The following is a 57,671-nucleotide window of genomic DNA, read 5'->3' as shown; positions in this document are numbered from 1 at the left end:
ATGGTGGCGGAAATCGAACAGATCCGCCGCCGCCAGCCGCATGGCCGGTACGACGTCATCCATTCGCACTACTGGGTGTCCGGGGTCGCCGGGCTGGAGCTGTCACGGCTCTGGGACGTTCCGCTGGTGCACACCATGCACACCATGGCCAAGGTGAAGAACCTGCTGCTGGAGTCCGGCGAACAGCCCGAACCCCGCCGGCGCGAACTCGGTGAGCACCGCATCGTGGAGGGCGCGGCCAGGCTCATCGCCAACACCAGTTCCGAGGCCGCCGAACTCGTGTCCCACTACGGTGCTTCCTATGACCAGATCGACATCGCGCCGCCCGGGGTGGACCTGAGCACCTTCACCCCGGCGTTCCGGGCACGGTCCAGGGCGCAGCACGGCGTCAGCCCCGACACCTTCCATTTGGTGTTCGCCGGCCGGATCCAACGGCTCAAAGGTCCGCAGGTCCTGGTCAAGGCCGCGGCGCTGCTGCGGAAACGCCGCCCGGACATCGACCTTCGGGTCACCATCCTGGGTGCCTTGAGCGGCAACAAGGAATTCAACCTGCGGTGCCTGGTTGCGGAGGCGGGAATGGACGACGTCGTCACCCAGCTTCCGCCGGTGAAGGCACCTGAGCTCGCATCCTGGTTCCGCGCGGCGGACGTGGTGGTGATGCCTTCCTTCAGTGAATCCTTTGGGCTGGTGGCGCTTGAGGCCCAGGCCTGCGGCACGCCCGTGGTCGCCACCCGGGTGGGCGGACTGTCGCGGGCCATCTTCCACGGCCGGACCGGGCTGCTGGTGGACGGGCACCACGCGGCGGACTGGGCGGATGCACTCGAAGCCCTGTACGACGACCCCGCGACCCGCGAAGACCTTGGCCGGGCAGCCGCCATCCGTGCCCAGAGCTCCGGCTGGCAGCGCACAGCGGCCATCACGCTCGAAAGCTACCACGCCGCCGTCGACCATTACTCCGGGCACCGCCTCGCCCCCGCCGTGCCCGCCTCCTGACCACCTTCCGTTCCTGCGTCGACAGCCGCTTCCGCTGACGGCTGTTCCCCCGGAGCCGGCCCGGGTGCTGTTAGCTTAGGGGCAGGTGTCCGGCGCCGGCCGGTACAGGAAAGGACTATGATGTCTGGTCTCCCTTCGGATCTTGAGATTGCCCGCGCTGCCCGGATCCGGCCCATCGGGGAGATCGCTGCTGCGGCCGGGATCAACGCCGACGCCCTGGAACTGTACGGGCGCTACAAGGCGAAGATTGATCCGGCCCGGCTTGCGGCGCCAGAACCGCACGGCAAAGTGGTGCTGGTGTCCGCCATGTCCCCCACCCCAGCCGGCGAGGGGAAGTCCACCACCACCGTGGGGCTGGCGGACTCCCTGGCACGCGCCGGGCACAAGGTGATGATTGCCCTGCGGGAGCCTTCGCTGGGTCCCGTCCTGGGCATGAAGGGCGGCGCCACGGGCGGCGGGCTGTCCCAGGTGTTGCCCATGGACGAGATCAACCTGCACTTCACCGGCGACTTCCATGCCATCACCTCGGCCAACAACGCACTCATGGCGTTGGTGGATAACCACATCTACCAGGGCAACGCCTTGAACATCGATCCGCGCCGGATGACCTTCAAGCGCGTCCTGGACATGAACGACCGCGCCCTGCGGGAAGTGGTGATTGGCTTAGGCGGCCCCTCGCAGGGCGTCCCGCGCCAGGACGGGTTCGATATCACGGTGGCGTCCGAGGTCATGGCCGTTTTTTGCCTGGCCAAGGACCTGACGGATTTGCGGACGCGGCTGGGCCGGATCACGTTCGGCTACACCTACGACCGGGCCCCGGTGACGGTGGCGGACCTGGGCGTGGAGGGTGCCTTGACGCTGCTTTTGAAGGAGGCGGTCAAGCCCAACCTGGTGCAGACCATCGCGGGGACTCCTGCGCTGGTGCACGGCGGCCCGTTCGCCAATATCGCGCACGGCTGCAATTCGCTCATCGCCACCCAGACCGCCCGGCGGCTGGCGGACCTCGTGGTGACGGAAGCCGGTTTCGGTGCCGACCTGGGGGCCGAGAAGTTCATGGACATCAAGGCCAGGTACGGCGGCCTGGCGCCCTCCGCCGTCGTGGTGGTGGCTACGGTCCGGGCCCTCAAGATGCAAGGTGGCGTGGCCAAGGACTCGTTGACCCGCCCGGACCTGGCCGCGCTTGAGGCCGGCGCGGCGAACCTGCGCCGGCATGTCCGCAACGTGGAGAAGTTCGGGGTCACCCCGGTGGTGGCCATCAACAAGTTCTCGTCCGATTCGCAGGAGGAACTGGATTGGCTGCTGGCCTGGTGCGCCGCGGAGGGTGTGCGTGCCGCTGTTGCCGACGTCTGGGGCCGGGGCGGCGGAGGCGACGGCGGCGACGAGCTCGCGGCGCTGGTGGCGCAGGCGGTGGACGCTCCCGGCAGCTTCCGGCACTTGTACCCGCTGGACCTGCCGGTGGAGGACAAGATCCGAACCATTGCCCAGGAGATCTATGGGGCGGACGGGGTGGACTTCTCCGTGCCGGCGTTGAAACGCCTGGCCGATATCGAACGGAACGGGTGGAGTTCGCTGCCCGTGTGCATGGCCAAGACGCAGTACTCCTTCACCGATGACGCCTCCCGGCTGGGCGCCCCCAAGGGCTTCACCGTCCACGTCCGCGACCTGCTGCCCAAGACCGGGGCGGGCTTCATCGTTGCGCTGACTGGTGCCGTGATGACCATGCCTGGCCTCCCCGCTGTGCCGGCAGCCCTCCGGATGGACGTGGACGACGACGGCAACCCCGTAGGCCTCACCTAAACGGACCCCAACGCGCCATCACCTTCCGCCGTCTTCCCCCCCAACGCCCCACCACCACCCGCCGCCTTCCCCCCCCAACGCCCCACCACCTTCCGCTGCCATCCCCCCAACGCCCCACCACCACCCGCCGCCATCCCCCCAACGCCCCACCACCACCCGCCGATTTCCAACAGTGACCTGTGGATAACTTCTGCGGAGTTAACGCCGGCTAAGCCAGAATGCCAGCATGCATAGTCGTACTGGACTGCCCACTCACCTGGCAGGTGCCCCGTTCACATTCACTTCCGCGATGGCTGCAGGCTTGACTCCAAGCAGGTTGCGAAGGAACGACGTAGTCCATGTGAGTAGAGGGTTGTACCGCCCGTCGGCGTGGAGATTCGAGTTGGAGGACGCTGCACGAGCCCTGTCCGAAGTTTCGCCGGGAGCTTGGATTTCGCACGTCACAGCCGCGCGTCTGCATTGCCAACTGCTGCCGCCATGGCTGTCCGACTCAACGGAATTGCATTTGAGTAAACCGAAACAGTTACCTCAAGTCCGCCGCAGGGGTGTGATTCCACACAACGTCATCGCATCGGAGGACGAGATTGAGATTGTGGAGGGCATCCGAATGAGTACTCGTTCGCGGACATGGCTCGACTTGGCCCGCCGGCTGTCGCTGGCCGACTTGGTCTGCCTCGGAGATCAGATCATTCGCATCCCTCGGGCCCATTTCGAGGACAGATCTGAGCCTTACGACACCTTGGAGGGGCTCCGCACCTTGGTGGAACGCCACCCCAATCTTCAAGGCATCGTCCGCGCCCGGGAGGCACTGGAGCTGATGCGGGTGGGTGCTGATTCCGCACCCGAATCCCTACTGCGGCTAGCCATGTTGGACGCGAACCTGCCGGAGCCCGACCTGCAACTCGCACTTCGGCCGGGTGATCCAGCCTCTCCAACCGCCGACCTTGGTTACCGTTACCGCCAGCTGGCAATGCAGTACGACGGCGGGCATCACCTTCTCGAAGCCCAGCAGTTCAGCGACCGGCGGCGGGACAAAGCGTTCGAAGCAGCTGGGTGGACAGTCATTGTCTTCGGTAAAGCCGACGTCCGCGACGGCTTTGAACGAGCGACGGGAATCATCAAACGGCACCTCCGCACGGCCCGCCGGGACCACCCTTACGCAGCAGGCTTTGTCAGTAACGGGTGACTCACCAGATGGGGCGTCCAGGGAAAAACCGCAGGAAAAGATGGCGCGTCCAGGGAAAGGCCGCAGGAAAAGATGGCGCGTCCAGGGGAAAACCGTGGGAAGTGGTGGGGCGCCGGTGGGGAACCTGCAGGAAGTGATGGCGCGTGTTAAACGGGAACGCTCCCCCACCCGGGAAGGGTGAGGGAGCGTCCGGGAAAGCAGCTTAGCGTTCGAGGTCGCCGCGGATGAAGGCTTCGACCTTTTCGCGGGCGAGGTCGTCGTTGAACTGCTCCGGCGGGGACTTCATGAAGTAGCTGGACGCCGAGGTCAGCGGGCCGCCGATGCCGCGGTCCAGGCCGATCTTCGCCGCACGGATGGCGTCGATGATCACGCCGGCCGAGTTCGGCGAGTCCCAGACCTCGAGCTTGTACTCGAGGGACACCGGGGCGTTACCGAAGTTGCGGCCCTCCAGGCGCACGAAGGCCCACTTGCGGTCATCAAGCCACTGCACGTAGTCGGACGGGCCGATGTGCACGTCCTTCGCCGCCAGTTCCGCCTCGACGTTGGAGGTCACGGCTTGGGTCTTGGAGATCTTCTTCGACTCCAGCCGGTCCCGCTCCAGCATGTTCTTGAAGTCCATGTTGCCGCCGACGTTCAGCTGGTACGTGCGGTCCAGGGTGACGCCCCGGTCCTCGAACAGCTTGGCCATGACGCGGTGCGTGATGGTGGCACCAATCTGGCTTTTGATGTCGTCACCCACGATCGGCACGCCCGCAGCGGTGAACTTGTCAGCCCAGGCCTTGGTCCCGGCGATGAAGACCGGCAGCGCATTGACGAATGCCACGCCGGCGTCGATCGCGGCCTGGGCGTAGAACTCCGCAGCCTGCTGCGAGCCCACGGGCAGGTAGCAGACCAGGACATCGACCTTGGCGTCCTTGAGCGCCTGGACAACGTCCACGGGCTCTTCGGTGGATTCCTCGATGGTCTCAAGGTAGTACTTGCCGAGCCCGTCCAGGGTGTGGCCGCGCTGGACCGTCACGCCAGTGGGCGGGACGTCAGCGATCTTGATGGTGTTGTTCTCGCTGGCCAGGATGGCGTCGGCAAGGTCAACGCCGACCTTCTTGCCGTCAACGTCAAACGCGGCAACGAACTCAACGTCACCCACGTGGTACTGGCCAAACTCAACGTGCATCAGGCCCGGAATGGTCTCCGCGGGGTCGGCATCCTTGTAGTACTGGACGCCCTGCACCAGCGAAGCGGCGCAGTTACCCACGCCAACGATTGCAACACGGATCGGATGTGAAGACACAAAACTCCTTTGGGAACAAACGTCAACCGGCCGGGTATGGCTCCGCAGGAAGTCCGACGGCGGCCGGCTGGCACGGCGCCGCACGGCGCCTTTACATTCTACCCAACACGGCGGGAGCGGCGGTTGTTCCGCCGGTCCCGCCGTGTAACGAAAAAAAAGACCGGTCAGGCGTTCTGCTTCCAGAGGTTGATGTCCGATTCCACCGCAAATTCATCGATGGCATTCAGTTCGTCAGCGGAGAAGCTGAGGTTGTTGATGGCGGACAGGCTGTCCTCCAACTGCCGAACACTCGAGGCACCGATCAGGGCGGACGTGACGGGCGAGCCTTTCGGCTGGTCCCGCAGGATCCACGCGATGGCCATTTGGGCCAGTGACTGCCCGCGGCCCTCGGCAATGCGGCGAAGCCCACGGACCCGGTCCAGCTTCTCCTCCGTAATGGAGTCTTCGGAAAGGAACCTGGCCTTGGCGGCACGGGAATCCTCCGGGATGCCGTGGAGGTAGCGGTCGGTAAGCATGCCTTGCGCCAGCGGCGAGAAGGCGATGGAGCCGGCTCCCACCTGGTCCAGCGCCTCGTACAGGTTGGGCGATCCGTTCTCGGTCCAGCGGTTGAGCATCGAGTAGCTGGGCTGGTGGATCAGCAGCGGCGTACCGAGTTCCTTGAGGATGCGGGCGGCTTCAAGGGTCTGCTCGGGAGTGTACGAGGAGATGCCCGCATAGAGTGCCTTGCCGGACCGGACAGCGTAGTCCAGGGCACCCATGGTTTCTTCCATCGGCGTCTCGGGATCGGGCCGGTGGCTGTAGAAGATGTCCACGTACTCCAGCCCCATGCGCTGCAGCGACTGGTCGAGGCTGGAAATCAGGTACTTGCGGGAGCCCCACTCACCGTAGGGGCCGGGCCACATGTAGTAGCCGGCCTTGGTGGAGATGACCAATTCATCCCGGTAGGGCTTGAAGTCGTCCTTGAGGTGGCGGCCAAAGTTGGTCTCAGCGGAGCCGTCCGGGGGACCGTAGTTGTTGGCAAGGTCGAAGTGGTTCACGCCGAGGTCGAACGCCCGTCGGAGGATATCGCGCTGCTCCTCGAACCGCTTGTCGTCCCCGAAGTTGTGCCACAGGCCCAGGGAGATGGCCGGGAGCTTGAGGCCGCTTCGGCCGACTCGGCGATAGGGCATGGATTCGTAGCGGTTCTCCGCTGCAGAATAAGTCATACGTTCCATCCTGCCACCTGTGAGCTGTGCCACCCAGGAGATGTTAGCGCTCAGCAGAAAAAGTTGCGCCGCGGGCCAGGCCCGCGGCGCAACTTCCAGGTTCAGGACTTAAGGATCGCGGCACTCCACGGCGCGAGGTCAAGCGAACCGTCGTCGAACCCGGTCCCTTCGTCGGTCGCGAGGAGGACCGTGCCCGAGGCGTCGAGCCGGACCTTGGCGTCCGAGGAGGCGTTGACCAGAACCTCGACGGCCCCGCGCCGGAACCGCAACCAGCCGGCGTCGTCGTCGAACCAAACCTCTGTCTCACCAAAACCGAGGGCAGCCAGTTCCGGATACCCGCGGCGCAGCGCCGTCAGCGACCGGTACAGCTCAAGGAGCCGCGCGTGATCGCCGGTGGAGGCCTCGGCCCAGTCCAGCTTGGAGCGCCGGAAGGTTTCCGGGTCCTGGGGATCGGGTACGACGGCGGGATCCCACCCCATGCGTTCGAATTCCCTGATGCGCCCTTCCGCGGTGGCCTTTCCGAGCTCCGGTTCGGGGTGCGACGTGAAGAACTGCCACGGCGTGGAGGCCCCGTATTCCTCGCCCATGAACAGCATGGGCGTGAACGGCGAGGTCAGGGTCAGCACCGCGGCCACGGCCAGTTGCCCGTAGGACAGGGACTGCGAGAGCCTGTCCCCCGTGGCCCGGTTGCCAATCTGGTCGTGGTTCTGGTTGCAGACCACCAGTGCCGCGGGGTGCACCAAGGAGGCGTTGATGGGCCGCCCGTGGTGCCGGCCGCGGAAGCTGGAGTAGCTGCCGTCGTGCAGGAACCCGTCTTTCAACACCTTGGCCAGGACGGCCAGGGATTCGAAGTCGGAGTAGTAGCCCGTGGTTTCGCCGCTCACGGTGACGTGCACCGCGTGGTGGAAGTCGTCGCTCCACTGCCCCGCCAAGCCGTCCCCGTTGGCATCGCGCGGATAGATCAGGCGCGGATTGTTAAGGTCCGATTCCGCGACGAGGGTCTTGGGCAGCCCGGTTGCGGCTGACACGGCGTCGCCCAAAGCCCCGAGTTCCTCCAGGATGTGGACCGCGCGCTCATCCCGCAGCGCGTGGACGGCGTCGAGGCGCAAGCCGTCCACGTGGTAGTCCCGCAGCCACAGGGCCGCGTTGTCCAGGATGTACTCGCGCACTACGTCCGAGCCCGGCCCGTCCAGGTTCACGGAGTCGCCCCAGGTGTTGGCGTCCCCCTGCTTGAGGTACGGGCCAAACTTGGGCAGGTAGTTGCCGCTGGGTCCCAGGTGGTTATAGACCACGTCCTGGATGACGCCGAGACCGGCGGCATGGGCGGCGTCCACGAACCGCTGGTACGCGGCCGGGCCGCCGTAGCCCTCGTGCACTGCGTACCACTGGACGCCGTCGTAGCCCCAGTTATGGGTTCCGTTGAAGCCGTTGACCGGCAGCAGTTCCACGAAGTCGATGCCCAGGTCCGCCAGGTAGCCCAGTTTCTCCACGGCCGAGTCCAGGGTTCCTTCGGGTGTGAAGGTGCCCACGTGGAGTTCGTAGATCACCGACCCCTGCAGGTCCTTCCCGCGCCAGTCCGTGTCGTGCCACGCGAAGGAGGCAGGATCGTAGGTGCGGGACAGGTTGTGCACGCCGTCGGGGAGGCGGCGGGACCGGGGGTCCGGGATGGGGTGGGTGTCACCGTCCAGCAGGTAGCCGTAGTCCACGTCGTTGCCGCCGGGAGCATCAGGCGCGGTCCACCATCCCTCTGATCCGGGAGCAGTTTCCTTCTTCTGCATGGGGTACTGCCGGCCGTCGGCCAGCAGCACCACCGATGCAGCTTCCGGCGCCCACACATCGAAGCGCTCGGAGCCAACGTTGACCACGGTCATGCTTTTTCTCCATCCACAGGGACCAGCAAGGCCACGGGGTAGGTACCCAGCACCTCCGCGACCGAAACCCGGCCCGGCCCGAAGCTGGCGCCGGTCAGTTCGTCATGCATGGCAGTGGAAAGGTCGACGGCGGTGTCCCGCCATCCGCCCGCGGCTTCCAGTCCGGCGGGGAGCCGGGTTGCCAGGGTCAGCGCGCCGGACGATGCCGAGGTGCCACGGGAAAACGCGAGCAGGTGCCCTGCCGCGGCACCGTTGGCCGCCACCGGGGTGTAGCCCTCGAACAGCTCTGGCCGGTCCCGGCGCAGGCGCAATGCCCGCGAGGTGACCAGGAGCTTGCTGGCTTCTGTGCCCGCGGCCGGCAACGTGCCGGCGTCGAGCTTTGCCAGCTCTGTTTCGCGTGCGGCGAAGTCCACGGGCCGGCGGTTGTCCGGGTCGGTAAGTGACCGTTCCCAGAACTCGCTGCCCTGGTAGACGTCCGGCACGCCCGGCATGGTCAGCTGGACCAACTTTGCCGAGACCGAGTTGGCGGCGGAGAGGGCATCGATGCGGGCCACGAAGTCCTCAACCACCTTGGCGACCTTGGCGTCGTCGAACACTGCGTCAACGGCAGCCTTGACCTTGGCTTCGAAGTCCTCGTTGGGATCGGTCCACTTGGTGGAGTTGCCGGCCTCGCGCGCCGCCTTCTCCGCATAGCCCTGCAGCCGTTCCCGGCTGGCAGGCCACGCACCAACGATTGCCTGCCACAGCAGGTTTTCGTAGGGCCCGTCCGGAATCGGCGCCAGGCCCCGGAGCGTCTCCAAGGTTTGGGCCCACTCCCCCGGAAGTTCCGCGATGACCGAGATCCGGGCCCGGGCGTCCTCGCTGCGTTTGGTGTCGTGGGTGGACAGGGTGGTCATGGACAGCGGCAGGTCCTGCTGGCGCCGCTGCATGCGCCGGTGGAATTCTTCGGGCGCCACGGCGAACTCGGTGGGTTCGGCGCCCACCTCGGTCAGGGTGCCCAGGCGCGTGTAGCGGTAGAACGCGGTGTCTTCCACGCCCTTGGCCATGACCATGCCGGAGGTCTGCTGGAACCGGATGGCGATGGGGTTGGCAGGGTCCAGCAGGAGCGGCAGGAGGGTTCCCACCGCTACTTCAAGGTCGGGCCGGTGGGCGGCGGCGGACTCGCACGCTTCCTTGAGGACGTCGGCGCCCACCGGCAGGTAGGACCGGTAGACCGGGAAGGAGGCAATGATCTCCGCGATGGCGTCGGCTGCCTGGTCCACAGTGATCCCGTGGGATTCCGGGACAAGCCGTGCCAGCCGCAGCACCTCGGAACGCAGGATGCCGTCGGCGATCATGCGTTTGGTCCCGCGGATCATCTCCGCGTAGTCGGCCGGCTCAGGGGTACCCCGCAGCGAAGCATCCAGGGCGTCCAGGGCCTGCTGCCCGGCAGGGTCAACAAACACCCGGTCCACGTCAGCCAGTGCGTCGTAGCCGGTGGTGCCCTCACAGGCAAAGTCCTGGGGCAGCACTTCGCCCGGCTCCAGGATCTTTTCCACCAGGACGTAAGCGCCGCCGCTCAGGTCCTTGAGCCAGCGGAGGTAGCCGGACGGATCTGCCAGGCCGTCCGGGTGGTCCACGCGCAGGCCGTCCACCAGTCCTTCGGTGAACCAGCGGCCCACCTCTGCATGTGCCTTTTCGAACACGGCGGGTTCTTCCACCCGGATACCGGCCAGGGTGGTCACCGCGAAGAAGCGGCGGTAGTTGAGCTCGGCATCGGCGCGGCGCCAGTCCATCAGCTGGTAGTGCTGGCGCGAATGCACGTCCTGCGCGGAGTCACCCTCGCTGTACGTGCCTTCGGCCAGCGGGAACCGGTGGTCGTAGTAACGCAGTTCGCCGTCTTTGACCTCCAGCTTGTCCAGGTCGGCGTCTGAGCCCAGCATGGGCAGCCGGACCTTGCCGCCGCCCAGGTCCCAGTCGACGTCGAACGCTTCGGCGTACGGGGACTCGCGGCCTTCCTTCAGCAGCGACCACCACCACGGGTTCTGCGGCGGGGAGGCCACGCCCACGTGGTTGGGCACGATGTCCACCAGGACGCCCATGCCGTGCTCGCGGGCTGCCTTGGACAGGGCCAGGAGGCCCTCGGGGCCGCCCCGGTCCGGGTCCACGGCGGAGGGGTCGGTCACGTCATAGCCGTGGTCCGAGCCCTGCTCCGCCGTGAGGATGGGAGACAGGTACACCCAGTCGACACCAAGGTCCTTCAGGTAGGGGACCTTCTCTGCGGCGTCGAAGAGGGTGAAGCTGCTCCGGATTTGGAGCCGGTAAGTGGAAGTTGGCGTCCTCATTTGTCGGTTGCCTTTGTGGCACCCGTTTCGGTTGCCTTGTCGTCGGCTGCGTTGGTGGCTTCGGTTGCCCGCGCCTCGCTGGCTTCCGCGGCCTTGGTCTGGGCTTCCACCATCTCTTCCTGTGCTTCCTCGTGCTCAGCCATGGAGGCCAAGGACGCCGCTGCAGAGGTGTCCACCTCGGCTTCGGGGCCGGAGTAGGCGCGCAGCACCACCATGGACTTCGCGTCCAGTTTCAGGGTGGCGCCTGCCTTCAGCGGCTCATAGGCGTCGGCCTGTGCCGCCGTGTCGATCAGGACTTCCCAGTACTGGGAGTACTCGTCTGACGGGATGCAGAAGTCCACGACGTCGTCGTGGGCGTTGAACGCCATGATGAAGCTGTCGTCGGTGATGCGCCGGCCACGTGAATCCTGCTCCTGGATGCCGTCGCCGTTATAGAACACGCCGATGGTCCGGCCGAACCCGCTGCCCCAGTCCTCGGGCCGCATCTCGGTGCCGTCCGTCTTGAGCCAGACGATGTCCGGGAGCTTTTCGCCCTCGCCACGTACCACCGGACGGCCGTCGAAGAAGCGGCTGCGGCGGAACGTGGGGTGGTCGTGCCGGAGCTTGTTGACGAACGCGGTGAACTCAACCAGCGGCTGGTCCATCGCTTCCCAGTGGATCCAGCTGAGCTCGGAGTCCTGGCAGTAGGTGTTGTTGTTGCCCTGCTGCGTGCGGCCCAGCTCATCACCGTGCAGCAGCATGGGGACGCCCTGGGAGAGCATCAGGGTGGCGATGAAGTTCCGCTGCTGGCGCGCCCGCAGGGTCAGGACCTTGTCATCGTCCGTGTCGCCTTCAACGCCGCAGTTCCAAGACCGGTTGTGCGATTCGCCGTCGTTGTTGCCTTCGCCGTTGGCCTCGTTGTGCTTCTCGTTGTAGGACACCAGGTCCCGCATGGTGAAGCCGTCGTGGGCGGTGACAAAGTTGATGGAGGCCACCGGGCGGCGGGCGGAGCTCTCGTAAAGGTCCGCGGAGCCGGTCAGCCGGGATGCGAATTCGCCCAGGGTGGCCGGTTCGCCGCGCCAGAAGTCGCGGACGGTGTCGCGGTATTTGCCGTTCCATTCTGTCCATTGCGGCGGGAAGTTGCCCACTTGGTAGCCACCGGGACCAACGTCCCACGGCTCGGCGATGAGCTTGACCTGGGACACGATCGGGTCCTGCTGGATCAGTTCGAAGAAGGTGGAGAGCTTGTCGACGTCGTAGAACTCGCGGGCCAGGGTGGAGGCGAGGTCGAACCGGAAGCCGTCCACGTGCATTTCGGTGACCCAGTAGCGCAGGGAGTCCATGAGCAGCTGCAGGGAGTGCGGGTGCCGGACGTTGAGCGAGTTACCGGTGCCCGTGTAGTCCATGTAGTGCTTGAGGTCGTTGTCCACCAGGCGGTAGTAGGCCTGGTTGTCGATGCCCTTGAAGGACAGCGTGGGGCCGAGGTGGTTTCCTTCGGCGGTGTGGTTGTAGACAACGTCGAGAATCACTTCGATGCCGGCGCGGTGCAGGTCGCGGACCATGGCCTTGAATTCCTGGACCTGGTGCCCGACGTCGCCGGTGGAGCTGTAGGTGTTCTGCGGCGCGAAGAAGCCGATGGTGTTGTAGCCCCAGTAGTTGTTGAGCCCCTTCTCTTCAAGGGTGCCGTCATTGACGAACTGGTGGACGGGCATGAGCTCGATGGCGGTGATGCCAAGCTTCTTCATGTGCTCGATCACGGCCGGGTGCGCCACGCCGGCGTAGGTGCCGCGCTGCTCCTCGGGGATCTCCGGGTGGAGCTCGGTGAGGCCCTTGACGTGGGCTTCGTAGATGACGGACTGGTGGTACGGGATCCGCAGCTGGCGGTCGCCGTCCCATTCGAAGAAGGGGTTGATGACAACGCCGTGCATGGTGTGCGGGGCGGAATCGGCGTCGTTGCGGGAATCCGGGTCGCCGAATTCGTAGGAGAACAGTGCCGGGTCCCAGTCGATCTGGCCCTGAATGGCCTTGGCGTACGGGTCCATCAACAGCTTGTTGGCATTGAAGCGGTTTCCGCTGGCGGGGTCGTAGGGACCGTGTACCCGGTAGCCGTACTTCTGGCCGGGCTGGATGTGGGGCAGGTAGCAGTGCCACACGTAGCCGTCCACCTCGGTCAGTTCGATCCGGGTCTCGGTCAGGTCATCGGCCAGGAGGCAGAGTTCGACCCGCTCGGCCCGTTCGCTGAACAGGGCGAAATTGGTGCCGGTGCCGTCAAAGGTAGCTCCCAGCGGGTAGGCAGTTCCAGGCCAGACTTCCATCGTGCTCCTCATTTGTTGGTCAGCAGCAGAGGGCAACGGAACGCCCCTGCTGCCGGTGCGAACTATTGCCTACCGTAGTGGTTGGCTGTGACTATTACGTTTCCGGGCCCAGAGTTACTAAGCATGCTGACTTTACCCCAACTTTCGGGTATGGCATCCGCAATGCTGCCTGCCGTGATGGGTCCGCCGGCCGCGGCCTCCGACGCCGCCGTACCGGCGCGCCCGTGCAGCGCGGCTCCGAGCGCGGCCAGGGCGGCCCAGCGGCCGTCGTCGTCAATGCCCAGCTGCCGGAAAGGTTCGACGGCGGCCCCGGCCTGGGCCAGCAGCGCGCCAATGACGCCGGCCAGGACGTCCCCGCTCCCGGCCGTGGCCAGCCAGGGGGTGCCGTCCGCCTGGCTGAAGGTCTCCCCGGATGGGGCTGCCACCAGCGTGGTGGCCCCCTTGAGCAGGACGGTGGCACCGGTACGGTCCGCAGCGTGTCGGACAGCAGCGAGGGTGCCCGCTTCCACGGACTCCCGGTCCTCCACGCCGCCGAGGCGCTGGAACAGCGACGCGAGCTCCCCGGCATGCGGGGTCAGCACCACGTGCGGTGCGAGAGCGTCCGGAAGAGCCGGCAACGCGCCGGCGTCGGCAACTACCGACAGCCCGGAGGTGAAAGCATCGCGGGCGCGGGCCAATTGTTCGTGGTCCTGCGGGCCCATGCCGGAGCCCACCAGCCAGGCCTGCACGCGGTTTTCCGCGACGCTGCCCGTGCTGCAGACGACCTCGGGGCACGATTGGCGGACGAGGTCAGCCACCGACGGCGGGCCGAGGTACCGGACCATGCCGGCGCCTGCGGCCAGTGCGCCGCGGCACGCGAGGACGGCTGCGCCCGGGTAGTCTTCGGAGCCTGCCACCACCCCGAGAACGCCCCGCGAATACTTTTGGGCACGCCTGGCGGGGTGCGGCAGCAAGCGGGCCATCTCGGCAGCTTCAAGCCTGCGCAAGGAGGGCTTCGGGAAATAGTCTTCAATCCCGATTGGCACCACCACCACGCGGCCGGCATAGTCGGCCCCGGGATCGGCCAGCAGCCCGTCCTTCGCTCCCCCGAACGTGACCGTCACGTCCGCCATCAGCACCTCGCCTGCGGTCTCTCCGGTGTCCGCGTCGACACCGCTGGGGAGGTCGCATGCCACCACCAGGCCGTGGGCGCCGTGGGCCTCCCGGGCGCGTGCGAGGGCACGTACAAAGTCTCCGGCCAGTTCCCGCAGGCCGCCCTTGGCCCCGGTTCCCAGCACGGCGTCTATGACGACGTCGGCCCGGGCGGCTTCGGCCGCAAGTCCGGGAAGGGACGCTTGGGTGAGCCGGTGCACCCGCCCGCCGGCGCGCTCGAACGCCTCCAGGCCTGCCGGATGGGCCGCGTCCCCGGTGAGCACCGCCGTCGTACGCATCCCGCGGCGGGCGAGGAAGGCGCCGGCAAACAGGCCGTCGCCGCCGTTGTTGCCCTTGCCGGCCAGCACCACGACGCTGGCCCCGTACAGTCGCGTGCCGCGTCCCCGGAGTTCATGGACGACGGCGGTGGCCAGGCTGTGCGCGGCGCGTTGCATGAGTTCGTCCCCGCGCCCTGCGGCCAGGAGGGGTTGCTCGGCTGCCCGGACCTGCGTTCCGGTGTAGGCGGTGATCATGCGGCGGCCGCCGGGTCAGCCTTCGGCCAGGACCGTTGCGGTGGCGATGCCGCCGTCGTGGCTGATGGACAGGTGCCAGCGCTTAACGCCTTTGGCCTCGGCAACCGCCAGGACAGTGCCCTTGACCTGGACTGTGGGTCCGTTGTGGTCCAGGCCGATCCAGCAGTCCTGCCAGTTCATCCCTGCGGGAGCCCCGAGGACCTTGGCCACTGCTTCCTTTGCGGCGAATCTTGCAGCCAGGGACCTGGTGTTCAGCTCCCGCTCCGCAGGGACGAACAGCCGGTCCCTCAGTCCAGGCGTGCGCTCCAGTTGGCGGCCGAACCGCTCGATGTCTACTACGTCTACCCCGATGCCAACGATCATGGGTGCCATTCTACGGTGGCGGTGGCGGCCGGAAGCCGGGCGCACGCCGGTCATTGGGGCTGTCCGCCATCAGCGGAAAAGCGTGACTTTTAGGCTGGTTGCGCCGAGCGCACCCTGGCACCAAAGGGTTTCAGTGGCCGGTGCGGGCCAAAAGTCACGCAAACCCGCTCGACCCCGGGCGTTAACGCAGAAGCCCCAGGCCGTACGGCCCGGGGCTTCAGCTGTCCTGCAGTGTGCCGGTTATTCGACGGTAACGCTCTTGGCCAGGTTGCGGGGCTGGTCCACGTCGTAGCCCTTGGCGGCTGCCAGTTCCGCGGCGAAGATCTGCAGCGGAACGGTGGTCAGCAGGGGCATGAGCAGGGTGGGCGTTTCGGGGACATAGAAGACGTACTCGGCGTAGGCCTTGACGGCTTCGTCGCCTTCCTCGGCGATGACCAGGGTGCGGGCGCCGCGGGCACGGACTTCCTGGATGTTGGAGACCACCTTGGCGTGCAGCGAGTCACGTCCGCGCGGGGACGGGACCACCACGAACACCGGCTGGCCTTCGTCGATCAGGGCGATGGGGCCGTGCTTGAGCTCGCCGGCGGCAAAGCCCTCGGCATGGATGTAGGCGATCTCCTTGAGCTTCAACGCGCCTTCCAGGGCCACGGGGTAGCCCACGTGGCGGCCCAGGAAGAGCACCGACTTCTCGGTGGCCATGCTGCGGGCCAGCTCGCGGAGCGGCCCGGCGTTGTCGAGGATGGTCTGGATCTTCGCAGGAATCTTGTTCAGGTCCGCCAGGACGTCTTTGATTTGGCCGGAGAAGATGTTGCCGCGCAGCTGCGCCAGGTACAGACCCAGCAGGTAGGCCGCGGTGATCTGCGCAAGGAACGCCTTGGTGGAGGCCACCGCGATCTCCGGGCCGGCGTGCGTGTACAGGACCGCGTCGGACTCACGCGGGATGGTGGAGCCGTTGGTGTTGCAGATGGAGATGGTCTTGGCGCCCTGTTCACGGGCGTAGCGCACCGCCATCAGGGTGTCCATGGTCTCGCCGGACTGGCTGATGGACACCACCAGGGTGTTCTCGTCCAGGATCGGGTCGCGATAGCGGAATTCGTGTGCCAGCTCCACTTCCGTGGGGATTCGGCACCAGTTTTCGATGGCGTACTTGGCCACCATGCCGGCGTACGCGGCGGTGCCGCAGGCCAGCACGATGATCTTGTTGACCTGCTTCAGCAGCTGGGGATCGATCCGCAGCTCGTCCAGGGTCAGTTTGCCCTTGATGTCCGAGCGGCCCAGCAGTGTCTGCGCCACGGCGTCCGGCTGGTCATGGATTTCCTTCTCCATGAACGAGGAGAAGCCGCCCTTTTCGGCCGAGGCCGGGTCCCAGTCCACGTGGTATTCCTTGCCCTGGGCAGGGTTCCCGTAGAAGTCCGTGATTTCTACCGTGTCTGCGGTGATGGTGACGATCTGGTCCTGGCCCAGCTCCACCGCCCGGCGGGTGTAATCGATGAACCCGGACACGTCCGAGCCCAGGAAGTTCTCGCCATCGCCCAGGCCCACCACCAGCGGTGAGTTGCGGCGGGCGGCCACGACGACGTCGGGCTGGTCCGCGTGGACGGCCAGCAGGGTGAAGGCGCCCTCGAGGCGCTGGCAGGCCAGCTCCATGGCATGGGTCAGCCCGCCGTTCGCCGGGTCGCCGCCCAGCTTGTTGCGCAGGATGTCGGCCAGCAGGGCGGCAGCAACTTCGGTGTCCGTTTCGGAGAGGAAGGTGACGCCCTTTTCAAGCAACTCGAGCTTGAGCTCGGCGAAGTTTTCAATAATGCCGTTGTGGATCACAGCGAGCTTGCCGCCGTCGGCCAGGTGCGGGTGCGCGTTGCGGTCCGTCGGGCCGCCGTGCGTGGCCCAGCGGGTGTGTCCGATGCCGGTCACTGCTTCAGGCAGCGGCCGGGCCTCCAGCTCACCGATCAGATTGCTCAGCTTCCCGGACTTTTTCCGCGACTCGATGGCGCCCTGGGACACCACTGCCACACCGGCAGAGTCATAACCGCGGTACTCCAGGCGGCGCAGCCCCTCAAGGACAACGTCCAGGGCACTGTGACCGTCAATTGCACCGTCAACCGGACGGCCTACGTATCCCACGATTCCACACATAGGCACAAGACTATCGGCAGGGCCCCTGTTGCTCTAAACCGGATGGCGCCCCCGCGCGGCTTCCGGCGGGGCCTCCATGACGGGCGCAGCCGCGCTGAGCAGGGGCGTCATTTCGCGATGGGCCGGGCGCGGGGCAGAATCTTTAGCGTGACTTCGCAACGCAATGAAGCGAACGGGGAGGGTGCCTCGCCGTTCGTGGAGCTGGACCGGCATACCTGGTCCCGGCTCGCAGCCCAGATGGAACAGCCCCTTAATGAAGAGGATGTGCTGCGCCTTCGCGGGCTTGGTGACCCCTTGGACATCAACGAGGTCCGGGACGTTTACCTTCCGCTCTCACGGCTCCTGCACCTTTACGTGGAGGCAGCCGGGCAGCTGCATGCCGCCACCACCACCTTCCTGGGTGAGCAGACCCAACGCACCCCGTTCGTGATCGGGGTGGCCGGTTCCGTGGCCGTCGGCAAGTCCACCATCGCCCGCGTGCTGCGCGAGATGCTGCGCCGCTGGCCGGGCACCCCCAACGTGGAACTGATCACCACCGACGGCTTCCTGTATCCCCTGGCTGAGCTCAAGCGCCGGCAACTGCTGGACCGGAAAGGGTTCCCCGAATCCTACGACCGCCGGGCGCTCCTGCGCTTCGTGAGCGAAATCAAGGGCGGCGCCGAGGAGGTGCGGGCCCCCTGGTACTCCCACGTCACCTACGACATCGTGCCGGAAAAGGAAGTCGTGGTGCGACGGCCGGATGTGCTGATCGTGGAGGGCCTGAACGTGCTGGCCCCTGCCCGGCCGCGGCAGGACGGACGCCAAGGGCTGGCGCTGAGCGACTTTTTCGATTTCTCCATCTATGTCGATGCCAAGACCTCCTACATCGAAGAGTGGTACGTGGACCGGTTCCGGAAACTGCGGAGCACGGCGTTCGCGCAGCCGGAGTCCTACTTCCACCGTTACGCCACACTCTCCGACGAGGAAGCCGAGAACACCGCGCGGGACATCTGGAAGCGGATCAATGAGCCCAACCTGGAGGAAAACGTCCTGCCCACCAGGGGCCGGGCACAGCTGGTGCTGACCAAAGAGGCAGACCATTCCATCCGCCGCATGCTCCTTCGGAAGGTATAGCACACGTGTGCTACCAATGTGGATCGGCCACCCGCCGCAGCTTTGCCCGCTTCCTCGCTGCGGGGGCCGGGCTGACGGTCCTGGCAGCCTGCTCGCCGAAGGCTACTCCGGCGGCGCCGTCGTCGTCCGCTGTTACCCCCGCCGCGTCACCCTCCCCCGTTGCCTCCACAGCATCGGCGGCGCCGACGGCGGACGCGGCCCCGGTGGGCCAGTCGCCGGAAACACAGTCCCCCACGCCGTCGCCGTCCGCTGCGTTGGCACGGCAGTTCTCGCTGGATAATCCGGCGAGCCAGTGGGTCATCGTCAATAAGCACCGGCCGCTGGCGCCCGCGGACTACGCGCCGGCCGATCTGGTGCGGCCCGCCGTCGCCATTTCCGCCTCGGGTGAAGCGGGCCTGCTGAACAGCACGACGGCGGCAGCGGCCGAGGCGATGTTCGCAGCCGCCGCGCGGGACGGCGTGGCAATGGTCCTGGCGAGCGGCTACCGCTCGTACAGCACGCAGGTGACCACCTACAACGGGTACGTCGCCGCGCGGGGGCAAGCCGACGCCGATACGGCCAGTGCGCGGCCCGGCCACTCGGAGCACCAGACGGGATGGGCCTTCGACATCGGGGACGGGGGCGGGGCCTGCAGCTTCCAGCCGTGCTTCGCGGACCAGCCGGCGGCCGTCTGGGCGAAAGCGAACGCCAACCGGTTCGGTTTTGTGGTGAGGTATCCCTGGATGCTGCACCCCATCACGGGCTACTACTACGAGCCGTGGCACCTCCGGTTCGTGGGGGTTGAAGCGGCCACGGACATGGCGAAACGCGGGATCGGAACGCTGGAGGAATACTTCGGCCTGGAGGCGGCGCCCGGCTATTCCTGAACGTCGGATGCCCGTCCCCCGGTTCCGGACACGTGGGAAGAATTTACCGGCGCGTCATTCACTGCCGTGGCCGTGTGGGCTAGCGTGAGTCCCATGCTGACAGGATTCAAGAATTTCATCATGAAAGGCAACGTCGTTGACCTTGCCGTCGCTGTTGTCATGGGTACTGCCTTCGGCGCGGTTGTCACTGCGCTCGTGAACAAGGTGCTCATGCCGTTTATCGCAGGGCTAGTGGGATCTCCGAACTTTGACAGCTTCGCCAAGGTGGACTTCAACGGCAACGCCATGGAATTCGGGGTGCTGCTGACCGCTATCGTCAACTTCCTGCTGATTGCCGCCGCCATCTATTTCGTGGTGGTTATGCCGATGAACCACATGATCGAGCGGCGCAACCGCCGGCTCGGCATCAACAAGGATGTCAAGGAAGAAGCTGCGGAAGACCCGCAGATCGCCCTGCTGACCGAAATCCGCGATTCCCTCCAGAGCCGGAACCCGTAACGCCCAAACGCCGCCTGAACATTTGTGGCCCGCTTCCCTGATGGGAGGCGGGCCACTTTTCGTTGCGGGCTCGTGCAGGTCAGTCGGCGACAAGTTCCAGTGCGAGCTCCGCCCGGACCACCTGTGCCCGGTGCTCGGCGACCCAATCTCTGTCGGCTGATCCACACGGAAGTTTCGCATATAAGGCCTAAGAGTGCTCCCGCGTCAAACTACGTTTCGTCCGTAAGCAAGTCTCGCGCTAATAATTTCCCTGAGGCCTATTAGGCTCATTGCACGGCAGCTCAACCGACGAAGCCGCGGAATAGTGACCGCGGAGCGTTGGCCCGGTGCAACTCTTTGGAAGGCATTTCGATGAATCTTCGCCAGCAGCTAAGCTCTATCGACGTTGAACGGGTGATTATGGTTCCGGTCATGACGCTGTTGTTGTTATGGTCGATCTCCGCCATAATTACGGGCGCGAATGGTGCTTCGGCTTCTGTCCTTGACACCGTGTTGCACCTTACCTACCAGGTGCTGCTAACCGTTTTTTATATCCTGCTGGTCTTTTTCCTTCTCACCAGGAAGCCTGCAAGTGCCCGGAGCGGACGGATTATGCCCACGGTCGCTGCCTATGTCGGGAGCTTCCTGTCTTTCCTGTTCGTATTCGCTGGTGACTCGGAAGTACCTCAGGGATTCGCTTCGTTTGCGGTGGGGCTCATGGTTCTGGGAATGGCCTTCACCGTTTGGTCCCTGGTCACGCTCGGTAGGAGCTTTGGCGTGGAGCCGCAGGTGCGAACGCTCGTACAGCACGGCCCCTATCGGCTGATCCGCAACCCACTTTATGTCGGAGAGATGGTGACTCTGATCGGCGCAGTGTGTTTCAGTCCTACGTTGTTGAAAACGGCGATCCTTTTGACACTTGCGGCAATTCAGGCCTACCGGGCGATACAGGAGGAACTGCTTCTGGAGGAGAACTTGCCCGAATATGCAGCATACAAGCTGCGAAGTAAGCGCTTCGTTCCCGGCCTCTTCTGACACATGCGGCTGGTCCCAGGGACCCCGCATTGTAGGTCCATCCAACCGAATGTGGCCCGCTTCCTTTGCAGGTGGCGGGCCACATTTCTTTTCACTTCTAGCTTGAGGTCAGCTCCAGTGCGAGCTCTGCCCGGACCACTTGGGCCAGGTGCTCGGCGATTGATTGGGCGGTTTCCTCGTCGGCGGCTTCCACCATCACCCGGACCACAGGCTCAGTTCCCGAGGGCCGGAGGAGGACACGGCCGGTGTCACCCAGCGCTGCCTCCGCTGCCCCCACGGCCTGGGCCAGCACGTCATTGCTGCCCACTTTGCTCCGGTCCACGCCCTTGACGTTGATGAGGACCTGCGGGAGCTTGGTCATCACAGTGGCCAGTTCCTTGAGCGGCTTCCCCGTGAGGGCCACCTGTGCAGCCAACTGCAGACCGGTTAGGAGTCCATCGCCGGTGGTGGCGTGGTCGGAGAAGATCACGTGGCCCGATTGTTCGCCGCCGAGGTTGTACCCGCCGTCGCGCATGCCTTCGAGGACGTAGCGGTCCCCCACTGCAGTTTCCATGATGGTGATGCCTGCGTCGCGGAGGGCGAGCTTGAGTCCCAGGTTGCTCATCACGGTGGCTACCAGCACGTCGTCTTTAAGCTTCCCTGCCTTCTTGAGGGCCACGGCGAGGATAGCCATGATCTGGTCGCCGTCCACCTCGTTGCCTTCGTGGTCAACGGCCAGGCAGCGGTCGGCGTCGCCGTCGTGGGCGATCCCCAGGTCGGCGCCATGCTTGATGACGGCCTCCTTGAGGGGGCCAAGGTGCGTGGAGCCCACGCCGTCGTTGATGTTCAGCCCGTCGGGATCGGCGCCGATGACGATGAGGCGGGCGCCCGCGTCCTTGAAGAGCTGGGGTGAGCAGCCGCTGGCGGCACCGTTGGCGCAGTCCAGGACTACTGTGAGGCCGTCCAGTCGGTGCGGCAGCGTGCGCAGGAGGTGGACGATGTAGCGGTCCTCGGCGTCGGCGAAACGCTGGATGCGGCCCACGTCCGCCCCCGTGGGCCGGACGGCTTCCTTGCTCATCTGGGCTTCAATGGCGTCCTCGACGTCGTCCGGCAGCTTCTGGCCGCCGCGGGCGAAGAACTTGATGCCGTTGTCCGGCGCCGGGTTGTGGGACGCGGAAATCATCACGCCGAAGTCCGCGTCCAGGTCTGCCACAAGGTAGGCCGCCGCGGGAGTGGGCAGCACACCGGCGTCATAGACGTCGATGCCGGAGCTGGAGAGGCCGGCTTCCACTGCGGCGGCGATAAATTCGCCGCTGGCGCGCGGGTCACGTGCCAGCACCGCGCGTGGGCGGGAGCCGTTGGAGTTGCGGTCATGGCCGAGCACGACGGCGGCCGCCTGGGCCAGCTGCAGGGCCAGCTCAGCTGTCAGCAAGCCGTTGGCCAACCCCCGAACACCATCAGTTCCAAATAATCTAGACACCGGTCAAGTGTAGAGGATGGGGCGTGGGGCTTTGCGGCCAGGCTTTTCCAAGAGCTGCGATCTGACTACGGCCGGGCCGTCAAGAGTTGCGGCGATCGGCGAATCTTGGTGTCCACGAAACGGCCGACGTATCCAGCAACCCGAAGGGCTGGCCGTTCGGCAAACCGAAAGAATATTTCAGTCGCAGCCAAGGAGGGCGGTATGGCAATGGCGGTAAGGAGCACCGGGTTCGTGACATGGGAGACGAACCCGATCGATACAACGATCGGCTCGTGGACGAGATACAAGCTGAAGGATCTGCTGCCAAGCCATAGCAGAATTCGGTGGTTACCTGCTTTGGCTATTGGAGGGCAGGCAATGAACGCGAACACCAATAGTGCGCCACCGATGCAAGCCATGCATATCACCGTGGAAAGTTGCGGAAACAGCCACCGCGACGAGAGCAGCAGCAATGAGGAAGCAATGAGACCAATCCATTTGACTCGACTCAGAGCGCGTCCGAATTGTTCCAGTGAGTCCCTCCGCACTGCGAGGAGTACACCGATGCCAAACATGGACATGTAAACGATCGCCGGCAGATACATGACCGTTCCCACAGCGATCAACGAAAAAAGCGTGAGAAGGCACGGCAGCCAAGCGTTTCGAATCCGAAGCGCCAAAACCACATAAATCGGGAGCGTTAAGGAGAACAACACTTCCCACTGCAGCGACCAAAGCGGTGAATTGAGAGAGTCTGCGCCACCAATAAGGACACCGTCCGCAAACACGTTCGGAGACTCATCGTGGATGAGCAGCCATGCACTAAAGTCCGGACTCCCCGTACGCGGGACGATCCACACCATAAGCAACGCAATGGCCAAAGACGCCCAGACGGGAAGGTAGATCCGGAAAAATCGCTTCGCATAGTAAGCCAGCCACGTTGGCTGTGATCCTCCCGCGGAGGGGAGCGTGAGAACGAAGCCGGAAAGAATGAAGAATACATAAACTGCCTCGGTGCCCGCCCAAAGCAAATGCAGGGGCGTGAAAGTAATCCACCACACCCACGGTTCAACTTGTCCCGCGTCTACACCGGACACGGCAAGGGAGAGGCTCGGGGAGACCAGGAAGCAATGGTGAATGACCACGACTGCGGCGGCCAGCCCCCTTAGCCCGTCAAGTGCGCCGTAGCGGGTTGACCCGCGATTCGCCTTTTCATCCCCCATGCGCTCCGACAGTAGTGATGCGGCGGTCGGAGGTCCCCAGTAGTCACTACCTGCTTCAAAGTACGTCGGGCCAGGTACACTACTCGATTCCATTGTCCGGTACGTGTCTTTGCCAAAAGGCCTCGCGGCCGGCGCTGGCCAGCCCTAATCTCTGATGCATGACACCTAGCTATGGGGGCTTGGCGCTCGAAATTGTAGTACCGGTTTTCAATGAGGAAGCCGTACTCGAACACAGCATCTCAAGACTCTCCGAATATCTCTCACAGGAAATGCCGTCGACATGGAAGATAACCATTGCCGACAATGCGAGCACCGACAGGACTCCGGTGATTGCTGCCCGACTCAGCGAGCAGCTGCCCAATGTCGAGTATCGCCGCCTCGAGGTCAAAGGGCGTGGGTTCGCGCTTCGCGATGCTTGGAGCGCTTCGGAGGCAAAGGTCTTGGCCTACTTGGACGTGGACCTGTCTACGGATCTCGCCGCACTGCCGCCGCTTGTGGCCCCACTGCTGTCCGGGCATTCGGACATTTCCATCGGTACGAGACTGGGCCAGAGCTCACGCGTTAGCCGGGGCCCGAAGCGTGAATTCATCTCCCGCTCCTATAACTTTCTTCTACGACGCACGATGCAGGTCCGGTTCTCCGATGCACAGTGTGGATTCAAAGCGATACGGGCCGACGTCGCCAAGCGATTGCTTCCGCACGTGGAGGACAATGGCTGGTTCTTCGATACTGAATTGTTGATCATCGCTGAACGCTCAGGGCTGCGGATCCACGAAATTCCGGTTGATTGGATTGATGACCCCGACAGCCGGGTCAACATTAAACAAACGGCCCTGGACGATCTTCGCGGGATGGTTCGCGTGGCTGGCTCCCTGGTCAAAGGTTCGATTCCCGTCCAGGCAATCTATGCGGAACTCGGCCGCGGGCCCATAGTCCCACCGGGCCGGCCCAGCTTTTTCGGCCAGGTCGTCCGTTTTGGGCTCGTGGGCGTTATTTCAACGATCGCATTCGCGTTGTTGTATCTGGTTCTCCAAGGACCGTTCGGCGCACAGCCGGCCAATTTCCTCGCCCTTCTGCTGACGGCCGTTGGAAACACTGCCGCTAACAGGCGGTTCACTTTTGGCATTAGCGGTCCGACGAAACTGTTTACCCAACAATTCCAGGGCCTGGTCGTCTTTCTCCTGGCTTGGGCTATAACGTCCTCGACACTCATGGTCCTGCACATGGTGAATCTCGACTCGGCTCCAAGCACCGAACTCCTGGTACTGACCGCCGCCAACGTTCTCGCCACCTTGCTGCGGTTCGTGCTTCTTCGACTCTGGGTGTTTAGGGTTCGCCGGAGTGACGGACGTCCGACCTTTCTCACCTACCGACCTGTTGGACAGTCAGTCCGTTGAGCGTCAAAGAGGCAAACCAGGTCCTTGCCCCCGCTGGCCCGATTGCCCGGTACAACGCAAGGTGGGAACACATCGCCTTGGTGGGGCTCCTGGCAGCAACCGCCGCGTCGTTCCTGTGGGCTCTGGACCGCAATGGATGGGCCAATCCTTACTATTCCGCGGCAGCCCTGGCCGGGTCCCAAGACTGGAAGGCCTTCTTCTTCGGCTCCCTCGATTCGGGGAACCTCATCACTGTCGACAAGCCGCCGCTCAGCATCTGGATCATGGCGTTGTCGGTTCGCCTTTTCGGCCTCAATTCCTGGTCTCTTCTAGTTCCGCAAGCCCTGATGGGCATCGCCACAACATGGCTTATCTACAAGATCATCCGCCGAAACCATTCGGCCGCGCCGGCGCTGCTGGGCGGCTTCATTTATGCGACCACCCCGGTCGTCGTACTTATGTCCCGGTACAACAATCCAGAACCCCTCATGGGCTTGCTGACAGTCGCCGCCACGTATTTTGTCATCCGCGCTGTCGAAAGCAACCGCTGGACATGGTTTCTTCTGGCAGGTACCACTCTGGGGTTTGGATTCATGGCGAAGCAAATCCAAGCCTTCATGCCAATTCCAGCATTTGTCCTGGCGATTGTTCTCTGTGGCACGGGGACAATCGGATCACGGATGTGGCGGCTCACGGGTTCGCTCGGTGCGCTCATGGTCAGCGGCGGCTGGTGGCTCATCTTGGTCGACATCATCCCTGCGGGAAGCAGGCCGTATATCGGGGGTTCTGCTGCAAACAGCATGCTCGAACTAACTATCGACTACAACGGACTGGCAAGATTCCTGCGTTTCAGCACCAATCCTGCGACGGGCGCAGCCCCGACCTCGGAAGACCTCTCAGTAAGTTCCTACGACGGCGGTCTCAGCCGGCTGTTCAACGCAAACTTTGCCCCGGAGGGGGCATGGCTACTGTTTACTGCTCTGACGTGTGCGCTCGCCTTGGTGATGTTGTGGCGACGGCCGGGCCACGTTTCGAAGTCAAAGACCGGGCTAATGACGATCTCTGTAACCTGGCTCGCGACCGCCTACGTGGTTTTGAGCTTCATGGGAACTATGACACATACGTACTACGTATTTTCGCTTGCCGCCCCGATAGCGTTGGTCGTCCCGATGGGCGTCGCCCTGTTGTGGACACTCCGTGGCCGTCTAATCCCACGTGCGCTGGGAGTTGTCATGTTGTTGGGAACAGGCTACGTTGCGACTCGGATTTTTGAGTACAGTGACGGCTGGGGCAGCTGGCCAGTCATCGCAATTTCGATAACGCTTCTGGCGGCGGCAGGATGGCTTTTGGCTGCATCCAGGAATCAGCTCCGAATCACGCAGGTACTCATCGTGATTGTGTTGACATTGGGGCCCGTGGCAACTGACACGATCACTCTTTCCACATCCCATTTTGGGACAAACCCCTTGTCCGGGCCTGTGAGCAACAATCCCGGAACACTCTCAGCGCACCTTGACGCCGCACGCCGGGGAGATCCGCCTCTTGCCCGACAACTCGGATTCGGTGCAGAACCATCGCCGGAGGTGACCGAGCTTCTGCAAAACGCCAGGGAGTCTGAATGGGCCGCGGCCACCTACACAGCCCAGAACGCAGCGCAATATCAGTTGTCGTCGCAGCGCCCGGTTATCGCCTTAGGTGGTTGGCTCGGCACCGACCCCGCTCCCACCCTTGACCAGTTCAAATCCTTGGTGTCGAGTAAGCGCATCGCCTATTTCATCGGGCAGCAAACCATCGTTGACGGTATCCCACTCGGCCGGGACGCCGCCGCCATCACGGAGTGGGTTCAGTCGAACTTCAAGGGGGAGAACGTTGACGGCGTCACTATCTACAACCTTCGGGGCTGACTATAAAGCGTCGGCCACACGGTTTCTTCGTGCTCTGGTCAGGGGGCGGCCCCAAGATCCAGTGTGGGAGAGGCCCGCCTTGCTGATCGTTTTGGTCCTGAACAGCATTCTTTACTTCTGGAACCTGGGGATCAACGGTTGGGCTAACTATTTCTACAGCGCAGCAGTACAGTCGGGTACGAAGAGCGTGGCTTCCGCATTTTTTGGCTCCTCGGACTGGGGTAATTCCATTACCGTGGACAAGCCGCCACTTAGTCTGTGGGTCATGGAGATTTCCACGAACGTGCTCGGATTTACTCCTATAGGAATTTTGGCGCCTCAGGCAATTATGGGCATTGCATCAACATTGCTAATTTACGTTATCGTTCGTAAAAATTTCCCCGCAATATCGGCACTTTTTGCTGCCGCCGTATTCTTCACGACGCCAATTGTGACCCTAATGTCTCGGTATAACAACCCGGACCCCCTTATGCTTCTCCTGATGCTTGTATCGGTGTACGCCGTGCAGCATGCGATTGAATCCAACCGACTGAGATATCTCATTCTCACCGGGATAGCAGTGGGCTTGGCGTTCATGACCAAACAGCTTCAAGGGCTCCTCGTGCTGCCAAGCGTCAGCGTTGCCTATCTGTTCTGGGGCAACTCGACCTGGTACAGGCGATTGAAGAATGCCGCCATTTCAGGCGCCGTAATGCTCTTTACCGGCGGCTTGTGGATGACGGTGGTAGACCTGATACCTGCTGACATGCGGCCTTACGTGGGAGGCTCACATTCCAACAGCGTATTGGAGTTGACCTTGGCCTACAACGGGTTGGACCGGATAGTTGGGACCGAGGATGCTTCAGTCGCAAACCTGATACCGGAACAGTTCAGGCAGGTGGATTCGGACGCAGGGCTTACGCGGCTCCTTAATGCGAACTATGGCCAGGAAATCGGGTGGATGCTCCCCGCTGCGATCATCGGCATACCATTGATAGTTCTCGGGTGGCGGTTGCTGCCACCCAAACGTGGGGCAAGAGCGCTGGCCTTCATGGCCGTGACGTGGTTCCTTGGTACTTATCTGGTCCTGAGCTTTATGGGAAACCAGATCCACACCTATTACACGGAGGCGCTCTCCGCGCCGCTGGCCCTTACCCTCGGGGTTGCCAGCGCAATCTACGTGCAGCACCACCGGCTGCTAGTTGTCAGAGTGGTAGCAGCGGTCGTCATTTTGGCTACCGCGGTGTGCACTTGGCTCATCCTGAGCAGCGTGGTTGGCTGGCCGGAGTGGCTCGTCAACGCGATAATGCTTCTAGGGGCTCTGGGGGCAGCGTTGGCGGTTGTGCGGCCCCCGGTCCGCTGGCTTGAGGTGGGCGCGGCTAGCGTAGCCGTTGCCACCATGCTGGCGGGTCCCCTCCTCACATCGACTCTCAATACAACACTCCCGCAGAACGGTTCCAACCCCGTTTCCGGACAGCTGTCCAAGAGCCGGGCCAGTATCAACCGCTTTCTGGATGATATGAAGCATGGAGACCCCGAGTGGGCGTACGACGTTGCTTTTGGCCAAATGCCAAACACTGCAATTCTCGACAAACTAACAGCGTCAAAAGCGTGTCTTTGGGCGGCTGCGACCACAGCCTCACAGACAGCCGCACGACTCCAACTTGAGGCTGGGCGGCCAGTCATGCCGCTAGGTGGATTTGCGGGATCCGACCCGTCACCCACCCTTCAGGCCTTCAAGGACCAGGTCGAGAACGGGAAGATTTGTTACTTCCTGCCCCAAGACGAGTTCCTGGCAACACAGTCTAAGACCAGCACTGTTAGTGGAATTTCTGACTGGGTGAAAGGGCATTTCGAGCTCGAGATGGCAGGTGGCCAAGCCATCTACGACCTATCAAGACGGATCGAGTGAGCACAAGGGACAGAACCACTACAGTCACTCCGTTAATAGCTATCGGATGTTTATCCGACGAATTCTCAGTGAGTATGCCCGGCACGCAAAAGCCCGCCCCGCTGAACAGCGGGACGGGCTTCTGTGCAAGCGGGTTTAGCGCTTGGAGTACTGCTGAGCCTTACGGGCCTTCTTGAGACCGGCCTTCTTACGCTCGATGACACGGGCGTCGCGGGACAGGTAACCGGCCTTCTTCAGGGTCGGACGGTTGTTCTCGACGTCGATCTCGTTCAGCGAACGGGCGATGCCGAGGCGCAGGGCGCCGGCCTGGCCGGAGATGCCGCCACCGTGGATGCGGGCGATGACGTCGTAGGCGCCTTCCAGATCAAGGATCTTGAAGGGCTCGTTGACGTCCTGCTGGTGGAGCTTGTTGGGGAAGTAGTTCGCCAGCTCGCGGCCGTTGATGGTCCACTTGCCGGAGCCGGGCACAACGCGGACGCGTGCAACAGCTTCCTTACGGCGGCCAACGGCTGCGCCGGCAACGGTCAGGGCCGGGCGTTCCTTCTTGGGAGCAGCTTCAGCAGCTGAGCTCTCAGAGGTGTAGCTGGTCAGGTTTTCCTCGGCCTCGACGGCCTCGGTGGTCTCTTCGTTCTGAGCCACGATTCTCCTTGTATAGATAAGTTGTTTGGTGGCCAGGACTACTGGGCGACCTGGGTGATTTCGAAAGTCTTGGGCTGCTGGGCGGCGTGCGGGTGCTCAGCACCGCGGTACACCTTCAGCTTGCCCAGCTGCTGTGCAGCGAGGGAGTTCTTGGGGAGCATGCCCTTGATGGCCTTCTCAACGGCGCGGACCGGGTTGCTTTCCAGCAGTTCCGCGTAGTTGACGGAGGTCAGGCCGCCCGGGTAACCGGAGTGGCGGTATGCGCGCTTCTGCTCCAGCTTGGCGCCGGTAAGGGCAACCTTTTCAGCGTTGATGATGATGACGAAGTCGCCCATGTCCATGTGGGACGCGAAAGTGGCCTTGTGCTTGCCGCGCAGCAGGATTGCGGTCTGGCTTGCAAGACGACCAAGGACAACGTCGGTGGCGTCAATGACGTGCCACTGGCGGTTGATATCGCCGGGCTTCGGGGTGTACGTACGCACGGTGTTTGCCTCGTTCTTGTTCTGGCGTTCTTGTTTAGGTGTCGCTAGCTCGCGCACCTACTGTCTGCGCGCTACCGGAACAGAGGTGAGGGCTCCATGTAACCAGTCATCCTGAGGTTCCGAATGTGCTCGTTGAGTAGTTATCCTGCAACCGGATTCTCAAGCGGGCACGCACCATCGGAATAGGACACGCACAACGACTACCAAGATTAGCGCGTCAGGTGGTTCAGGGTCAAAATGGGGTAGCCGGAGGCCGTTTGTCATGCGCCGGCCGGACAGACGCAGGGGGCAAAGTGGTATCAGCATTCGGCGGCGGCCACGCCGCTTGGCTTACAATCGCCGCCATGGGCCTCCTGGGGTGCTTACTCTCCCCTGCGGCTGAGATCCTCATTGCCCGGCTCCTGCCGCGACTGGGAGGCCTTCCGTCGCCGCGCATTCGGATGACGACGGCGGCCGTCACCGGCGCCGCCTGCGTCGCGTTCGCCGTGCGCTTTAGTAATTCGGCGTCCCTGCCGGCATTGGTACTCCTTGCCGTGGTTGGCGTTCAGCTTGCGAGGGTGGACATTGCCTTGCATTTATTGCCCAACCAGCTCGTGTTCATTCTGCTAATCACCGGCATTCTCTTATTGGCAGCACCTTTGATAATTAGTCAGCAGGCTGATGACTTTGTCCGCGCACTCGCTGGTGCCGTCATACTGTTCGCCATTTACCTCATTTTGGCGCTAATTTCTCCCGGTGGCATCGGCATGGGCGATGTTAAGCTGGCGGCGCCCGTCGGCCTTTACTTGGGGTACTTGGGTTGGAGCCAATTGCTTTACGGCGGCCTCTTGGGTTTCATCGTCAACGGCGTCACCACGGCTGTGCTCGTGGGCGGAAAACGCCGGAATGTCGCCAAGGAAGTGCCACACGGCCCCGCCATGCTAGGCGCCCTTGCCCTCACTGCACTGCTCATTCAATAGCTGGAAAAACCCTCATCCAGCGCCTCGCACACGTCACCAAGTGTAACCATCCAAGTAGTCGGACGAACCTCCGGATCGCATCCTAGGTACCTTTCCGAATATTCGAGTACGTACCCCAAGGCTGCCCCGGAAAAGACGAGTACCACTACGCATTGTTGCCCTCCCGCCGAAATGACAATCTCTTCTTAGCGAAGTCCAGCCGCTAAGGATTTATGGGGGCAGCTGGAAATTCGTTGAAATACAAATCACTTCAATTTCACCGAATTAAGGACAATACAATGACTTCTCTCATGGTCTCGATGATGGCATTCGTTGCCGGCGTCAAGGATCGTTTCTCCTCGGAAAAGGGCGCGACCGCAACTGAGTACTCGCTGCTTGTGGCCTTCATCGCCCTTCTCATCATCGTCGGCGTTACCGCCTTCGGCGGTGCCCTTAACACCTGGTTCTCCAGCCTGGGATCCCGGGTAGGCACCTGGTAAGTCGCAGCCCCTCGAGTGCGCCGCGTCCTTGCCGTCCAGCAGGCGCGGCGCACTTCGTGGCAGCGATGAACCTGTTCAAGCTGCCAGTCAGCGATCGCTTGGGGCGATCAGCCGGCGCATCAGCGACCGTGCCAACAAGAAATTAGGGACAAAAATGACTTCATTCATGGTCTCCGTGCTCGCCTTAGTCGTGGGCTGCAAGGAGCGCATCTCCTCGGAAAAGGGTGCAACCGCGACAGAGTACTCGCTCCTCGTGGCGTTCATTGCACTCCTCATCATCATCGGTGTCACTGCTTTCGGCACGGCGCTGAACACCTGGTTCTCCAGCCTGGGCTCGACAGTCGGCACCTGGTAGCCACCCCAATTTTCGGATGTGCCGCATCCGTTGTGGCACATCCGAAATCGCAAACAATCTCGGGGGATCCGTTGAAGAAGATCCGCAAAGAAAGCACGGAACACAAGAGCCGTGGTGCCGTGGCTGTGGAGTTCGCACTGGTGGCTCCCATCCTTCTGTCCGTCGTCGTAGGCATCGTCGAATTCGCAAATGCCTATAACGCCCAGATCTCAGTGACACAGGCCGCCCGCGAGGCCGCCAGGACCATGGCAGTCAAGAACAGTCAAACGGATGCGAAGGCCGCAGCAGTCGCCGGCGCTCCAGGCATCCCAGGCCCGTTCAGCTATACGTTCTCGCCGCCGGCATGCACACCGGACACCACGATGAAGGTCACGATTACCTACAGCGCGCCAACGATGACAGGCCTGTTTGGACCGTCAGTCGGATTGACCGGAGTAGGAGCCATGCGATGCGGCGGATGAATCTGAATCGCGAAGCTGCTGAGAGGGGTGCCGCCGGCGTCCTTGTTGCTGTGATGATGCTGGTGCTGTTAGGTGCTGGCGCCCTCGCTGTGGACACAGGCCAGATATACGCGGAACGAGCCCAGCTGCAAAATGCCGCAGATGCAGGGGCTCTAGCTGCGGTGGACCTCTGCGCAGCCTCAGGCTGCTCCCAAGCCAGCGCTGTTGCCCTCGCCTCGTCCCTGGCCGATAGCAATTCCCTGGACTCAAAGTCGACAGTTCAGTCAGTTGATCTTTCAGTCGCGGGACAGGTCTCCGTGACCACCTCTACCAAGGATGGCACCACAAACGCCGGCTTCCTTACCAAGATGTTCGCCAGCGCCCTCAACGCTCCACCTGTGACGGTAGGCGCTACCGCAACGGCGAAATGGAAGTACCCCACTAAAGGTATTTCCATCCTTCCACTGACCTTCGCCACCTGCGAATTCACAGACGATGGCCTGCCCCACAAGATCCTCACTCAAGGTGGCGGCGGAGGCGCCCAGGATTGCAATGGTCTTAATCCATCGAATCAGATCATTCCGGGTGGGTTCGCCTGGCTGGCGCCCGACAGCAGCACGGGCTGCAAGGTTACCGCCGAAGTTGGGCAGTGGAGTATGACGAGCGCCGGAGCTGCAGTTCCGAACGGCTGCATCGACCTGTTCAATCCGGCCCTGAATCCTTCTCTCGCCAATTCCACCGTGGCCCTTCCCGTCTATAAATACACCTGCGCAGGAATGCCCGCAGCCCAATTCGGCTCATGCAACGGCTCGAGCGTTCAGTACTACATCGAAAAGTGGGCCGGGTTCAAGCTCCAAGCATGGAACTTTACTGGTCAGGCCAAATATGACCCAACCAACGTTTTCACCGGGAGCCAGAAGGGCCTTTACGGCACGTTCGTCGGATACTCCGCCGACCCCAATCTCTTTACCGGAGGTTCCATCACACCCAATGGCAACGTCATCGTCATCGGGCTGACCAAGTAAAGCAACAACTAAGGGGAAGAAAGTGAAAGCACGCCTACTGGGAGGCATCGCCGCGCTAGTCATCGCGATAACCGGCACAGTCCTTCTTATTACATACGTACAGAGCGCGGATGCCCGTGCCATGGCCGGAACTGAGACATCAGAAGTATTTGTGGTTCAGTCCGCCGTTCCAGCGGGGACAGCCGTCAGCGATTTGGGTGGATCGGTCGCTAAGAAGGCACTCCCCAAGTCAACGCTCACCGCTGACAGCGTGACCGATCTGAGCTCCCTTGGGTCGAAGGTCACGGCCGTTGCGCTGGTTCCCGGGGAACAACTGCTGTCGAGCCGCCTGGTTGAGAAGGAATCGTTCCTTGGACCGTCGCGAGTCGCCGTCCCTGATGGAATGCAGGAGATCTCCCTCAAGCTCCCCATCGAACGCGTTGTTGGCGGAAAGATCTCAGCCGGCGACACCGTGGGCATCTTCATCTCCCTCACCGATTCATCCACGAACGCGGCAGGACAGACGGCGACGCAGTCCGCAGGCACCCAGTTGACGTTCCACAAAGTACTTGTCACCGCCACCCAGTTGAGTAACGGCAGCCCGGCCCAGCAGTCTTCGACCCAAAAGTCGGACGGATCCCTCAGCTCCGGGAGCAACGCACAAAGCGACGGGACCTACTTGATCACAGTGGCCAGGAACTCAGTTGACGCCGAACGCCTGGTTTACGCAGCAGAATTCGGCAAGATCTACATGTCGAAAGAGCCAACCGGGGCTACGGAAGGCACCGCGGGTGTTGTGGACAAGACGAAGGTATTCCGATGAGCCGTTTTGTCTTGATCACGCCAAACGCAGAATTCGAGCGCAAAGTTCGTCTGGCTACTGCAGCTATGCCGGGAACCCTTCAATACTTCCAGGCTGACTATCTTCCTCAGGGTCCCGAAGAAGTTTTGACGCAGCTCCTCGGTGAGGCTCCTGAAGTCTTTATCCTGGGACCCGGGCTCCCGGCTGACGAGACACTAAAGTTCGCCGCTGTGATGGATCTGCAGTATCCGGAGATCAGCATGATCCTGGTGACCGACGAATCTTCCGAAGTGGCTATCCAGGCCATGCGGGCCGGCATCCGGGATCTCCTGGATCCGGCCGCGGAAGTGGACCACATCCGCATCATCGTCGAGCGGGCAAGCCTTTCCTCAGCCGGTCGGCGGCGCGGACTGTCCCCCAGCAGCTCCGAGCATCATGAGCACGCGGCGGGGGGTCGAATTATCGCCGTCATCTCCCCTAAGGGAGGGGTAGGTAAGACCACCGTGGCTACGAATCTTGCCGTCGGGCTGGGAAAGATCGCCCCAATGGGCGTGGTCATCGTGGACCTGGATCTGCAGTTTGGAGACGTCGCCAGCGGTCTGATGCTCGAACCAGACCACACCATCACGGACGCCGTTGTCGGTGCCGCGAGCCAGGACTCCATGGTTCTCAAGACGTATTTGACCGTTCACCCTGCCGGCATCTATGCCTTGTGTGCCCCAAAGAATCCGGTGGAAATGGACCGGATCACGGGAGAAAACGTTAGCCACCTGCTTACACAGCTGCGGCAGGAGTTCCAGTACGTCGTCGTGGATACGGCGCCGGGCCTCGGTGAACATGTGTTGGCAACGCTTGACCTGGCTTCGGACGCTGTTTGGATCTGCGGCATGGATGTTCCGAGCATCCGGGGCCTTCGTTCCGGAAACCAGATTCTCTCGGAACTGAACCTCTTGCCTGAAGTCCGGCACGTAGTGCTCAACATGGCAGACCGCCGCAGCGGCCTGACGCTCCAGGATGTTGAAGCCACCATCGGGGCCCCGGTAGACGTGGTGCTCCCCCGCTCGCGGACCCTTCCGTTCTCAACCAACAAGGGGATTCCGCTCCTGCAGGACGGCAGCCGGGATCCCGCGCAAAAGGGTCTTCGGCAACTGGTGAAGCGGTTTGAACCCAATTGGGAAGCAAGACCCCACAAGAAGTTGCACAGAAGGGCGGTAGTCCAGTGAACCTCTCACGCAGGCTTGAAAAGGCACGCGGCACCGAGCCGAGCTTGGCAGTCGTCGAAGAAAAGCATGATCCGTTTGTGCTGGCCAAGGACGTTGCTGAACCAGCCACGTTGGGCCGCATCCATGACGTCAAGACCGCCGAAACAGCGCAAGCGGCCGAAGTCATCGAGCTGAGCCCCACTGCGGCTGCGGCGAGCGGGGCTTTGAGCGCACTCAAGGAGCGCGCCAGTGCGGCCCTCTACGAGCGGCTTGGTGCCCGCATCACTGATTCTTCCCTCGAAGAGAGCGAGCTCCACCAATTCGTCAAGGACGAGCTGAAGGTCGTCGTCGACGAGGAACAAGTCCCTCTGAGTTCGTCCGAGCGCCAACGTCTTATCCGCGAAATTATTGATGACGTTCTTGGCCATGGTCCGATCCAGCGATTCTTGGACGATCCGTCCGTCACGGAAGTGATGGTCAACCGTTTCGACCAGGTTTATGTGGAACGGGCCGGCAAGTTGATGTTGACGGACACCAAGTTCGCCTCCGACGACGCCCTGAGGAGGGTGATCGAGCGTATCGTTTCGAAGGTTGGTCGCCGCATCGATGAGTCCTCTCCTCTCGTGGATGCACGTCTCGCAGATGGATCGCGCGTTAATGCCATAATCCCCCCGCTTGCTGTCAACGGCCCCGCGCTGACGATCCGAAAGTTCGGCGGTGACGCCCTGACTGTCCAGAAGCTCATTGCCTTCGGCAGCCTCTCCCCCGAGATGGCCGAATTGCTTCAAGCGTGCGTCCTGGCCAGAATGAACATCATCGTTTCCGGCGGCACAGGAACCGGCAAGACGACGCTTCTCAATGCGTTGTCTTCCTTCATTCCCCCATCGGACCGCATCGTCACGATTGAGGACGCGGTGGAACTCCAGCTCCAGCAGGACCACGTGGTGAGGCTGGAAAGCCGGCCGGCGAACATTGAAGGAAAAGGCGAGATTGCCATTCGCGACCTCGTGCGAAACTCGCTCCGCATGCGGCCCGATCGCATAGTGGTCGGCGAAGTGCGCGGCGGCGAATGCCTTGACATGCTGCAAGCCATGAACACCGGCCACGACGGCTCGCTCTCCACAGTCCACGCCAATTCGCCCCGCGATGCCATAGCCCGCCTTGAGACGCTGGTATTGATGGCCGGGATGGATCTTCCACTCCGAGCAGTCCGGGAGCAGGTCGCCTCTGCTGTGAACCTCATTGTTCACATCTCAAGGCTGCGTGACGGAACCCGGCGCGTAACGCACATCACCGAAGTGCAGGGTATGGAGGGCGATATCGTCACCCTTCAGGATGCGTTCATCTTTGATTTTGCTGCGGGAGTTGACGCGAACGGAAGGTTCCTCGGCAAGCCGGTGCCAACCGGCGTTCGGCCACGGTTCACCGACCGGTTCGCCGACCTTGGCATCCGGGTTTCACCGCACATCTTCGGCGCTGAAATGGGCAGAGGTAGATAGCCATGACGCCTTCCGTTCCAGTCGCCCTCTTCATGACGGGCCTGTTTCTGGTCTACACGTCACTCGCCCTGCTGTTCGTATTCGTCTGGAAGGGACGTCCGGGCGTCCCTCTGTCCAGGCGACGCCCGGAGATTGCCCAGCAATCCTCAAGCCTCACCCGACTGACGAATCAGGCCGTGGGCGCCTTGAACCGTGGCCTCAAGAAACGCCCCACGTCGATCTTCAACCGCGAGAAGCTGGAGCAGGCGGGTCTCAACAAGGAGCCCGGGGATTATCTCCTGATTGCCGGAACGGTCACCCTGGTGACAACCGTTGCGGCGTTCCTCCTCGGCGGCCTGGGCATGAGCGTCCTTGCTTTCCTGGCTACGCCGTTTCTCCTCTACTTGGGGCTCAACTTCCTCATTGCCCGGCGTCGAAAGGCTTTCGACGCCCAGGTTCCCGACACACTGCAAATGTTCTCCGGCGGTCTTCGGGCCGGGCATAGCCTCCTGAGGGCCATCGACGCAGCCGCGCAGGAAAATGATGGACCGATGGCTGCAGAGCTCACCCGAATTGTCAACGAAACCAGGATCGGCCGCGACCTGGGTGAATCGATGGCGGACGTGTCCCGCAGGACTGCGAGCGAGGACTTCTACTGGATAGCACAAGCGATTGAGATCCACCGTGAAGTTGGTGGCGACCTGGCGGAAGTCCTGGACCATGTGGGTGAGACTATCCGCGACCGGAACCAGGTTAAAGGACAGGTCAGAGCCCTCAGCGCTGAAGGGCGGATCTCGGCACTTGTCCTCATGGCCCTTCCGATCCTGATGTTCATCGGCCTTGTGCTCTTCAACCCAACGTACTCCCGCGTTTTCACCACCACATTCATCGGATTCGCGATGTTGGGCGCCGCGATCATCCTCCTATCAGTTGGCGGCCTCTGGCTCAGCCGCATCATCAAACCGAAGTATTAGGAGCGACGACATGCAACCCATCGCATTAGCAGCAATATTGGCCATCGTCGTTCCGATTTCGGGCATGGTTTGGTTGTCCTTCACAGGCGACCGGACCGGTTTGCGGCGCATCAAAGCCAACCTGGGCGGCCGTTCCGCACAAGCGTCGCAGTCGCTCAACATCACCCAGCAATTCTCGAATCTGTCCAAGCGGATAACACCTCGCGGTTACGAGGCCTGGCTTGACAAGCAATTGTCGGGCGCGGGACGGCCAAAGCAATGGCCGCTCTCCCGGATCCTCATGGTCAAGCCCATGCTCGCCTTCGGCGGCGCACTCCTGGGACTTCTGGTCTTCATGGGTTCACCCTCGGCGGGGAGGTTCTTTATTGCTTTTGTGATTGTCGCGCTGGCATACTTCCTGCCCGACATCCTTCTCCGGAACTTTGCCCAAAAGCGCAGGGAAGCAATCAGGTTGGAGCTTCCCAATGCCTTGGACCAGATGCTGATTTCGGTACAAGCCGGGCTCGGATTTGAAACCGCCATGGGGCGTGCCGGAGAGAATGGCAGAGGCCCACTAGCCGATGAACTTATCCGGACTCTTCAAGACATTCAGGTGGGGCGCTCACGCAAGGAGGCGTACCTGGCTCTCTCGGAACGAGTTGATGTTCCCGCAGTGCGGACGTTCGTCCGGGCCGTGGTCCAGGCCGATACCTACGGCATTGCCATTGCCGGCGTGTTGAAGGCACAGGCAAAGGACATGCGCATCAAACGCCGGCAGCTGGCCGAAGAGCACGCGATGAAGATGCCGGTGAAGATGCTCTTCCCGCTGATTTTCTTCATCCTCCCGACGCTGTTCATCATTTTGCTCGGGCCCGCAGTTCTTCAGATCATGGCCGTCTTTTCCTAGGAGTTGGACGAGTTGAACCGGATCTATGATGCTCTGAGCCGGCAAGCGGCAACGCTGCGTGCCTTGATAACAGACCAACGCGGAGCGACGGCCACCGAGTACGGGATATTGGTCGCCTTCCTTGCCATGGCCCTGGTTATCGGAGTCACCGTTTTTGGGCAGGCCCTGAACCTCCACTACCAGAACCTGGCGACGACGTTGAGCTCGGCTCTGGGAATCCCCTGATCCCACCACCCAAACAGCGCTGCCGCGCCCATAGACCGGACCCCCTCGGCACCCAGAACCGAGGGGGTCCGTTTTGTGTTGCTGTACCCCTGGAGTCCCACCGCCCACCCACCATAAGCCCAGCAAAAACGCAGGACGCGCACAACATATAAAAGCTTTGCGCAGGATGTTGCAAGATCGCATCAATGTCGTATCAAGCGTTGCTAACTTCGATTCAGTGCTGGTGCAGGGCCAGCCGATCCGTCTCGCTCAGGAGTCAAAATGCTTTCTCTCTACACCAACCTCGTGATCCGCCTTCGCAGCGAAGAGAAGGGCGCGACTGCCGTCGAATACGGCATCATGGTCGCCCTGATCGCCGTCGTCATCATCGTCGCCGTCAGCACCCTTGGTGGTCAGCTCCAGACAATGTTTACGACTGTCACGAGTGACATTGCTCACCCCGCAACCACCGCAGTTCCTTCGCCGTAAAAGCTGCACACCGGGCGCCCAAGCCGTCAAAGAGACAGCGTTGATCGGCAGTACGGAAACAATTCGAAAGGAGGTGCAGCAGGTGAAAGGCGACTCGGAACGCGGCGCGGCCGCTGTCGAATTCGCGATCCTGCTGCCCCTCCTTTTGATGTTGGTCCTGGGCACCATCGAATTCGGCCGGGCCTACAACGCTCAGATCACCTTGACCAATGCAGCGCGCGACGGCGTGCGCGTTATGGCCATCAATAATAATCCGTCGGCAGCCGCAACTGCAGTTCAGAGCGCAGCCGCATCGGTCAGCTCAACAATTCCCTCATCCGCGGTCACCGTAAGCCCAACCACGTGCAGCACAGGCACTCAGGTAACAGTGACCGTCAAATACACACTCTCCACGATCACCGGAATCGCAGGGCCATTTGCCATGACAGGCAAGGGAGTCATGCTGTGCGGCGGCTAACGGATAAGCCGACCGCCACAACCACGAGCGGCGAAAATGGGGCTGTCAGCGTCATCGTCGCCATACTCCTGGTCACACTTCTTGGCTTTGTGGCCGTCTCCGTCGACGTAGGTTTGATCTACTCCGAACGCGCGCAACTGCAAAGCGGCGCAGATGCATCCGCACTAGCCATAGCGCAGAAGTGTGGCGTCGACACAACCGATCCGGCGTGCTCGACGATGTCAGCGCTGGCGGCCAGCCTGGCAAACCAGAATGCACTGGACGGGAAAAGTAACGTTTACTCCGTTCAGCTCGACAAGGCAGCGCGAACTGTGAGTGTGGTGACATCGGCAAAACAAGATGGCGCACCGCAGGACTCGGTCTCCCTCTCCTTCGCACGTGTGCTGGGGATCAACAGCGAGAAGGTAATGGCAACGTCTTCTGCCACATGGGGAACCCCAACTAAGGGACCCGTCATCCTGCCGCTCGCGATCGCTTACTGCAAACTTGATCTTCTCGCAGGATCGACGGCGGGAACTGAACAGGTCTTAGCGCAGTCCGTCAATGGATGCGGAGGTATCCCAGGGGGTTTTGGCTGGATTCAAACCACCTCAGCGAAGTGTGCCATTACTGCAACTGCAGGGGCATCCAACGACGCGGGGATCTGGTTCTCCAGCGACACGGGAGCAAGCGTCCCCTACAACTGTAGCCAGTCCGACTTCAATCAAATGAACAACCAAACGGTACTCCTGCCCCTATATGACCTGGCTACAGGCACGGGCTCGAGCGGTAAGTACTACGTCAAGGGTTTCGCGGCCTTCCACGTTACGGGTTACCAGTTCGCAAGCGTCGGTTGGACTGCAGGGGCGAAAGTGGCCAACAAAACCATCCGCGGCTACTTCGTGAAATTCGTTTCCCTCGCCCAAGGCTTTGAACTGGGAAACGCTCCGGATTTCGGTGCATCCGTTGCCCGGCTGACCCTCTAATCCATCACCTGACCAACACACCCACGGAGTCCAACGTGAAGTCTCGCATGCTCGCCGGAACGGCCGCCGTCGCCCTGGCGCTTGTGGGAGCCTTGCTCATCATCGTCTACGCGAACGGCGCCGATGCTCGGGCGATTGCCACTACTAGCCCCAAAAAGGTGCTGGTGGTCGAAAAAGCCATCCCCGCGGGAACGTCGGTCAATGACATGACAGCCTCGCTCGTCATCCAGGACGTGCCGGCTGCAGGTGTCGCACCAACTGCCCTGACGTCCCTGGACAGCAAAGCCGGTACCGTCGCCGCTGTCGACCTGATCCCCGGCGAGCAGCTTCTGGCGGAACGTCTGGTTGACCCCGCTGATGTCAAGTCCAGCGGCGCCGTCAAAGTGCCTGCCGGCATGCAGGAAGTGACCTTCGAGCTGGAACCCAAGATGGTTGTGGGCGGCCGTCTCGAGGCCGGGGACCATGTTGCGATTGGCTTCAGTTTCGGGGGTGGAGCTGATAAGTCCAAGCCGGCCGAACCCACCACACAGCTTTCCCTTCGCAAAGTCCTCGTCACGGCAGTCCAGCGTGCAGCGCAACCAAGTGCAAAGCCTTCGGATGGCACCAACCCCCAGGACACCACTCTCCCCCAGGGTTCCTTCATGGTGACCGTGGCGGTTAGTGACGTGGACGCAAGCAAGATCATCTATACCAACCTCAACGGAAGCCTCTGGCTCACCAAGGAGCCCCTCGACGCCCAGGACAACGGCGGGTTCATCGCCAGGAAGGACACGGTGTACAAGTGAGCCGCTTCGTCCTCCTCTCCCCCAACGGCGACTTCGACCAGAAGCTGCGCGCCGCCGTCGTCAACGGCCTGCGCGGCACTGTCCAGACCATCGCGAGCGATATCCTCCCGGCCGGCCCGGCGGAACTCTTCGCGCTCCTCAACCAGGAGCAGCCGGAGGTGCTGATCATCGGCCCGGATGTCCCGTACGAGGAAGCACTCCGGTTCGCCAAGGTTTTTGATGTCCAGCTCCCCGGCCTCAGCCTGGTCCTGGTCAGCGACGTTGACCCCGCGGGCCTGCTGCATGCCATGCGCGCGGGCATCCGGGACATCCTCAGCCCCCAGGCGGACGCCGCCGAAATCCGTGTGCTGCTGGAGCGCGCCTGCCAGTCGTTCGCCACCCGGCACCGGGGCCCGGAGGCGCAACAGCCGGGGAACGCCAAGGGCCTGGTCATCGGCGTCTTCTCCCCCAAGGGCGGCGTCGGCAAAACCACCCTGGCCACCAACATCGCCATCGGCCTGGGACAGGTTGCACCCATGAGCGTGGTCATCGTGGACCTCGACCTGCAGTTCGGCGACGTCGCCTCCGGCCTGTACCTCAACCCCGAACACACCGTCACGGACGCCGTCACCCCGGCCGCCGCCCAGGACTCCCTGGTCCTGAAGGCCTTCCTCACGGTGCACCCGGCGGGCATCTACGCCCTGTGCGCCCCGCCCAACCCTGTGGACGCGGACCACATCACCCCGGACCAGGTCAGCCACCTGCTGGACCAGCTGGCCCAGGAATTCCAGTACGTGGTGCTGGACACCGCCCCCGGCATGCCGGAAATCGGGCTGGCCGCCATGGAAAAATGCACGGACGTGGTCTGGGTCAGCGCCATGGACATCCCCAGCCTGCGCGGCCTCCGCTCGGGCCTGGAAGTCCTCCGCCAACTGGACATCATGCCCGAATCCCGCCACGTGGTCCTGAACATGGCCGACGCCAAAGCAGGCCTTAACGTCCGGGACGTTGAATCCACCATCGGCGCGCCCGTGGACGTCAGCGTCCCCCGCTCCCGCGCCGTGGCACTGTCCACCAACCGCGGCATCCCCGTCCTCCAGGACTCCAGGAAGGACCCTGCCGTCAAAAGCCTCCGCCAACTGGTCCAGCGTTTCAACCCGGCCTGGCGCACCCAGGCGCAACGGAAGCTTCACCGAAGGGTGGTTATCTGATGAAACTCTCGGAACGCATCAACGCGGCCCAGGGCCGTCCCGCGGCACCGGCTGCCACCGCGCTGCTCGATCCTCCGCACCCCGCATCTGCGCCTGCCCAGGCCCCCGACGAGGGTACGGAGAAGCGCCCTCCCGCCCACGCCGCCGTCGTGCATTCAACGCACGACGCCGGCACCTCCTTCGTGCCCAAGGCACCTGGTGTGGATGTCTTCGCAGCCATGAAGGACAGGGCAGCCACCGCGCTGTTTGAGCGTATGGGCACGCGCTTCAATGACGCCGCCGTCACCGAACAGGAACTGCGGAGCACCGCCAAGGATGAGCTCACCCGCATCATCGATGCCGAGCAGGTTCCCCTCAGCCCGGAGGAACGCGCCCGCCTGGTCCGCGACGTGGCCGACGACGTGCTGGGGTACGGCCCCCTCCAACGCCTGCTGGACGATCCCGCCGTCACCGAAATCATGGTCAACCGGATGGACCAGATCTACGTCGAACGCATGGGCAAGCTGACACTTACCGAGTCACGCTTCAGCTCCGAGGAGCACCTCCGCAAAGTCATCGAACGGATCGTGTCCAAGGTGGGCCGCCGCATCGACGAGTCGTCCCCTCTGGTGGACGCGCGCCTGGAGGACGGCTCCCGTGTCAACGCCGTCATCCCGCCGCTGGCCGTGGGCGGCTCGTCGCTGACCATCCGAAAGTTCTCCAAGACCCCGCTGACGGTCCGCAACCTCATTGACTTCGGCACGCTCACCCCGGAAATGGCCGAGCTGCTCAACGCGTGCGTCAAAGCCAAGCTCAACATCATCGTCTCCGGGGGTACGGGCACAGGCAAAACCACCCTCCTCAACGTGCTGTCCTCCTTCCTCCCACACGACGAACGGATCGTCACCATAGAAGACGCCGTGGAACTGCAGATCCAGCAGGACCACGTGGTCCGGCTGGAAAGCCGGCCGCCCAACACCGAAGGCAAGGGCGAGGTGACCATCCGTGAGCTCCTCCGCAACTCGCTCCGTATGCGTCCGGACCGGATCGTGGTGGGCGAGGTCCGCGGCGGCGAATCGCTGGACATGCTCCAAGCCATGAACACCGGCCACGACGGCTCCCTCTCCACGGTGCACTCCAACTCCCCCCGCGACGCCGTGGCCCGCCTCGAAACCCTCGTCCTGATGGCCGGTATGGACCTTCCGCTGCGCGCCATCCGCGAGCAGATCGCCTCCGCCGTCAACCTGATCGTCCAAATCTCCCGGCTCCGCGACGGGTCCCGCCGCATCACCCACGTCACCGAGGTCCAAGGGATGGAAGGCGACATCGTCACCCTCCAGGACGCGTTCGTCTTCGACTACTCCGCGGGTGTGGACGCCCACGGCCGGTTCATGGGCAAGCCCGTAGCCACCGGCATCCGGCCCCGGTTCATCGACCGGTTCGAGGACCTGGGCATCCACGTCTCCCCCGGGGTGTTTGCCGGGCCGCTGTCCCCCGGCGCGAAGCAGGGGCAACACTCATGATCATGGGCATCGGAGCAGTCATCCTCCTGGCGGCCATCTGCCTGCTCGGCGTGGCCGTCCTCCTGCCTGGCGCCCCCGCGGTGCCCCTGGACCGCCGTCGTCCCTTTGAACCAGAGCCGCCGTCCTCCCTGACGCGCGTGGCCCTCTCCGGCGTCAAGTCCTTCGAACGGCTGCTCGCGGGCCGGAGCGTGAAGCTCTTCTCCCGGGCGACTCTCGAGAACGCGGGGCTGCGCCTCAGCCAGGCTGAGTTCTTCCTGCTCGTTGGGATCGGCGCCTGCGTGGGAATGCTGGTGGGCATTGTCACCGTGGGGCCATTGATGGGCCTGCTCCTCGCGCTTCTGGCGCCGTTCGCCGGCAAGGTTGTCCTCGGGTTCCTGGCCGGCAAGCGCCGTGCCGCATTCGACGGCCAGCTCGGCGACACCCTCCAGCTGCTCTCCGGTGGCCTGCGCGCCGGGCACAGCATCCTCCGCGCGATCGACGCCGCAGCCACGGAATCGCAGAAACCTACGTCGGAGGAGATGCGGCGCGTCATCACCGAAACCAGCCTGGGCCGTGACCTGCTGGCAGCCCTGAACGATACCGCCGAGCGGATGAAGAACGAGGACTTCGTGTGGATCTCGCAGGCCATCCAGATCAACCGCGAGGTAGGCGGCAACCTGGCCGAAGTGCTGGACCAGGTCAACGAAACCATCCGCGAGCGCGCGGAGATCAAAGGCCACATCAAGGCACTGGCCGCGGAGGGCAAGTTCTCCGCCTACATCCTGATCGCCATGCCGTTCGGCATCGTGGCCATGCTGCTGGCCGTCAGCCCCAACTATATGAATGCCATGTTCACACACCCCCTGGGCTGGGTGATGATCGGAGCCTCGTTCGTCCTGATGACCATCGGCGGGCTGTGGATGCGCAAGATTATCGACCTGAAGTTCTGAGGATGCCATGAACCTGATCATCGTGCTCTCGATCCTGCTGGTCTGCCTGCCCCTGGCCGCCCTGGCCTGGTCGGTCCTGACGGTGGACAAGCAGGGCCGCGTCGCCGCCGCCGAACTGCTTTCTCGCGGGGCGCCTGCCGTTGCCGCCACCCCTGCCGGGACAGGCCCGGGACTGCTGGAAGCGTTGGGCAGGCGCCTGACACCACCGGCCTATGTCGCCCTCCTTGACCGGCTCCTGGCCTTGGCCGGCCGGCCGGCATCCATGCCGTTGGGGAAGGTGATGGGGTCCAAGCTGGCTCTCGGCCTGGCCGGCGCAGCCATGGGCGGCTACCTGGCGGCAGTGGAAAGCAGCCCGCTGATGAAGCTGGCGGGGCTCTTCGTCATGGTTCTTGGCTACTTCATCCCGGACCTCCTGCTCTACAGCAAAGGCCAGGAACGGCAGAAGGCCATGCAGCTGGAGTTGGCCAACACCCTGGACCAGATGCTGATTTCGGTGGAAGCGGGGCTGGGCTTCGAAGGCGCCATGGCACGGGCCGGTGAGAACGGCAAAGGCCCCCTTGCCGAGGAGCTGGTCCGCACCCTGCAGGACATGCAGGTGGGGCGCAGCCGCCGGGAGTCCTACATCGCCCTGGCGGAGAGGACCAGCATCCCTGAACTGCGCAGCTTCGTGCAGGCCGTCGTCCAGGCCGATACTTACGGAATCGCCATCAGCCGGGTACTTCGCGTCCAGGCCAAGGTAATGCGCGTGAAGCGGCGCCAGCGGGCCGAGGAAAAGGCCATGAAGCTACCCGTCATGATCCTTTTCCCGCTCTTGTTCTTTATATTTCCGGTCCTCTTTATTGCCATCCTGGGACCTGCAGTCATCAATACGATAGCCACCTTTACCGGCCAGTAACGTTGCTCAGCATGGCGGCAAGGTTGCCTCAAGGTTTACACAGAATCATCCGAAACCGGTCACCGCAGGATTTCCAGGAAGTAGCCTTGGACAATGCACAATCCCGATCCCGGCACCAGCGGAAGCAGCCCCGTTCCGGGCTTCCCGCCGGCCGGTGTCGAGCCGCCATCCATTCCACCCGCCGGTGCGGCCCATTCACTAAAGGCGGCCGCTCTGTTGCCTTTGATTGATACAACCGTGCTGGATGAACTCGACGACGAACTCGCAGGGTCCGGGCTGGCCCGGCGCTTCGCCCGGGACTACGCCGCCATGTGGGACACGCGCCTTTCCCGGTTGGGAACAGCAGTGGACAGCCAGGACGAGGCCTCAGCCCTTGACGCGGTGATCAGCCTCAAAATCAGTTCCGCCATGGTGGGCGGTGTCCGGCTGGCCAAACTCGCCGAGGTCCTCGAAGCCCTGATCCGTCAAGGCGACTTCGTCCAGGGGCGCGCGATGATGGCCGGCGTTGCCCACGACGGCGCACGGACGGTGTCCGAGCTCCAGTCAACGTTCATCCTGGAACAGGGCTAGCTGTTCGGTCAGGCGTCGCCGGGCCGCCGGGGCGCCAGCCTGTAGCCCACCCCACGCACTGTCTGCAGCCAGCGCGGAGAAAGCTGGTCCTCGTTGAGCTTGCGCCGCAGGTTTCCCACATGGACTTCGACTGCGCGCTCGTCCGCTTCGCTGATGTACGTGTCGTGTTCATAGAACTCTCCGCGGACAGCCCGCACCAAATCCGCCCTGGTGCATACGGCGCCGCCGCCCTTCAGCAGCACATGGAGCAGGTCGAACTCGCTTCGGGTCAGCCCCAGCGGTTCCCCACTGACTTCCACGGTGCGGGTCCGGGGGTTCAAACGCAGACCGTTGTGCTGCAGGAGGCCGAACTCGCCCGGGCCGGGAACAGAAGCTGCGGCCTGGCCCCACGTTGCAGGTGACGGGCGCAGCCCGTCCGCCTCGTGGCGCGGCCTGCGCATCATTGCCGCCACCCGGGCACGGAGCTCCCTGGGCCTGAACGGCTTGGCAATGTAGTCATCAGCCCCTGTATTCAGCGCTGACAAGAGGTCCGGTTCCTCAGTCCTCCCCGTCAGCATCACCACATAGGCGTTGCTGAAGGTCCGGATCCGTCGCAACACCTCGAAACCGTCAATATCCGGCAGCCCGATATCGAGTGTCACGACGTTGGCCTGCTTGCTGCGGACCGCCTCTACCCCGGACCGCCCGTCATCAGCTGTATGCACTTCAAAGCCTGCCTGGGTCAAAACACCTTCAAGGAGGTTCCGCACATCGGCGTCATCTTCGATGACCACAGCTACACCAAGATCGTCCATTGCTATCCCTGCGCCAGGCGGAGATGGCCCCCCATTGGCCCAGCGCCAATGCCATACCCGCTCCAACCATTTATACGCTACTAGTAAGCCCAGCTGATTACATCCGCAATCGCCCTAAGAATTGAAAAGTCAATTACTATGACAAGACATGTGCAATATGGGCGGAAAAGGGGTACCTGCCCGGTATCGGAGCAATGGATGAGGCCTTCCGGGTCCTGTGCTTTCCAACCGAAAAGGGGTACGAGTCAGAAACATGGCTGAGCCATTGTTCCACCGGGGACCCGCCCGCATCTTCCGCAGGCTGGGAACCCGCGCCCAAGTCGCGTTGTGCCAACTCCCCATCACGGTCATTGTGGCCATCATTGCTGTAGCCACTCCCCTCGCCTGGCCCTCGCTCACGCACAGCCCCCTGTACTTGGCCGGGATTGCCTTGCACGCGGTGCTGTTCCTGGCCTGTTTCCTGGTCCCCTGGGAGCGCTTGGGGCACCGGGCCTACCTGCTCATCCCGGTGCTCGATTTCGCGGCCATCGGGTTCCTCCGCAATGGGGCCGCACCGCTGTTGCCCGGGTTGGCAGTGCTGGTGGTCTTCCCGGTAATTTGGCTGTCCGCCTCCGGCATGCTGACCCGGACCAGCCTGGTACTCAGCTTTGTGGGCACGTTCCTGATCATGATGCCTCCGGCCACGGTCCACCTGCCATCCGTCACGGCCTCGGACCTCACCACCGTGGTCCTGTTCCCCCTCGTGATGCTCGCTGTCTCCCTGGCCACCCGCTTCGCCAGCGTGAACCTTCGGCTGCAGCAGCGCGAGCTCGCCGAAAAGGACCGGGAACTCCGTGAACTGCTGGATGCCAGCCGGGAACGGGAAAAGCTGCTTGAAACCGTACTGGACGCCACCGACGTCGGCATTGCCGCTGTCGACCGCTCAGGCCACTTCCTGGTCTCCAACAGCCGGCAGCGGAACTTCCGCCGGGTCACCGGTGCAGACGAAGAAGTCCCCGGCCAGGGGCACCAGCTGATCTATGGCCAGGACCGGCGCACCCTGCTGCCCCCGGACCGGCGGCCCATCAGCCGGGCGATGGCCGGGGAATCCTTCGCCGACTACTTGGTCTGGGCGGGCCAGGGGCCGGACCAGCGGGCTCTCTCCACTGCAGCCCGGCCGCTGGTCAGCGAAGACGGCCGGCTCACCGGCGCGGTGGTGGTGTACAGCGATGTGACGGGCTGGGTGGAATCCCTGGCGGCGAACCAGGACCTGGTCTCCAACGTGTCGCATGAATTCAAAAACACGCTGAACTCAATCATCGGCAACGTGGACCTGGTGCTCGACGACAGCGCAGACCTGCCACCGCATCTGGCCAAGCGCCTGCTGGTGGTGCAACGAAACGCGGAGCGGATGATCGACCTTGTAGCCGACCTGACGGCATCCGCATCCACCACACTGAACGTCCATCCGAAACGCACGGACATCGCCAGCCTGGTGGAAACCAGCCTCAGCTCCGCGCAGGCCTCGGCGCAACGGTCCCGCGTGGAGTTCTCCGCCGACGTCCCCTCGCCGCTCTGGGCGTATGCCGATCCGCTCCGGATCGGGCAGGTCTTGGACAACCTGGTGTCCAACGCCATCAAGTATTCGCCCGACGGCGGCACGGTGAGCATCAGCGCGGAAGCGGACACCCAATGGGTGAGGCTCAGCGTTAAGGACACTGGCATGGGCATGTCAGCGGAGGACGCCGCCAGGGCCTTCAACAGGTTCTTCCGGGCCGAGTCTGCCCGCCAAGCCGCCATCCCGGGGGCCGGCCTCGGCCTCTCCATCACCCAGATGATCGTGGAGCGGCACGGCGGTTCGATTGCCTGCGAGAGCGGCGAGGGCCAAGGCAGCACCTTCACGGTGACACTGCCGGCAGAGGGACCACCGCCGTCCTTCTGATGGGAAGGTCTACTGGCGCAGGGCCCGGGTCTGCTCGGCGCGTGCCAGCAGCTCACTGTCCGAGGGGTAGGCCACTTCCTCCAGTACCAGCGGATGCGGGGCAGCCAGCACCGACTTGGCGTCCCGCTTCTGCAGGAGCAGCCTCTCGTGCAGCCAGCCCGGCGGCACAACGCCCTCCCCCACGTACAAGGCCGAACCCACCAGGGCCCGGACCATGTTGTGGCAGAACGCATCGGCCTGCACGGTGGCCACGATGACGCCGTCGTCACCGCGGGCGAACTCGAAGCGCTGCAGCTCCCTGATGGTGGTGGCACCTTCGCGCGGCTTGCAGAAGGACAAGAAGTTTTGCAGGCCCAGAAGCTGCGACGCGCCTTGGTTGAGCAGGTCCACATCCAGTGGATTCCTGTGCCAGAGCGTGAAGTACCGTGCCAACGGATCCCAGAAGGCCGGTCCGTCAGCGATCCGGTAGCTGTAGCGCCGCCAGAGGGCCGAGAACCGGGCGTCGAAGCCCGCAGGGGCCAATGAGATGTCGTGGACTTCGACGGCGCCGTGAAGGTCGCCCAGGGTACGGTTCAGGGCGCCCCGGAGACGGCGCAGCATGGCGACGGCGGGCTCGAGTTCATGCCCGCGCGGCAGTGCCAGCCATTCAGCTTCAGTGAGGTCCAGGTGGACCACCTGGCCGCGGGCGTGGACGCCGGCATCGGTGCGTCCGGCTACGGTGACCCGGACCGCGCGGCGCACCACCAACTCGATTGCTTCCTCGAGGACCCCCTGGACAGTGCGCCGGCCAGGCTGCAACGCCCACCCGCTGAACGGGCCGCCGTCGTACGAAAGATCAAGCCGGAGACGCAAAAACCCGCCGCCCCCTAAGACGGGGGCCGCGGGTTTTTGGTGGTTCACAGACCTAAGTCTATGCGAAGCAGGTCAGCGAATTACTTCGCTTCCTTCTCCTCGGCTGCGGGAGCTTCGGCGGCTTCCTCAGCGGCCGGAGCCTCTTCGGTTGCAGCTTCTTCAGCAGCAGGTGCCTCTTCGGTTGCAGCAGCTTCCTCAGCGGCCGGAGCCTCTTCGGCAGCCGGAGCAGCAGCGGCAGCTTCCTTCTTGTCGGCGTCGCGCTTGGCGGCAGAGGTAGCCTCGGCTACGACAGCCTGCTTGGCGGAAACCGGCTCGAGGACCAGTTCGATGACAGCCATGGGAGCGTTGTCGCCCTTGCGGTTGCCGATCTTGGTGATGCGGGTGTAGCCGCCGTCGCGGTTCTCCACGGCCTGGGCGATGTCGGTGAACAGCTCATGGACGACGCCCTTGTTGCTGATCAGGCCGAGAACCCGGCGGCGGGAGGCGAGGTCGCCACGCTTGGCGAAAGTCACCAGGCGCTCTGCGTACGGCTTCAGGCGCTTGGCCTTGGTCACCGTGGTGGTGATCCGCTTGTGCTCGAACAGGGATGCTGCCAGGTTCGCGAGCATGAGGCGCTCGTGAGCCGGGCCGCCTCCGAGGCGCGGACCCTTAGTGGGGGTAGGCATAATTGTTTCTCCTCATGTGGAAGCCGTTGGGCGGCACACCATGGTGCTGCCCGCCGGCCAAGGTCTGGTTTAGAGTTCGTCGTCGCCGAAGGCGGCGTCGTCCTCTTCGATTGCTGCGGCGCGTGCTGCGAGGTCAAAACCGGGAGGCGAGTCCTTGAGGGACAGGCCCAGTTCAACCAGCTTTGCCTTGACCTCGTCAATGGACTTGGCACCGAAGTTGCGGATGTCCATCAGGTCAGCCTCGGAGCGTGCAACGAGTTCACCCACGGTGTGGATGCCCTCACGCTTGAGGCAGTTGTAGGAACGGACGGTGAGGTCCAGATCCTCGATCGGCAGTGCCATGTCAGCTGCCAGGGCAGCGTCGGTGGGCGACGGGCCGATCTCGATACCTTCAGCTGCGGTGTTCAGCTCACGGGCCAGACCGAACAGTTCCACCAGGGTGGTGCCTGCGGAAGCAACGGCATCGCGCGGGGCGATGGCCTGCTTGGTCTCGACGTCGACAATCAGCTTGTCGAAGTCGGTGCGCTGCTCAACACGGGTTGCTTCCACGCGGAAAGTAACCTTCAGGACCGGCGAGTAGATCGAGTCGACCGGGATGCGGCCGATCTCTGCGTCGCCGGACTTGTTCTGAGCTGCCGAAACGTAGCCGCGGCCGCGCTCGATGGTCAGTTCGAGTTCGAACTTGCCCTTCGAGTTCAGCGTGGCGATGTGCAGATCCGGGTTGTGGAATTCGACGCCGGCCGGCGGAGCAATGTCCGCGGCGGTGACGACTCCGGGGCCCTGCTTGCGCAGGTAAGCCACGACGGGCTCGTCGTGCTCGGAGGAAACCGACAGGCTCTTGATGTTAAGGATGATCTCGGTGACATCTTCCTTGACACCCGGAACCGTGGTGAACTCGTGCAGCACACCATCGATCCGGATGCTGGTTACGGCAGCACCGGGGATGGAGGAGAGCAGGGTACGGCGGAGGGAGTTTCCGAGGGTGTAGCCGAAGCCCGGTTCCAGCGGTTCGATGATGAAACGCGAACGGTTTTCGGAGACTACCTCTTCGGAGAGGGTGGGGCGCTGTGCAATGAGCACTTAGGTTTCCTTTCGGCGAGCATCCGCTATATGACGCAACACAGGTGGTGGAAATTCGGTCTGAAGACTTAACGCGCTGGGCTTGCCCGGGCCATCACTGGTCCGGGCAAGCTCCTGCTGCGGAAAAGAATTAGACGCGGCGGCGCTTCGGCGGGCGGCAGCCGTTGTGTGCTGCGGGGGTGACGTCCTGGATGGAGCCAACCTCCAGGCCTGCGGCCTGCAGCGACCGGATTGCCGTTTCGCGTCCGGAACCCGGTCCCTTGACGAAAACGTCTACCTTGCGCATGCCGTGCTCCTGCGCACGCTTGGCAGCGGCTTCGGCAGCCATCTGGGCAGCGAACGGGGTGGACTTGCGCGAGCCCTTGAAGCCAACCTCACCAGAGGAAGCCCAGGAAATAACAGCGCCGCTCGGATCCGTGATGGAAACGATGGTGTTGTTAAAGGTGCTCTTGATGTGCGCCTGGCCAAGCGCGATATTCTTCTTGTCCTTCTTACGCGGCTTGCGAACCGCGCCACGAGTCTTCGGGGGCATTTTTTCTCCTACAGAAAGTTATTGGGGAAAGCTCCGTTAATCCCGGCGGGGATTTTAACGGGCCTTCTTCTTGCCGGCGACGGTACGCTTCGGACCCTTGCGGGTACGTGCGTTGGTCTTCGTACGCTGACCGCGTACGGGCAGGCCCTTGCGGTGGCGCAGGCCTTCGTAGCTGCCGATTTCAACCTTGCGGCGGATATCTGCTGCTACTTCGCGGCGAAGGTCACCCTCAACCTTGTAGTTGCCTTCAATGTAGTCACGCAGCTCAACCAGCTGGGCGTCAGTCAGGTCCTTGACGCGAACGTCAGCGCTGATGCCCGTGGCAGCCAGGGTTTCGTGTGCACGGGTCTTGCCCACGCCGTAGATGTAAGTAAGCGCAATTTCCAGCCGCTTTTCGCGGGGAATGTCTACGCCAGCGAGACGAGCCATAGTGGCAGTACTCCTTGATAAACCGGAGGTCGTAGGCAGTACACCCGCACATTCCGTACGGCCCCAGCCTCCGACCGGGGGTTAGCTGTCCGGACTCTTTCGAGCTCAATGTTCCAGATCAGCTTGTGCTGCCTTTATTTACTTGCGTGGGTTAGCAACCCAGGATTTCCTTCAGGGAAGGAAATTAGCCCTGGCGCTGCTTGTGGCGCGGGTTCTCGCAGATCACCATGACCCGGCCGTTACGGCGGATCACTTTGCACTTTTCGCAGATCTGCTTGACGCTCGGCTTGACCTTCATGGCATTCCTTTGCGTGTAACAGTTGGTCAGCTGGAGCAGCAGTCAGCTTGCGCTGCAGCTGCCCAGCAATTTACTTGTAGCGGTAGACGATACGACCACGGGTGAGGTCGTACGGGCTCAGCTCCACCACTACGCGGTCCTCGGGGAGGATCCGGATGTAGTGCTGACGCATCTTTCCAGAGATGTGTGCCAGAACGATGTGCTTGTTGGTGAGCTCAACGCGAAACATCGCGTTAGGCAGCGCCTCGGTCACAACGCCTTCGATCTCAATGACCCCGTCCTTCTTGGCCATACCCTCCGCTAACTGTTGTTGCCGCAGCCCCGCCGGATTGCACCGGGCATGACTACGAACGTTTTTGTTGGATCGATTGCCATCTCCAGACCCAAAAGGGCGCGGCAGTCCAGACAACCAACAAACAACACTACCCTCTTGGCCGCTAAAAGTTAAATCGGCCATAGTAGCCTACTCGGCGCCGAAGGCACCATATTCGCCGGCGGGCGTGCTCACCGCGGCAGCCGCGGCCACGCCGTCCAGGATGGCCAGGCGGACGACGTCGGCTGCCGCGCTTTGGAGCGTGATGAGGCTGACCTGCCGGGCAGCTTCATCGGAGCGGTCGAGCGCCACAGCACCGGTTGCCAGGCAGAAAACAGTGTCCCCGTCAGCCAGGGTGTGGGAAGGATTCAACGCCCGGGCAATCCCGGCATGCGATGCAGAGGCCGTCCGCTTGCACTCCGCCGCGTCCAGCACTGCGTTGGTGGCCACGACGACGAGCGTCGTGTTAAGGGGGCCACCACGGCCGGCCTCCTGCCCACCGGCCGAAGCCCTCGGCGTGCCAAACGGGAGGCCGACCGCGTTGACGATGGCCAGCGATCCCACTACCACCCCGTTCTCAAGGGTGACCGACGCGGTCCCCGCGCCGCCCTTGAACCGGCCCCTGCCAATAAGCGCCCCGGTGCCGGCGCCCACGTTGCCGCGTTCGACGTCGTCCCCCTTCTCTTGTGCCGCAGCGGCGGCTGCTGCCGCGTAGCCCATGTCCGGGGTCGGACGGGCGGAGAAGTCACCACCCCTGCCCAGGTCAAAGATGGCGGCGGCGGGGACGATGGGGACAACGCCGCCGGAGACGGCGAATCCGCGGCCGTTTTCCTCGCACCAGCGCTGGACCCCGGCCGCGGACACCAGCCCATAGGCACTCCCGCCGGTCAGCACCACAGCATCCACGGTGCCAACCAGGGTAGTGGGATCGAGCGCATCGGTTTCGTGGGTGGCCGGGCCCCCGCCTTGGACATCCACCGAGCCCACCGTGCCGGGCGGCGGCAGGACAACGGTGACGCCCGTCAGCCAGCCATCGCCGGTCCGCTGGTGGTGGCCCACCCGGATACCGGGGACATCTGAAATTGCGCTCATGGGTCCATTCTGCGCTCCGGGCCGGGGACTTCGGCCAGGTTCCCGCGGCGGAAAGCGAACATTGAGGAATCCCACAACCAACAAAGGGGAAACGGACATGGAAGCCTGCCGGAACAAGTCCCTGACGAGGCTCCCACGGCGGTTTCCGCCGGCAACCATGTGCTGAAGTAATAAGACTCCCCCGTCCGACCGCCTGCCCAAGGCAGGCCTGGATCCGTTAGAGAAGCACCGTGACAAAACAACTAACTGACCGGCGAGCGGCTACCGCCGTAACGGTCACGCCGGGCCGGCGCAGGGGACGCTGGTCCGCCCGAACCCGCAGGGACTTCATCGTCTTCCTTGCGCTGGCGCTGCCAAACCTGGCCTTGATAGCAGTGTTCACTTACCTTCCGCTCATCAACAACATCTACTACTCAACATTGGACTGGACGCTCGGCTCCGCCTCCGCGACCGTCGTCGGCTTCGACAACTACATCAATTTCTTCACCAGCGCCGACGCTCCCAATGTGCTCGGAACCACTGCCACTTTCACCATCGTGACCGTCGGCGGATCCATGGTCCTTGGGCTGCTGGTGGCCCTCGCGCTGAACTCCAAGGTCCGCGGCACCACCTTCGCCCGTTCCGCTGTCTTCGCACCCTACGTCCTCAGCGGCGTTGGCGTCGGACTCGTCTGGCTGTTCATCTTCGACCCCGGCTACGGCGTCCTGTCGTGGCTGCTGCGCGGCCTTGGCCAGCAGAGTCCGCAGTGGATCAACGACCCGCAACTCTCGCTGGTGATGGTCATCATCGTCTACATCTGGAAGAACCTCGGCTACTGCGCGGTCGTTTACCTCTCGGGGCTCCAGTCGCTTCCCAAGGACGTGATGGAAGCGGCCTCACTTGACGGAGCCAACGGTTTCCGCCGGTTCGTCAGCATGTCCGTCCCGCTGCTGTCGCCCACCACGTTCTTCCTCCTGATCACCACCATGCTCAGCTCCCTGCAGGCCTTCGACCTGATCCGCATCATGACCCCGCTGGGCAACGGAACCTCCACCCTGATTTACGAGGCCTACCTCCAGGCGTTCGGGGCGTACAACCGGGCCGGCTATTCGGCGTCCATCTCCGTGGTCCTCTTCGCGATCCTGCTGGTCATCACCGTGCTGCAGGTGCGGTTTGTCGAACGTAAGGTGCATTACTCATGAGCACGCTCTCCCCTGTGAGTCCCGCCCCGGCCACCGGCACGGACCTGCCGCCGGAGCGCAGCCGTCCATTCTCGCGCGCCAACCTGGCCCAAACCGTGGTTGGCGGCTACGTTCCTCTGATCCTGGCCACCCTCGTCGTCGTCCTACCGCTGCTGTGGATGCTGCTGAGCTCTTTCAAGCAGCCGGGCGAAATCGTCACCACGGACCTGAAGGTCCTGCCGCAAGGCCTCAACCTGGATAACTACCGGGTGGCGATGACCACGGTGCCGTTTGGCCGGTTTTTCATCAACAGCCTTATCGTGACGACTGTCGGTTCCACCGTGAAGGTCATCCTGGCGGTCCTGACGGCCTACGCCCTGGTCTTCGTTCGCTTCCCCTTCAAGAACGTGATCTTCATCGTGATCCTCGTGGCCCTGATGGTGCCGCCGCAGGTCTCGATCCTGCCGAACTACATCCTGATTGCCGGGATCGGCGGGAAGAACACGCTCTGGGGAATCATCCTTCCCGGCCTGGGTACGGCCTTTGGCACGTTCCTGCTGCGCCAGCACTTCATGACGCTGCCCGCTTCAATCCTTGAGGCTGCGGAAATCGACGGGGCGGGCCACTGGCGCCGTCTCTGGCAGGTCGTTGCCCCCGTGTCCCTGCCCTCGATTGCCACCGTGGCCCTGGTAACGGTGGTCAGCGAGTGGAACGACTACATCTGGCCGCTGATCATCACCGACCGGCCGGAAACAATGACCCTTCCCGTCGGCCTGACCCTGCTGCAGAACTCGGAGGGTAACGGCGCCGGCTGGGGCATCCTGATGGCCGGGGCCATGCTGGTCATCGTTCCGATCCTGCTCGTGTTCGCAGCCCTGCAGCGCTACATCGTCGCCGGCCTGACCCAGGGCAGCGTCACGGGCTAGGGGTGCCGGGGCGGCTCCCGCCCGCAACCCGATTTTCTTCACACCGCAAGCTGTTTTGCTTCGCACCCAGTCAAAACTTCTTTGAAAGGACCAACCATGGTCATGAAACTCCACCGCAGAAACTTCCTGGGACTCGCAGGCGCCGGGGCAGTTGCCACCGCCCTGGCCGCCTGCGGCGGTCCGTCCACCAGCGGCGGCGGCGCCACCGCCGGCGCAACCGACATCGACTTCAGCGGCGTCAAGCCCGCAGGATCGTTCGACTTCTGGACCAGCCATCCCGGCAAGTCGCAGGATGTGGAGAAGGCGATCATCGACAAGTTCCAGGCGAAATTCCCGGACATCAAGGTGAACCTCGTGACGGCCGGCGCCAACTACGAGGAGATCGCGCAGAAGTTCCAGACCTCACAGGCTGCGAAGTCTGACCTGCCGGGCCTCGTGGTGCTCTCGGACGTGTGGTGGTTCCGGTATTACACCAACGGCAACATCATCCCGCTCGACGGCCTGATCAAGCAGCTGGACTTCAAGATGGACGACTTCCAGAAGTCCTTGGTGGACGACTACAAGTATGGTGACAAGCAGTGGGCACTGCCTTACGGCCGGTCCACCCCGTTGTTCTACTACAACAAGGACCACTTCAAGGCCGCGGGCCTGCCGGACCGGGCCCCGAAGACCTGGCAGGAATTTGGTGAGTGGGCACCCAAGCTCAAGGCGGCCTCGGGCGCCAGCTACGCCTACATGTACCCCGCCCTGGCCGGCTACGCGGGCTGGACGCTGCAGAACAACCTCTGGGGCTGGGGCGGCAGCTGGTCCAACGGCTGGGACCTCAACTGTGACTCAGCCGAGTCGGTGGCCGCACTGCAGTGGGCCCAGGACACTGTCTACAAGGACAAATGGGCAGGAGTGTCTTCGAAGAACGCCGCAGACGACTTTGCCGCCGGCATCGCCTCGGCCACCATTTCCTCGACCGGCGACCTCCTGGGCGTCCTGCAGTCCGCAAAGTTCAACGTCGGTGTCGGCTTCCTGCCGGGCGGCCCCAAGAAGGACACCGAAGTTTGCCCCACGGGCGGCGCAGGACTCGGCATCCCCAGCGGCGTGAGCAAGGAAGTCCAGCTCGCGGCCGCGACGTTCCTGAAGTTCATGACCGAACCGGACAGCACGGCAGCGTTCTCCGCCGCCACCGGGTACATGCCGGTCCGCAAGTCCGCCGACATGACCGCGGTGCTGGCCAAGACCCCGCAGATCAAGACGGCCATGGATCAGCTTGCGGTCACGCACGTCCAGGACAACGCACGGGTGTTCCTGCCCGGCGCAGACCAGGAGATGGCGAAGGCTGCGGCAAAAATCCTCACCCAGCAGGGCGACGTCAAGGCCACCATGACGGACCTCAAGACAACCCTTGATGGCATCTACACCAAAGATGTGAAACCCAAGCTGAAGGCGTAGCCCTTTCGACGCGCAAAGCCCTGGCCAACCCACGTACAG

At 63.2% G+C, this 57,671-nt stretch carries 55 protein-coding genes (1 of these 55 only partly in view); 34 read left to right on the top strand and 21 right to left on the bottom strand.

Annotated elements, in window-relative coordinates; translation table 11 throughout:
• The 3 genes from mshA to QRN53_RS16985 form a co-directional block, all read left to right on the top strand.
• Positions 1-993, top strand: partial view of a D-inositol-3-phosphate glycosyltransferase gene (mshA, locus tag QRN53_RS16995; RefSeq protein ID WP_285244984.1) — the 3' portion only. It extends 273 nt beyond the left edge of the window; 993 of the gene's 1,266 nt are visible here — the last part of the coding sequence; its start codon lies beyond the left edge, outside the window; the stop codon is at positions 991-993.
• 120 nt (positions 994-1,113) lie between these two features.
• Complete coding sequence (locus tag QRN53_RS16990; RefSeq protein ID WP_285245005.1) at positions 1,114-2,790, top strand: formate--tetrahydrofolate ligase; 1,677 nt, start codon at positions 1,114-1,116, stop codon at positions 2,788-2,790.
• Positions 2,791-3,016: 226 nt separating this feature from the next.
• Positions 3,017-3,976, top strand: coding sequence for a PDDEXK family nuclease (locus tag QRN53_RS16985; RefSeq protein WP_285244983.1), 960 nt, complete (start codon positions 3,017-3,019; stop codon positions 3,974-3,976).
• 202 nt (positions 3,977-4,178) lie between these two features.
• On the opposite strand, the gene QRN53_RS16980 is transcribed toward QRN53_RS16985, so the two are convergent.
• The 8 genes from QRN53_RS16980 to glmS form a co-directional block, all read right to left on the bottom strand.
• The gene (locus QRN53_RS16980) at positions 4,179-5,264 is read right to left on the bottom strand and encodes an inositol-3-phosphate synthase (protein ID WP_285244982.1); all 1,086 of its coding nucleotides are present in this window, start codon (positions 5,262-5,264) and stop codon (positions 4,179-4,181) included.
• A 164-nt stretch (positions 5,265-5,428) separates the two neighbouring features.
• Positions 5,429-6,469 (bottom strand): L-glyceraldehyde 3-phosphate reductase, encoded by a 1,041-nt coding sequence (mgrA, locus tag QRN53_RS16975; RefSeq protein ID WP_285244981.1) that lies wholly within the window; start codon positions 6,467-6,469, stop codon positions 5,429-5,431.
• A gap of 101 nt (positions 6,470-6,570) precedes the next feature.
• Positions 6,571-8,340, bottom strand: a complete 1,770-nt coding sequence (treZ, locus tag QRN53_RS16970) for a malto-oligosyltrehalose trehalohydrolase (protein WP_285244980.1) — start codon at positions 8,338-8,340, stop codon at positions 6,571-6,573.
• On the bottom strand, positions 8,337-10,664 hold the full coding sequence (gene treY, locus QRN53_RS16965) for a malto-oligosyltrehalose synthase (protein WP_285244979.1): 2,328 nt from the start codon (positions 10,662-10,664) through the stop codon (positions 8,337-8,339). The genes treZ and treY overlap by 4 nt, the downstream gene beginning before the upstream one ends.
• A complete protein-coding gene (gene glgX, locus QRN53_RS16960) occupies positions 10,661-12,958 on the bottom strand; it encodes a glycogen debranching protein GlgX (RefSeq protein ID WP_285244978.1) in 2,298 nt (765 codons plus the stop codon). Before glgX ends, treY begins: the two co-directional genes overlap by 4 nt.
• A gap of 62 nt (positions 12,959-13,020) precedes the next feature.
• Positions 13,021-14,622: an NAD(P)H-hydrate epimerase gene (locus QRN53_RS16955; RefSeq protein ID WP_285244977.1), complete on the bottom strand. Its 1,602-nt coding sequence runs from the start codon at positions 14,620-14,622 to the stop codon at positions 13,021-13,023.
• A 15-nt stretch (positions 14,623-14,637) separates the two neighbouring features.
• Positions 14,638-14,985 carry a holo-ACP synthase gene (locus QRN53_RS16950; RefSeq protein ID WP_013601780.1) on the bottom strand — a complete coding sequence of 116 codons (348 nt, stop codon included), beginning with the start codon at positions 14,983-14,985 and terminating at the stop codon, positions 14,638-14,640.
• Positions 14,986-15,225: 240 nt separating this feature from the next.
• The gene (gene glmS / locus QRN53_RS16945; protein ID WP_285244976.1) at positions 15,226-17,118 is read right to left on the bottom strand and encodes a glutamine--fructose-6-phosphate transaminase (isomerizing); all 1,893 of its coding nucleotides are present in this window, start codon (positions 17,116-17,118) and stop codon (positions 15,226-15,228) included.
• A 117-nt stretch (positions 17,119-17,235) separates the two neighbouring features.
• Between glmS and coaA the strand changes: the two genes are divergently transcribed.
• From coaA to QRN53_RS16925, 4 genes are all read left to right on the top strand, one after another.
• Positions 17,236-18,231 carry a type I pantothenate kinase gene (gene coaA / locus QRN53_RS16940; RefSeq protein ID WP_285245004.1) on the top strand — a complete coding sequence of 332 codons (996 nt, stop codon included), beginning with the start codon at positions 17,236-17,238 and terminating at the stop codon, positions 18,229-18,231.
• A gap of 5 nt (positions 18,232-18,236) precedes the next feature.
• Positions 18,237-19,097, top strand: coding sequence for a M15 family metallopeptidase (locus QRN53_RS16935; protein ID WP_285244975.1), 861 nt, complete (start codon positions 18,237-18,239; stop codon positions 19,095-19,097).
• Between the two features lie 93 nt (positions 19,098-19,190).
• Positions 19,191-19,595 carry a large conductance mechanosensitive channel protein MscL gene (mscL, locus tag QRN53_RS16930; RefSeq protein ID WP_285244974.1) on the top strand — a complete coding sequence of 135 codons (405 nt, stop codon included), beginning with the start codon at positions 19,191-19,193 and terminating at the stop codon, positions 19,593-19,595.
• A 351-nt stretch (positions 19,596-19,946) separates the two neighbouring features.
• Positions 19,947-20,609 carry a methyltransferase family protein gene (locus QRN53_RS16925; RefSeq protein WP_285244973.1) on the top strand — a complete coding sequence of 221 codons (663 nt, stop codon included), beginning with the start codon at positions 19,947-19,949 and terminating at the stop codon, positions 20,607-20,609.
• A 97-nt stretch (positions 20,610-20,706) separates the two neighbouring features.
• Here the strand turns inward: QRN53_RS16925 and glmM are convergent, their stop codons facing one another.
• Positions 20,707-22,068: a phosphoglucosamine mutase gene (gene glmM / locus QRN53_RS16920; RefSeq protein WP_285244972.1), complete on the bottom strand. Its 1,362-nt coding sequence runs from the start codon at positions 22,066-22,068 to the stop codon at positions 20,707-20,709.
• A 65-nt stretch (positions 22,069-22,133) separates the two neighbouring features.
• Complete coding sequence (locus QRN53_RS16915) at positions 22,134-23,270, bottom strand: acyltransferase family protein (RefSeq protein WP_285244971.1); 1,137 nt, start codon at positions 23,268-23,270, stop codon at positions 22,134-22,136.
• 158 nt (positions 23,271-23,428) lie between these two features.
• Here QRN53_RS16915 and QRN53_RS16910 point away from each other — a divergent pair, with 158 nt between their 5' ends.
• From QRN53_RS16910 to QRN53_RS16900, 3 genes are all read left to right on the top strand, one after another.
• Complete coding sequence (locus QRN53_RS16910; RefSeq protein WP_285244970.1) at positions 23,429-24,667, top strand: bifunctional glycosyltransferase family 2/GtrA family protein; 1,239 nt, start codon at positions 23,429-23,431, stop codon at positions 24,665-24,667.
• The gene (locus QRN53_RS16905) at positions 24,664-26,550 is read left to right on the top strand and encodes a glycosyltransferase family 39 protein (RefSeq protein WP_285244969.1); all 1,887 of its coding nucleotides are present in this window, start codon (positions 24,664-24,666) and stop codon (positions 26,548-26,550) included. Before QRN53_RS16910 ends, QRN53_RS16905 begins: the two co-directional genes overlap by 4 nt.
• 61 nt (positions 26,551-26,611) lie before the next feature.
• Positions 26,612-28,441 carry an ArnT family glycosyltransferase gene (locus tag QRN53_RS16900; RefSeq protein ID WP_350224182.1) on the top strand — a complete coding sequence of 610 codons (1,830 nt, stop codon included), beginning with the start codon at positions 26,612-26,614 and terminating at the stop codon, positions 28,439-28,441.
• Positions 28,442-28,576: 135 nt separating this feature from the next.
• On the opposite strand, the gene rpsI is transcribed toward QRN53_RS16900, so the two are convergent.
• Both rpsI and rplM read right to left on the bottom strand, forming a co-directional pair.
• Complete coding sequence (gene rpsI / locus QRN53_RS16895) at positions 28,577-29,080, bottom strand: 30S ribosomal protein S9 (RefSeq protein ID WP_175316342.1); 504 nt, start codon at positions 29,078-29,080, stop codon at positions 28,577-28,579.
• Between the two features lie 38 nt (positions 29,081-29,118).
• On the bottom strand, positions 29,119-29,562 hold the full coding sequence (gene rplM / locus QRN53_RS16890; protein ID WP_015937805.1) for a 50S ribosomal protein L13: 444 nt from the start codon (positions 29,560-29,562) through the stop codon (positions 29,119-29,121).
• 293 nt (positions 29,563-29,855) lie between these two features.
• Here rplM and QRN53_RS16885 point away from each other — a divergent pair, with 293 nt between their 5' ends.
• The 20 genes from QRN53_RS16885 (at position 29,856) to QRN53_RS16790 (ending at position 46,127) form a co-directional block, all read left to right on the top strand.
• Entirely contained in the window at positions 29,856-30,521 is a 666-nt protein-coding gene (locus QRN53_RS16885; RefSeq protein WP_285244968.1) for a prepilin peptidase, read from the top strand.
• Positions 30,522-30,799: 278 nt separating this feature from the next.
• The gene (locus QRN53_RS16880; RefSeq protein ID WP_109044378.1) at positions 30,800-31,000 is read left to right on the top strand and encodes a Flp family type IVb pilin; all 201 of its coding nucleotides are present in this window, start codon (positions 30,800-30,802) and stop codon (positions 30,998-31,000) included.
• A gap of 154 nt (positions 31,001-31,154) precedes the next feature.
• Positions 31,155-31,355, top strand: coding sequence for a Flp family type IVb pilin (locus QRN53_RS16875; RefSeq protein WP_285244967.1), 201 nt, complete (start codon positions 31,155-31,157; stop codon positions 31,353-31,355).
• 32 nt (positions 31,356-31,387) lie between these two features.
• On the top strand, positions 31,388-31,816 hold the full coding sequence (locus QRN53_RS16870) for a TadE family protein (protein WP_285244966.1): 429 nt from the start codon (positions 31,388-31,390) through the stop codon (positions 31,814-31,816).
• A complete protein-coding gene (locus QRN53_RS16865; RefSeq protein ID WP_285244965.1) occupies positions 31,813-32,820 on the top strand; it encodes a pilus assembly protein TadG-related protein in 1,008 nt (335 codons plus the stop codon). The genes QRN53_RS16870 and QRN53_RS16865 overlap by 4 nt, the downstream gene beginning before the upstream one ends.
• Positions 32,821-33,070: 250 nt before the next feature.
• Positions 33,071-33,622 (top strand): RcpC/CpaB family pilus assembly protein, encoded by a 552-nt coding sequence (locus tag QRN53_RS16860; RefSeq protein ID WP_285244964.1) that lies wholly within the window; start codon positions 33,071-33,073, stop codon positions 33,620-33,622.
• A complete protein-coding gene (locus QRN53_RS16855) occupies positions 33,619-34,824 on the top strand; it encodes a CpaE/TadZ family protein (RefSeq protein ID WP_285244963.1) in 1,206 nt (401 codons plus the stop codon). Before QRN53_RS16860 ends, QRN53_RS16855 begins: the two co-directional genes overlap by 4 nt.
• Positions 34,821-36,302, top strand: coding sequence for a TadA family conjugal transfer-associated ATPase (locus QRN53_RS16850; protein ID WP_285244962.1), 1,482 nt, complete (start codon positions 34,821-34,823; stop codon positions 36,300-36,302). Before QRN53_RS16855 ends, QRN53_RS16850 begins: the two co-directional genes overlap by 4 nt.
• Positions 36,303-36,304: 2 nt before the next feature.
• Complete coding sequence (locus tag QRN53_RS16845; protein WP_285244961.1) at positions 36,305-37,255, top strand: type II secretion system F family protein; 951 nt, start codon at positions 36,305-36,307, stop codon at positions 37,253-37,255.
• A gap of 10 nt (positions 37,256-37,265) precedes the next feature.
• Entirely contained in the window at positions 37,266-38,141 is an 876-nt protein-coding gene (locus QRN53_RS16840) for a type II secretion system F family protein (protein ID WP_285244960.1), read from the top strand.
• Positions 38,142-38,204: 63 nt separating this feature from the next.
• Positions 38,205-38,366: a Flp family type IVb pilin gene (locus QRN53_RS16835; protein WP_285244959.1), complete on the top strand. Its 162-nt coding sequence runs from the start codon at positions 38,205-38,207 to the stop codon at positions 38,364-38,366.
• A 261-nt stretch (positions 38,367-38,627) separates the two neighbouring features.
• Positions 38,628-38,834 (top strand): Flp family type IVb pilin, encoded by a 207-nt coding sequence (locus QRN53_RS16830; RefSeq protein WP_285244958.1) that lies wholly within the window; start codon positions 38,628-38,630, stop codon positions 38,832-38,834.
• An 82-nt stretch (positions 38,835-38,916) separates the two neighbouring features.
• The gene (locus tag QRN53_RS16825; protein ID WP_285245002.1) at positions 38,917-39,291 is read left to right on the top strand and encodes a TadE/TadG family type IV pilus assembly protein; all 375 of its coding nucleotides are present in this window, start codon (positions 38,917-38,919) and stop codon (positions 39,289-39,291) included.
• Entirely contained in the window at positions 39,279-40,256 is a 978-nt protein-coding gene (locus tag QRN53_RS16820; protein ID WP_285244957.1) for a TadE/TadG family type IV pilus assembly protein, read from the top strand. Before QRN53_RS16825 ends, QRN53_RS16820 begins: the two co-directional genes overlap by 13 nt.
• Positions 40,257-40,291: 35 nt before the next feature.
• A complete protein-coding gene (gene cpaB, locus QRN53_RS16815) occupies positions 40,292-41,041 on the top strand; it encodes a Flp pilus assembly protein CpaB (protein ID WP_285244956.1) in 750 nt (249 codons plus the stop codon).
• The gene (locus tag QRN53_RS16810; RefSeq protein ID WP_285244955.1) at positions 41,038-42,231 is read left to right on the top strand and encodes a CpaE/TadZ family protein; all 1,194 of its coding nucleotides are present in this window, start codon (positions 41,038-41,040) and stop codon (positions 42,229-42,231) included. Before cpaB ends, QRN53_RS16810 begins: the two co-directional genes overlap by 4 nt.
• On the top strand, positions 42,231-43,733 hold the full coding sequence (locus QRN53_RS16805) for a TadA family conjugal transfer-associated ATPase (protein WP_285244954.1): 1,503 nt from the start codon (positions 42,231-42,233) through the stop codon (positions 43,731-43,733). Before QRN53_RS16810 ends, QRN53_RS16805 begins: the two co-directional genes overlap by 1 nt.
• Positions 43,730-44,662 carry a type II secretion system F family protein gene (locus tag QRN53_RS16800; protein WP_285244953.1) on the top strand — a complete coding sequence of 311 codons (933 nt, stop codon included), beginning with the start codon at positions 43,730-43,732 and terminating at the stop codon, positions 44,660-44,662. The genes QRN53_RS16805 and QRN53_RS16800 overlap by 4 nt, the downstream gene beginning before the upstream one ends.
• Before the next feature lie 7 nt (positions 44,663-44,669).
• A complete protein-coding gene (locus QRN53_RS16795; protein ID WP_285244952.1) occupies positions 44,670-45,557 on the top strand; it encodes a type II secretion system F family protein in 888 nt (295 codons plus the stop codon).
• Between the two features lie 216 nt (positions 45,558-45,773).
• Positions 45,774-46,127 carry an Hpt domain-containing protein gene (locus QRN53_RS16790; protein ID WP_285244951.1) on the top strand — a complete coding sequence of 118 codons (354 nt, stop codon included), beginning with the start codon at positions 45,774-45,776 and terminating at the stop codon, positions 46,125-46,127.
• Between the two features lie 8 nt (positions 46,128-46,135).
• On the opposite strand, the gene QRN53_RS16785 is transcribed toward QRN53_RS16790, so the two are convergent.
• Positions 46,136-46,921, bottom strand: coding sequence for a response regulator transcription factor (locus QRN53_RS16785; protein WP_285244950.1), 786 nt, complete (start codon positions 46,919-46,921; stop codon positions 46,136-46,138).
• Positions 46,922-47,174: 253 nt separating this feature from the next.
• Between QRN53_RS16785 and QRN53_RS16780 the strand changes: the two genes are divergently transcribed.
• Positions 47,175-48,842, top strand: a complete 1,668-nt coding sequence (locus QRN53_RS16780) for a sensor histidine kinase (RefSeq protein WP_285244949.1) — start codon at positions 47,175-47,177, stop codon at positions 48,840-48,842.
• A 9-nt stretch (positions 48,843-48,851) separates the two neighbouring features.
• On the opposite strand, the gene truA is transcribed toward QRN53_RS16780, so the two are convergent.
• From truA to QRN53_RS16740, 8 genes are all read right to left on the bottom strand, one after another.
• Positions 48,852-49,742, bottom strand: coding sequence for a tRNA pseudouridine(38-40) synthase TruA (gene truA / locus QRN53_RS16775; protein ID WP_285244948.1), 891 nt, complete (start codon positions 49,740-49,742; stop codon positions 48,852-48,854).
• Between the two features lie 32 nt (positions 49,743-49,774).
• Positions 49,775-50,359 carry a 50S ribosomal protein L17 gene (rplQ, locus tag QRN53_RS16770; RefSeq protein WP_285244947.1) on the bottom strand — a complete coding sequence of 195 codons (585 nt, stop codon included), beginning with the start codon at positions 50,357-50,359 and terminating at the stop codon, positions 49,775-49,777.
• A 69-nt stretch (positions 50,360-50,428) separates the two neighbouring features.
• Positions 50,429-51,439, bottom strand: coding sequence for a DNA-directed RNA polymerase subunit alpha (locus tag QRN53_RS16765; RefSeq protein WP_013601812.1), 1,011 nt, complete (start codon positions 51,437-51,439; stop codon positions 50,429-50,431).
• A 130-nt stretch (positions 51,440-51,569) separates the two neighbouring features.
• Complete coding sequence (gene rpsK / locus QRN53_RS16760; protein WP_018760435.1) at positions 51,570-51,971, bottom strand: 30S ribosomal protein S11; 402 nt, start codon at positions 51,969-51,971, stop codon at positions 51,570-51,572.
• A 54-nt stretch (positions 51,972-52,025) separates the two neighbouring features.
• On the bottom strand, positions 52,026-52,400 hold the full coding sequence (gene rpsM, locus QRN53_RS16755; RefSeq protein WP_003803743.1) for a 30S ribosomal protein S13: 375 nt from the start codon (positions 52,398-52,400) through the stop codon (positions 52,026-52,028).
• A gap of 184 nt (positions 52,401-52,584) precedes the next feature.
• On the bottom strand, positions 52,585-52,698 hold the full coding sequence (gene rpmJ, locus QRN53_RS16750) for a 50S ribosomal protein L36 (protein ID WP_009358722.1): 114 nt from the start codon (positions 52,696-52,698) through the stop codon (positions 52,585-52,587).
• Between the two features lie 70 nt (positions 52,699-52,768).
• Positions 52,769-52,990 carry a translation initiation factor IF-1 gene (infA, locus tag QRN53_RS16745; RefSeq protein ID WP_009358723.1) on the bottom strand — a complete coding sequence of 74 codons (222 nt, stop codon included), beginning with the start codon at positions 52,988-52,990 and terminating at the stop codon, positions 52,769-52,771.
• Between the two features lie 171 nt (positions 52,991-53,161).
• Positions 53,162-54,103: a P1 family peptidase gene (locus QRN53_RS16740; RefSeq protein ID WP_285244946.1), complete on the bottom strand. Its 942-nt coding sequence runs from the start codon at positions 54,101-54,103 to the stop codon at positions 53,162-53,164.
• Positions 54,104-54,333: 230 nt separating this feature from the next.
• Here QRN53_RS16740 and QRN53_RS16735 point away from each other — a divergent pair, with 230 nt between their 5' ends.
• The 3 genes from QRN53_RS16735 to QRN53_RS16725 all read left to right on the top strand — a co-directional run bounded on the left by QRN53_RS16735 (position 54,334) and on the right by QRN53_RS16725 (position 57,632).
• Positions 54,334-55,284, top strand: a complete 951-nt coding sequence (locus QRN53_RS16735) for a carbohydrate ABC transporter permease (RefSeq protein WP_285244945.1) — start codon at positions 54,334-54,336, stop codon at positions 55,282-55,284.
• Entirely contained in the window at positions 55,281-56,189 is a 909-nt protein-coding gene (locus QRN53_RS16730) for a carbohydrate ABC transporter permease (RefSeq protein ID WP_285244944.1), read from the top strand. The genes QRN53_RS16735 and QRN53_RS16730 overlap by 4 nt, the downstream gene beginning before the upstream one ends.
• Before the next feature lie 96 nt (positions 56,190-56,285).
• The gene (locus QRN53_RS16725; RefSeq protein WP_285244943.1) at positions 56,286-57,632 is read left to right on the top strand and encodes an ABC transporter substrate-binding protein; all 1,347 of its coding nucleotides are present in this window, start codon (positions 56,286-56,288) and stop codon (positions 57,630-57,632) included.
• The last annotated feature ends 39 nt before the right edge of the window (positions 57,633-57,671 follow it).

It is taken from the genome of Pseudarthrobacter sp. fls2-241-R2A-127 (assembly GCF_030209355.1).
Classification (GTDB): domain Bacteria; phylum Actinomycetota; class Actinomycetes; order Actinomycetales; family Micrococcaceae; genus Arthrobacter.
The sequence above is the reverse complement of the archived record's forward strand: the minus strand, read 5'-3'. Positions and strand labels throughout refer to the sequence as shown.

Coding starts and splice junctions, on each gene's coding strand:
- QRN53_RS16990 (WP_285245005.1), top strand. CDS start 1,114: ATGTCTGGTCTCCCTTCGGATCTTGAGATTGCCCGCGCTGCCCGGATC.
- QRN53_RS16985 (WP_285244983.1), top strand. CDS start 3,017: ATGCATAGTCGTACTGGACTGCCCACTCACCTGGCAGGTGCCCCGTTC.
- mgrA (WP_285244981.1), bottom strand. CDS start 6,469: ATGACTTATTCTGCAGCGGAGAACCGCTACGAATCCATGCCCTATCGC.
- treZ (WP_285244980.1), bottom strand. CDS start 8,340: ATGACCGTGGTCAACGTTGGCTCCGAGCGCTTCGATGTGTGGGCGCCG.
- treY (WP_285244979.1), bottom strand. CDS start 10,664: ATGAGGACGCCAACTTCCACTTACCGGCTCCAAATCCGGAGCAGCTTC.
- glgX (WP_285244978.1), bottom strand. CDS start 12,958: ATGGAAGTCTGGCCTGGAACTGCCTACCCGCTGGGAGCTACCTTTGAC.
- QRN53_RS16955 (WP_285244977.1), bottom strand. CDS start 14,622: ATGATCACCGCCTACACCGGAACGCAGGTCCGGGCAGCCGAGCAACCC.
- QRN53_RS16950 (WP_013601780.1), bottom strand. CDS start 14,985: ATGATCGTTGGCATCGGGGTAGACGTAGTAGACATCGAGCGGTTCGGC.
- glmS (WP_285244976.1), bottom strand. CDS start 17,118: ATGTGTGGAATCGTGGGATACGTAGGCCGTCCGGTTGACGGTGCAATT.
- coaA (WP_285245004.1), top strand. CDS start 17,236: ATGGGCCGGGCGCGGGGCAGAATCTTTAGCGTGACTTCGCAACGCAAT.
- mscL (WP_285244974.1), top strand. CDS start 19,191: ATGCTGACAGGATTCAAGAATTTCATCATGAAAGGCAACGTCGTTGAC.
- QRN53_RS16925 (WP_285244973.1), top strand. CDS start 19,947: ATGAATCTTCGCCAGCAGCTAAGCTCTATCGACGTTGAACGGGTGATT.
- QRN53_RS16915 (WP_285244971.1), bottom strand. CDS start 23,270: ATGGGGGATGAAAAGGCGAATCGCGGGTCAACCCGCTACGGCGCACTT.
- QRN53_RS16910 (WP_285244970.1), top strand. CDS start 23,429: ATGACACCTAGCTATGGGGGCTTGGCGCTCGAAATTGTAGTACCGGTT.
- QRN53_RS16880 (WP_109044378.1), top strand. CDS start 30,800: ATGACTTCTCTCATGGTCTCGATGATGGCATTCGTTGCCGGCGTCAAG.
- QRN53_RS16875 (WP_285244967.1), top strand. CDS start 31,155: ATGACTTCATTCATGGTCTCCGTGCTCGCCTTAGTCGTGGGCTGCAAG.
- QRN53_RS16865 (WP_285244965.1), top strand. CDS start 31,813: ATGAATCTGAATCGCGAAGCTGCTGAGAGGGGTGCCGCCGGCGTCCTT.
- QRN53_RS16855 (WP_285244963.1), top strand. CDS start 33,619: ATGAGCCGTTTTGTCTTGATCACGCCAAACGCAGAATTCGAGCGCAAA.
- QRN53_RS16845 (WP_285244961.1), top strand. CDS start 36,305: ATGACGCCTTCCGTTCCAGTCGCCCTCTTCATGACGGGCCTGTTTCTG.
- QRN53_RS16840 (WP_285244960.1), top strand. CDS start 37,266: ATGCAACCCATCGCATTAGCAGCAATATTGGCCATCGTCGTTCCGATT.
- QRN53_RS16830 (WP_285244958.1), top strand. CDS start 38,628: ATGCTTTCTCTCTACACCAACCTCGTGATCCGCCTTCGCAGCGAAGAG.
- QRN53_RS16805 (WP_285244954.1), top strand. CDS start 42,231: ATGAAACTCTCGGAACGCATCAACGCGGCCCAGGGCCGTCCCGCGGCA.
- QRN53_RS16800 (WP_285244953.1), top strand. CDS start 43,730: ATGATCATGGGCATCGGAGCAGTCATCCTCCTGGCGGCCATCTGCCTG.
- QRN53_RS16795 (WP_285244952.1), top strand. CDS start 44,670: ATGAACCTGATCATCGTGCTCTCGATCCTGCTGGTCTGCCTGCCCCTG.
- QRN53_RS16785 (WP_285244950.1), bottom strand. CDS start 46,921: ATGGACGATCTTGGTGTAGCTGTGGTCATCGAAGATGACGCCGATGTG.
- QRN53_RS16780 (WP_285244949.1), top strand. CDS start 47,175: ATGGCTGAGCCATTGTTCCACCGGGGACCCGCCCGCATCTTCCGCAGG.
- rplQ (WP_285244947.1), bottom strand. CDS start 50,359: ATGCCTACCCCCACTAAGGGTCCGCGCCTCGGAGGCGGCCCGGCTCAC.
- rpsK (WP_018760435.1), bottom strand. CDS start 51,971: ATGCCCCCGAAGACTCGTGGCGCGGTTCGCAAGCCGCGTAAGAAGGAC.
- rpsM (WP_003803743.1), bottom strand. CDS start 52,400: ATGGCTCGTCTCGCTGGCGTAGACATTCCCCGCGAAAAGCGGCTGGAA.
- rpmJ (WP_009358722.1), bottom strand. CDS start 52,698: ATGAAGGTCAAGCCGAGCGTCAAGCAGATCTGCGAAAAGTGCAAAGTG.
- infA (WP_009358723.1), bottom strand. CDS start 52,990: ATGGCCAAGAAGGACGGGGTCATTGAGATCGAAGGCGTTGTGACCGAG.
- QRN53_RS16740 (WP_285244946.1), bottom strand. CDS start 54,103: ATGAGCGCAATTTCAGATGTCCCCGGTATCCGGGTGGGCCACCACCAG.
- QRN53_RS16730 (WP_285244944.1), top strand. CDS start 55,281: ATGAGCACGCTCTCCCCTGTGAGTCCCGCCCCGGCCACCGGCACGGAC.
- QRN53_RS16725 (WP_285244943.1), top strand. CDS start 56,286: ATGGTCATGAAACTCCACCGCAGAAACTTCCTGGGACTCGCAGGCGCC.